A 42043-nucleotide genomic window follows, 5' to 3' on the forward strand; every position below is an offset into this window, starting at 1 on the left:
GCTGGCGATCGCGTGCTGTTCGGCAAATGGTCGGGCACCGAAGTCACGATCGACGGCGAAGAGCTGCTGATCATGAAGGAAAGCGACATCCTGGGCGTGATCGCCTGATTTTCGCTTCCGCGTAACTCATTTTAGGAGACGGACAAATGGCTGCTAAGGAAGTCAAGTTCAACAGCGACGCCCGCGACCGCATGCTGAAAGGCGTGAACATCCTCGCGGATGCCGTCAAGGTCACTCTCGGCCCGAAAGGCCGCAACGTGGTGATCGACAAATCCTTCGGCGCGCCGCGCATCACGAAGGACGGCGTCTCGGTCGCCAAGGAAATCGAACTTTCGGACAAGTTCGAGAACATGGGCGCCCAGATGGTCCGCGAAGTCGCTTCGCGCACCAATGACGAAGCCGGCGACGGCACCACCACCGCCACCGTTCTGGCCCAGGCGATCATCCGCGAAGGCATGAAGTCGGTTGCGGCCGGCCTGAACCCGATGGACCTGAAGCGTGGCATCGACCTTGCGACCTCGAAAGTCGTCGAAGCGATCAAATCGGCCTCGCGCCCGGTCAACGATTCGGCTGAAGTCGCGCAAGTCGGCACCATCTCGGCCAACGGCGAAGCCTTCATCGGCCAGCAGATCGCCGAAGCCATGCAGAAAGTTGGCAACGAGGGTGTGATCACCGTCGAAGAAAACAAAGGCATGGAGACCGAAGTCGAAGTCGTCGAAGGCATGCAGTTCGACCGCGGCTACCTCTCGCCCTACTTCGTCACCAATGCCGACAAGATGATTGCCGAGCTGGAAGACGCCTACATCCTGCTGCACGAGAAGAAACTCTCGTCGCTGCAGCCGATGGTCCCGCTGCTGGAATCGGTCATCCAGTCGCAAAAGCCGCTGATCATCGTCGCTGAAGACGTCGAAGGCGAGGCTCTGGCCACGCTGGTCGTCAACAAGCTGCGTGGCGGCCTGAAAATCGCTGCCGTCAAAGCTCCGGGCTTCGGCGATCGCCGCAAGGCCATGCTGCAGGACATCGCGATCCTGACCGGTGGTCAGGTCATCTCGGAAGACCTGGGCATGAAGCTGGAAAACGTCACCGTCGACATGCTCGGCCGTGCGAAGAAAGTCTCGATCAACAAGGACAACACCACCATCGTCGACGGTGCTGGTGAGAAGGCCGAGATCGAAGCCCGCGTTTCGCAGATCCGCCAGCAGATCGAGGAAACCACCTCGGACTACGACCGCGAGAAGCTGCAAGAGCGCGTCGCCAAACTGGCCGGTGGCGTTGCCGTCATCCGCGTCGGCGGCATGACCGAAATCGAAGTGAAAGAGCGCAAGGACCGCGTTGACGACGCCCTGAACGCGACCCGCGCTGCGGTTCAAGAAGGTGTTGTCGTCGGTGGCGGCGTTGCTCTGGTTCAAGGCGGCAAGGTCCTCGAAGGCCTGACCGGCGCGAACTCGGATCAGGACGCCGGCATCGCCATCGTCCGCCGCGCGCTGGAAGCTCCGATGCGCCAGATTGCTGAAAACGCTGGCGTCGACGGCGCTGTCGTGGCCGGCAAGGTCCGCGAATCGTCCGACAAGGCTTTCGGCTTCAACGCCCAGACCGAAGAATATGGCGACATGTTCAAGTTCGGCGTCATCGACCCGGCCAAAGTCGTGCGCACCGCGCTGGAAGACGCGGCCTCGGTCGCTGGTCTCCTGATCACCACCGAAGCGATGATCGCCGAGAAGCCCGAGCCGAAAGCTCCGGCCGGCGGCATGCCCGACATGGGCGGCATGGGCGGCATGATGTAATCATCCGCCTGTCGCAAGACAGACGAAGGGCCGTCCCGAAAGGGGCGGCTTTTTTGCTTTCAGCCGGTTTTGAAGGCAGAAAACGGGACGTATGGGGCGCGGCCGTTCCCTAGCCTGATCCATGACAGCAACAGGAGATGTCGATCATGGATCTGCTCAAGGACAAGGTGGCGATCGTCACCGGCGCATCATCGGGTATCGGCCGGGCCACGGCGCTGCTTTTCGCAGCCGAGGGCGCGGCCCTCGTGCTGAACGCAAGGGGCGAAGCCGCGCTCGGCGAGATCGCCTGGGAAATTGCCGATATGGGCGGGCGCGCCTGCCATTTCGCCGGGGATGTCGCGGACCCGGCCACCCATACGGAACTGGTCGGGTTGGCGGTAGAACGCTACGGGCGGCTCGACATCGCCGTGAACAACGCCGGCATCGTCGGGCCGATGCGACCCTTGGCCGAGATCGAACCCGAGGACTGGCACCGGGTCATGGCCACGAACCTGACCGGGGCCTATCTGGGTGCCCGCGCCCAGATCCCCGCGATGATCGCGGGCGGGGGCGGTGCGATCCTATTTACCTCAACCTTCGTCGGGACCAGCGCCGGCATGCCCGGTATGACGGCCTATGGCGCGTCGAAGGCTGGGCTGATGGGCCTCGTCAAGGGGATCACCGCCGACTACGCGCTGCAAGGCATCCGCGCCAATGCCATCATGCCGGGAGGGGTCGACACGCCCGCCGCCGGCGACCAGCAACAGAAGGAATGGGCCGCCGGGCTCCACGCGATGAAACGCATTGCCGAGCCGGTCGAGATCGCCAATGCGGCGCTCTTCCTCGCAAGCCCGATGGCGAGTTTCGTGACCGGGACGGCGCTTTTCGCGGATGGCGGGAACTCGGCGGTGAAGTAGCGCCTCAGCCCCCGTCCCGCTCCGCCAGTTCCAGCCATTCCTCCTCGGCGGCGGCGAGTGCCGTCTGCCGTTCTGCCAGGCCCTCGCTCGCCTTCGCGAATTTCGCGGGCGCGGTCGAGAAGAGGTCGGGCTGGGCAAGGAACTCGTTCAGCTTGCCGATCTCGGCCTCGAGGCGTTCCATCACGCCCGGCAGGGATTCCAGTCGCTTCCTCTCGGTAAAGCTCAGGCCCGATTTCTCGGGCTGGGCCTTCGCCTCGGACCTCGTGGCGGCGGCTGGGGCGGGCCTTGCCACCTCGGGCGCGGCCTCCGTCGCCTCGGGGCGCTGGGCGCGATAGTCGGACCAGCCGCCCGGATAGATGACGGCGCGACCATCGCCCTCCATCGCCACGGTGGTCGTGGCCACGCGGTCGATGAAGTCGCGGTCGTGGCTGACCAGCAGGACGGTCCCGTCATAATCGCCGAGGATGTCCTGCAGCAGGTCCAGCGTCTCGACATCCAGATCGTTGGTCGGCTCGTCCAGAACCAGCAGGTTCGAGGGATGGGCCATGATCCGCGCCAGCAGCAGACGCGCCTTTTCCCCGCCCGAGAGGCTGCCGACCGGCGCACGCGCCTGCGCCTCGTCGAAGAGGAAATCCTTGAGATAGGCGACGACATGTTTCGGATTGCCGCGCACCATGACCTGATCCGAACGGCCCGAGACCCGCATCGACGGATCGCCGGTCAGCGCGTCCCACAGGCTGACCGTCTCGTCGATCGCGCTGCGGGCCTGATCGAAGACCGCGATGTCGAGGTTCGTGCCATGCTTGACCTCGCCCGTATCGGGCGCGATCTCGCCGGTCAGCATCTTGATCAGCGTGGTCTTACCTGCACCGTTCGGGCCGACAAAGGCCACCCGGTCGCCGCGCAGCACCCGCAGGTCGAAGGGTTTCAGGATCACGCGCTCGCCGAAGGATTTGGAGATCCCCTTGGCGTCGATCACCCGCTTGCCCGATTGCTGGCCGGCTTCCAGCTCCATCAGGGCGGTGCCCTGACGGCGGATCTGACCCGCGCGTTCATCGCGCAGGGCGGCCAGCGCACGGACGCGGCCCTGATTGCGCTTGCGCCGGGCGCTGATGCCCTCGACCGCCCATTTCGCCTCGGCCTTGATCTTGCGGTCGAGCTTGTGGCGGGCCTCGTCCTCGGCGGCCCAGACGGTTTCGCGCCAATCCTCGAAATGCTCGAAACCGCGTTCCTGCCGGCGGATCTCGCTGCGGTCGATCCAGAGGGTCGCGCGGGTCAGGGCGCGCAGGAAGGCGCGGTCGTGGCTGATCAGGACGAAGCCGGCGCGGGTCGTGGAAAGCTGCTCCTCGAGCCAGCCGATCGCCTCGATGTCCAGATGGTTCGTCGGCTCGTCCAGCAGCATCAGCTCGGGCGCCTCGGCCAAAAGGCGGGCCAGTGCGGCGCGCCGACGCTCGCCCCCCGAGGCGGTCGCGACCGCGCGGTCAGGGTCGAATTTCAGCCCCTCGGCCGCCATTTCGACGCGGTAGCCCTCGCCCTCATGCAGGCCCGCGCTGGCAAAATCGCCCAGCGTCGCGAAGCCGGACAGGTCGGGATCCTGCTCCATATAGCCGACCTTGACGCCGGCGGGGGTGATGACCTCGCCGCTGTCGGGTTCGACCAGTCCGGCCATGACCTTCATCAGGGTCGACTTGCCCGAGCCGTTGCGGCCGACCAGCGCCAGCCGGTCGCCCTGCTGGACGGTCAGATTGAGCCCCTCGAATACGGGATTGCCGCCGAAGGTCAGCGAAATGTCGGTAAGTTGCAAAAGCGGTGCGCGTGCCATGAGCCGCGAGATATGTCGCCCCGTCGCCCTGGTCAACGGCTGGCTAGAGGGTGTTCACCAGTTCTCCCGCCAGGGCGTGCAATTCCGTGCGGTATCCGGTCCGGGCCGAGGGTTGGTCCGGGTCCGATGTCATCGCGATCGCGGCCGCGAGCCTGCCTCCGGCGGCGGGAAAGACATAGATCATCTGCCCGCCATAGCCCCAGCCATAGCGGACCTCGCGCCCGCCGATTCGGCTGATGAACCAGCCATAGCCATATTCCTCGCCATTGAAGATCGAGCGTGTGCGCGGTCGCCAGCTTTCCGCGATCCAGTCCGGCGGGATCACCCCCTGCCCGCCTTGCGCATAGGCCGCGCCGAATGCCATCAGGCTTCGCGTCGACATCGCCATCTGGTTGCCGCCCAGATAGATGCCCTGCGGATCACGCTCCCATCCCGTGATGCGAAAGCCGGGGATCGCCAGCCAGTCGCGCGCGAGGCTTAGCGTGGATTGCCCCGTCGCCCGCGTCAGCATGGCCGAGACAAGGTGGCTCGATGCGGTGGAATAAAGCATCCGCCCGCCGGGGTCGGTCTCGAAGGGCGCGGCCAGCGCCGCCCGGACCCAGTTCCGGCTGCTGACCCAGCGGCCGTAATTCGGCCCGGACTGGCGCTGCAGACCGGCTTGCATGGACAGAAGGTTGCCCAGCGTCAGCCGCTCCATCCGTGGGTCGGGATCCGCGGGCAGATCACCCGCAAGGACCGCCGTGACAGGCTGGTCCGCGCCGGTGAATACCCCCTTCGCGATCGCCACCCCGGCCAAGGCCGAGATGATCGACTTCGACGCCGACTTGATGTTGGTCGGCCGGTCGGGGATAAAGCCGCCATAGCCCTGCGCGGCGCGTTCGGACCCGCCGCTCCAGACCGCGATGGCCCGCAATTGCGGAAATGCCGCGGCATCAGAGAGGACACGCCCGGTTGCGCCGAAAGCGAGGCGCGGCGCGGCAAGCAAAGGAAGGGTCGCGGCGGTCAGCAGGATTGAACGGCGGTGCATGATCGTTATATGGGACAGGTTCGGGCCGGATGGGTGTCACCCTTTCGTGACCCGTCCCTTCCGTCCGCCAGCCTGCGCCAGCCGGACCATCAGAACGACAAGGAAAACCATGTCCCAGACGATGACCCGCACGCGCTGCACTGTCCCGACCGAACATGCCAGCCGCTACCTGCAACAGCTCTGCAAGCACTGGGCCCATAAGTTCGAGGTCAGCTTCGATCCCGCGCAGGGCCGTATCCTGCTGACCGAGGATCGTGAGATCGCCTTGACCGCGACGCCCTCCGCGCTCGGGATCCGCCTCTCCGCACCGGCCGAGGCAATGGAGCACCTGCAGCATATCGTAGACAGCCATGTCGTCCGCTTCGCCTTCCGCGAGGAACTCCGCTTCGACTGGCAGCAGGACTGACGCGACGGGGCGCACCGGAAACGGTTGTCGCCCCCCGCCCCCGCCGCTAATCTGCCCCGTGATCCAGAAGGCCGAGAGATGAGCGAGAGCGACAAGACCTATCAAGTACTGGCGCGGAAATACCGCCCCGAGACTTTCGCCGATCTCGTCGGCCAGGATGCCATGGTGCGGACGCTGAAGAATGCCTTCGCCGCCGACCGTATCGCGCAGGCCTTCATCATGACGGGCATCCGCGGCACCGGCAAGACCACCACCGCCCGGATCATCGCCAAGGGCCTGAACTGCACCGGTCCCGACGGTCAGGGTGGCCCCACGACCGAGCCTTGCGGGGTTTGCGAGCATTGCGTCGCGATCAGCGAGGGTCGCCATGTCGACGTGATGGAGATGGACGCGGCCTCGCGCACCGGGGTCAACGACATCCGCGAGATCATCGAGAGCGTGCATTACCGCGCGGCCTCCGCGCGCTACAAGATCTATATAATCGACGAAGTCCACATGCTCTCGACCAGCGCTTTCAACGCGCTGCTGAAGACGCTCGAGGAACCGCCACCGCATGTGAAATTCATCTTCGCCACGACCGAGATCCGCAAGGTTCCCGTGACGGTGCTGTCCCGCTGCCAGCGCTTCGACCTGCGCCGGATCGAGCCGGAGGTGATGATCGCGCTCCTGCACAAGATCGCGACCCGCGAGGGGGCCGAGATCACCGATGACGCGCTGGCGCTGATCACCCGCGCGGCCGAGGGCTCGGCCCGCGATGCGACCAGCCTGCTCGATCAGGCGATCAGCCACGGCGCGGGCGAGACCACGGCCCCGCAGGTCCGCGCCATGCTGGGGCTCGCGGATCGGGGCCGCGTCCTCGACCTCTTCGACATGATCCTGCGCGGCGCCGCGGCCGAGGCGCTGGCCGAGCTTCAGGCGCAATATGCCGATGGCGCCGATCCAATGGCCGTCCTGCGCGACCTGGCCGAGATCACGCATTGGATCTCGATCGTGAAGATCACGCCCGAGGCGATCGACGATCCAACCATCGGCCCGGACGAGCGTAGCCGCGGCCAGGACATCGCGGCGCGCGTCCCGATGCGGGCTCTGACCCGGCTCTGGCAGATGCTCCTGAAGGCGCTGGAGGAGGTCGGGGCCGCTCCGAACGCGATGATGGCCGCCGAAATGGCGATCATCCGCCTCACCCATGTCGCCGACCTGCCCGACCCCGAGGCGTTGATCCGCAAGGTCCAGGCATCGGCGGCGGCGGGCGAGTTCAGCCGCGCCTCCGCCCCGGCCCAAAGCCGGGCCGAGGCGCCGCGCGCCCACGCCCCCCGCGCACCGGTCGCCGCCCGCCCCGATGGCAGCGCCGCCGCGATCGCCGTCTCGCCCGATGCGCTGGCCGGCTTTCCCGATTTCGCCTCGGTGATCGAGCTGATCCGGCGGATGCGCGACATGAAGCTGCTGCTCGAGGTTGAGGATCACCTCCGGCTGGTCCGCTATTCCCCCGGCCGGATCGAGTTCCAGCCGGGCGAGCGCGCGCCCCGCGACTTTGCCCAACGCCTGGCCGAACGCCTGCGCGGCTGGACCGGCGGCCAACGCTGGGCCGTGACTGTCGTTTCCGAAGGCGGCGCCCCCACGATCAGCGAAGAGCGCGCCGCGCGCGAGGCCGCCGCCCGTGCCCGCGCCATGGAAAACCCCACGGTTCAGGCGATCTTCGCCGCCTTTCCGGGGGCAAGGATCACCACCATCCGTCCCGTTCCCGCCCCTCCGGCGGTTGAAAAGCCCGCGGGCGAGGATACATCCCCGCATGAGCTGACCGAAGGCCCGGTGGCCGAGGTCGAGGAATGGGACCCTTTCGAGGACGAGGAATAGAAGATGTTCAAGGGACTTGGCGACATGGGCGATCTGTCGAAGATGATGGAAGCCGCCCAGCAGATGCAGACGAAGATGACCGAGATGCAGGAGGGGCTGAACCGCCTGACCGTCACCGGAGAGGCGGGCGCCGGCCTCGTCAAGGCCACGGCCACCGCCAAGGGCGAGTTGACTGGCCTCGACATCGACCCCTCGATCTTCCGCTCCGAGGACAAGGAGGTGGTCGAGGACCTGATCCTCGCCGCGATCAAGGACGCGCAGCGCCGCGCACAGGACAGGTCGGCCGAGGAAATGGCCCGCCTCACGCACGAAATGGGCCTGCCCGCCGACCTGAAGATGCCCTTCTGATCCATGCCGCCCGATGCCCGGCCCGGAGACGAGATCGAAGCGCTGATCGCCACCATGGCGCGGTTGCCCGGACTGGGCCCGCGCTCGGCCCGGCGCATCGTCCTTCACCTCATCCGGCGCCGCACGGGACAGATGGCCCAGCTTGCCAGCCTGATGACCGAGGTGTCCGAAACTGCCCGCGAATGCGCGATCTGCGGCAATATCACCCAGGCCGAGATCTGCCAGATCTGCGCCGACCCGGCCCGCGCGACGGGCGAGATCTGCGTCGTGACCGAGGTTGCCGACCTTTGGGCCATGGAACGCGGCCGGGCCTTTCGCGGCCGCTATCACGTGCTCGGGGGAAACCTCTCGGCGCTTGACGAGATCGGCCCCGACGACCTGCGCATCCCGCAACTGATCGCCCGCATCGGCGCGGAAAACGTGTCCGAGGTCATCCTCGCCCTCTCGGCCACGGTCGAGGGTCAGACGACCGCGCATTACATTGCCGAAGCGCTCGAAGGCAGCAATGTCACAGTGACTGGCCTCGCCCAGGGCGTGCCGATCGGGGGCGAGCTCGACTATCTCGACGATGGCACCATCACCGCCGCGCTCCGCGCCAGACGCAGACTCTAGGAACGACAAGGGCGCCAGCCTCAACGGCGGCGCCCAGTTTCACTGTTTCAAAAATACCCCGGGGTCCGGGGCAGAGCCCCGGTCCTGCCCTTTGTCAGGCGTCCAGCTTCTCGACCGATTTCACCGATTTCGCGATCTCGATCCGGCGCGGTTTCAGTGCCTCGGGGATCTCGCGCACCAGTTCGATGTTCAGCATCCCGTCCTCATGGCTCGCGCCGGCGACACGGACGTGATCGGCGAGCGTGAAGCGGCGCTCGAAGGCGCGCGTCGCGATGCCGCGATGCAGGAAGGTCCGCCCTTCGTCCTCGGTGGCCTTCTTGCCAAGCACGATCACCGCGCCGTCCTTCACCTCGACGGTGAGGTCGTCGGCGCCAAAGCCCGCGACGGCGATCGAGATGCGATAGGCATTCTCGCCGGTCTTCTCGATATTATAGGGGGGATAGCTCGCGATATCGGCCGACAGGGCACGGTCCATGACGTCGGCCATGCGGTCGAAGCCGACCGAGGCACGATAAAGCGGGGTCAGGTCAAAGTTGCGCATTCTCGCATCCTTCTTCAAGCGATACAAAGGCTTGCCCCCCTTCCGGGCGGGCAGGTCCGTCGGCGCCGATTGGCCCTCCGACATCGCTTGAATTGGGAATGACCCTGCCCGATTTCAAGTCCCGCGCGCCCTGCGGCTGGCCTGGTATCCTCGGGGCAGCCTCGTAGGGGTATTTGGGAAACGGTGAAATGGAGACTATCGCGAAAGGCCCCGGGGCGCGGGTCCGCCCGTCGCCCAGTCGAGCAGTTCGACGGTATGGACCACTGGAACGCTGCTGGCCGAGCCGATCTGCATCATGCAGCCGATATTTCCGGCGGCGATGACCTGCGGGCCGGTCGCCTCCAGCGTCGCGATCTTGCGCCGCTTGAGCTCGGTCGAAAGCTCGGGCTGCAGCAGATTGTAGGTTCCGGCCGAGCCGCAGCAGAGATGTGGGTTCTCGGGCTCGACCACCGTGAAGCCCGCACGCGCCAGCAGGGATTTCGGCGTCGTCTTGATCTGCTGGCCATGCTGGAGCGAGCAGGCCGAGTGATAGGCGACACGCAGTCCGTGGCCCCGCTCGGTCGCGGGGGCCAGCCCCGGTGCCGCAGCGCCCTCGGGTGCGGCGGAGCCCTTGGGATCGGGGAAAGGCGTCGGGCGCTCGGTGACCTGCTCACCCTCGCCCGTGGCGGGCAGGCCATGCGCGTCGAGGAACTCGGTCACGTCGCGGGCGAGGCGGGCGATCTTCTCGGCCTCGGGCTGCATCGGGTCGCCAGCAAAGATCTTGCCGTAATCCTTGATCGTGGTGCCGCAGCCCGAAGTATTGATGACAATGGCGTCGAGCGGCCCTGCGCGGTCGGCATCCAGGAAGCCCCGGATCGTGGCGCGGGCGGAATGCAGCGCATCGTCCTCGCGGCCCATGTGATGGGTCAGCGCGCCGCAGCAGCCGAAGGCTTCGGGGATCACCACCTCGCAGCCGGCGCGGCGCAGGAGGCGGATCGTCGCGTCGTTGATGTCGGTGTTCAGCGCCCGCTGGGCGCAGCCGGGCATCAGGGCGACCCGCGCCCGCCTTTCGCCGATCGCGGCAAAGACCTGTCCGCGATCATTGGGGCTGGCGGGCGGCACGGATTTCGGCGCCATGTCCAGCATCGCGCGCAGTCGTGGGTCCGGCATCAGCCCGGCGAAGGGCCGCGCGAGTTTCGCCCCCATCAGCGCAAGGCGGAACCGGCCCTGATAAGGCAGCACCTTCGCCAGCATCCAGCGCAGCGCCCGGTCGCGCCACGGGCGGCGATAGGTCTTTTCGACATGGATCCGCGCATGGTCGATCAGGTGCATGTAATCGACGCCCGAGGGACAGGTGGTCATGCAGCTGAGGCAGCTGAGGCAGCGGTCGAGATGCTTCACGGTCTTTTCATCCGCGTCGCGACCGTTTTCCAGCATGTCCTTGATCAGGTAGATCCGGCCGCGTGGGCTGTCCAACTCGTCGCCCAGCACCTGATAGGTGGGACAGGTCGCGGTGCAGAACCCGCAATGGACGCAGGCGCGCAGGATCTTGTTCGACCGCGCGACCAGCGGGTCCTTCAGCTGCTCTTCTGTAAAATTGGTCTGCATGAACTTCCGCTGGCAAAGATGCCGCGAGGGTCGAAACGCTCGCGGAGGCTGGCATTGAGGCGCTGGACCACCGGGTTCGGCGCGGGGAGGGTCAGGGGGGCGGCGCCGGTGACGCGGCTGGCATGGCCCGACCATGCGGGCAGCGACGGCGCCTCGCCCGGTGGCATCGCGACCCAGATCAGGCTGCCGCCCCAATCGAGCGCGAGGGGCTGCGGCAGGGCCGCAAGCAGGCCGGGGGCCTCGGACGGGCGGCAGATGATGCGCCAGAGGTCGCCCTCGGCTGCCGTGGGCACCATGTAGGACCATGGGTCGGCATCGGCCATCGCAACCTCGCCGAACCGGGCGAGGCGTTCGCTCAGCGCCCGACTGCGGATCGCGACCGAACCTTCCAGCCCCTCGACCCGGATCAGCGCCCCCTGATCCGGCAGCCATGCCGCGCCCGAGACGTCATAGGGGCCGGTCAGCGCCAACGTCAGCGCCGCGACCGCCGATGCCGCATCAAGTCCGGGTAAGGCCAGCGTGGCGGCGCAGGGCGGGATCGGCGCGGTCTTGAAGGACAATTCCGTCAACACGCCAAGCTGGCCGCGCGACCCGGCCATCAGCTTGACCAGATCATAGCCGGTGACGTTCTTCATCACCCGGCCGCCATTCTGGATCACCTCTCCCTGCCCATCGACATAGCGCAGGCCCAGAAGCGCGTCGCGGCAGGCCCCGGCCTGCACCCGGCGCGGGCCGGAGGCATTGGCCGCGACGATGCCGCCCATGGTCGAGTTTGGCCGCGCGTCAGGCTCGAAGGCCAGCATCTGGTCCTCGGCCGCCAGCGCCTCGCGCACCTCGGAGAGCCGGGTGCCGGCGCGGACTACCAGCGTCAGGGCGGCGGGCTCGTAAAGCGTGATGCCGGTCAGGCCCGAGACGTTCAGCCGCTCGCCCTGCCCCTCGCCGGGGCGGAGCCGCGTGCCGCCGCCGATCGGGGTCAGCGGCTCGCGCGCCGAGCGGATGACATGGGAGAGGTCTTCTTCGGATTCAGGCCGCATTGCGGATGCCCTCGCGGCGCGGGGCCGAGACGGCCAGCGGAAAGACCTTGGCCGCGTTCAGAAGCCAGCCGGGGTCGAAGACATCCTTGACCCGCATCTGGGCCTCCAGATCGGTCTGCGAGAACTGGGTCGTCATCAGCTCGCGCTTTTCGACGCCGACGCCATGCTCTCCGGTCAGACAGCCGCCGACCTCGACGCAGAGCTTCAGGATCTCGGCCCCCAGCGCCTCGCAGCGTTCCAGATCGCCGGGCGTATTGGCATTGTAGAGGATCAGCGGATGCATGTTGCCGTCGCCAGCGTGAAAGACATTCGCGACGTCGAGGCCGTATTCGCCGGAGAGCCGCGCGATCCCCGCCAGCACTTGCGGCAAGGTCGAGACCGGGATCGTCCCGTCGAGGCACATGTAGTCGTTGATCTGTCCCATCGCGCCAAAGGCCGATTTGCGGCCCAGCCAGATGCGGCGGGATTCGTCCTCGGACCGGCTCTCGCGGAACTCGATCGGGTCGAAGCGCTCGGCGATGGCGCGGATCAGGCGAAGCTGTTCGTCGATCTCGGGGGGCGTGCCCTCGACCTCGATGATCAGCAGCGCCTCGCAATCGGGATAGCCGGCATGGGCAAATTCCTCGGTCGCGCGGATGCAGGGGCGGTCCATGAACTCGATCGCGACGGGCAGGACACCCGCCCGGATGATCGCGGCGACGCAGGCCCCCGCGGTTTCCGAGGCGTCGAAGGCGACCAGCACCGGACGCGCACCGGCGGGCTTGGGCAGGATGCGCAAGGTGGCCTCGGTCACGATGCCGAGCTGCCCTTCCGAGCCGCAGACGACGCCAAGGAGGTCCAAGCCCGGCGCCTCGCCCATCGGGCCGCCAAGTTCCACGACCGAGCCGTCCATCAGAACCAGCGTGACGCCAAGCAGGTTGTTGGTCGTCACCCCGTATTTCAGGCAATGCGCGCCGCCCGAGTTCATGCCGATATTGCCGCCGATGGCGCAGGCAAGCTGGCTGGACGGATCGGGCGCATAGAAAAAGCCCGCACCGTCCACCACGCCCGAGACGGAAAGGTTGGTCCGCCCCGCCTGCACGCGGATGAAGCGGTCGTCCAGATTGGTTTCGATGACGCCATTCATGCGGGCAAGGCCCACGACTACCGCGTCCGCCGTGGGCATCGACCCGCCCGCAAGGCTGGTCCCGGCCCCGCGCGGCACGACGGGCACGCCTTCCTCGTGGCAGACCCGCAGCACCGCCGCGACCTCCTCGGTCGTCGCAGGCAGGACCACGGCAAGGGGCGGGCAGCGATAGGCAGAAAGCGCGTCGCATTCATAGGCCCGCGTCTCGGCCGGGTCGTCGATCACGGCAGAGGGCACCACCGCACGCAGCCGGGCGGCGATGGCCTCGCGCCGGGCAAGAATGCGCGGATCGGGGTCGGGCATCAGCATCAGACGCGCGGTCCACGGATATGGTGGGTTGCAGCCATTGCTTCCTCCCCGGCAAAGACGACTTGTCTTGGATAGCCCTGCTGCAAGTCTCTGGCAACCGCCCTGCGCCGCGGCTAGTCTCGCCGCATGGAAAGCAGCATCGTGACCCTTCCCCAGACCTTCACCACGGCGGATATCGTCGCGGTGCTGTGGCTTTTCGCCTCATGGCTCGCCATCGGTTGGCTGACCGAGCATCCGCCGCGCAACCATCCCTCGGTCTCGGTCCTGATGAAGGAATACCGGCGGGAATGGATGCGGCAATTCGTGACGCGCGAGCCGCGCATCTTCGACGGCAATATCCTGTCATCGCTGCGCGAGGGCACGGCCTTCCTGACCTCGGCCTGCATGATCGCGATCGGGGGCGGGCTGGCGCTTATCGGCAATACCGACCAATTGGCCGGCGTCGCCCGGCAGTTCGAGATGGACCATGTCCCGGCCCTGATGTGGGAGATCAAGATCGTCGTGGCGCTGCTTTTCGTCGCCAATGCGATGCTGCGCTTCATCTGGTCGCACCGCCTGTTCGGCTATTGCGCGATCATGATGGCCGCCGTCCCGAACGAGGCGGATAACGTCCATGCCCTGCCGCGCGCGCTGCAGGCGGCCGAGATCAACATCACCGCCGCGAAAAGCTACAACTCGGGCCTGCGCTGCGTCTATTTCGCGCTTGGCGCGCTGGGATGGCTGGCGGGGCCGCTCTGGCTGATCGGGACGACTACGGCGGTGCTGGCCGTCACCATCCGCCGGGAATTCGCCTCAGGCTCGCGCCGGGTAATTCTGGCGAAGCTGCCCTGAGACGCGCGCCTGCCACCAGGCAATGCCCAGAACCACCAGCCCTGCCAGCGACAGCCCGACCCCGACAAGGCCGGAGGAGCGCCAGCCCCAGCCCGCGGCCAGCGCCATCCCCGCAAGCCACGGCCCCAGCGCATTGGCGGCGTTGAAGGCGGCATGGTTCATCGCCGCGGCCATGGACTGCGCCTCGCCGGCGACATCCATCAGCCGGGTCTGAAGCGGCACCGACATCGAGGCGCCGAAACCGACCAGCAGGGACGAGCCGATCATCAGCACCCAATTCCCGACGGCCAGCGAGGCGAGGCCCTGCGTGGCCGCCATGAACAGGATCAGCACCAGCGCGGCGCGGAACTCTCCCAGCCGGATCGTCAGCCGCGCGGCCGAGAGGCTGCCGAAGGTCATGCCGACGCCAAAGGCCGACAGAAGCGCCGCGATGGCCCATGAGGGCGGCTCGGTCGTCGCCAGCATCGCGGCGGAAAGGAAGGAATAGACCGCAAAGACCCCGCCGCAGCCGATCGCGCCGACCAGCAGCGTCAGGATGACCGCCGGGTTCTTCAGCGCCTTCAGCTCGGCCATGGGCCGGGCATTCACCGGCGCCCCGATGCGCGGGGCAAGCCGCAGGATCAGCCAGCCCGCGATCAGCGCGAGGAGCCCCGGCAGCGCAAAGCCCCAGCGCCAGCCCAGCCCCTGCCCCAGCGCGCCTGCCAGCGGCACGCCCGCGATATTGGCGATGGTCAGGCCCAACAGCACTTGCATGACGCCCTTGGCCCGCTGTTCCTTCGGCAGGGCATCGGCGGCAAACAGCATCGCCACGCCCAGATAGCCGCCATGCGGAAGCCCGGCCAGAAAGCGGGTGATGACCAGCGTGCCATAGCCCGGCAGCACGGCGGCCAGCAGGTTCATCAGCCCATAGGCGGCAATCAGCGACGCCAGATAGCGCCGGCGCGGCAGGCGCGCGCCCAGCAGCGTGGTGATCGGCGCGCCGACCACGACGCCCAAGGCATAGGCGCTGATGACGTGGCCCGCCTGCGGCTCGGTGATCGCCAGATCGCTCGCATACCAGGGCAGCAGGCCCATCGCGGCGAATTCCGAGGTGCCGATGGCAAAGGCCCCCATCCCCAAAGCCAGGATGACAAGGTTCAGGTTCGGCTTGGGCGGCATGGCGTCACGTTCCGGGTCAGGCTGGGGGGAGGGATTCCTGATGGCGATAACAGATCGCCCCTTCGCCTGTCAGCATCGCCCCGACACAGGGCGGCCATGCACTGAACGCAATGCTAACGAAGCCAATCCGGTTTTGTCTTTTGGAAGAATGCGCTGATGCCGTGTGGGGCCTCGGGGCCTTCCCAGACCTCGACCAATGCGTCGATGGTCCTGCCGATCACCTCGGCATCGATCGGGGGGCCGAGGTCGCGGGCCAGGCGCTTGGCCGCGGCGACCGCGCCGGGGGCGCAGGAGAGATAGGGCGCGACCTCGGCCTCGACCGCGGCGTCGAGGGCATCCGGCGGGGCGAGGCTCGCGATCAGGTCGAGGCGGGTCGCCTCCTCGGCGCCGAAGAGCCGGCCCGACATGAAGACGCGCCGCGCCTTCGCCTCGCCCATGCGGGCGATGACATAGGGGCCGATGGTCGCGGGGATCAGGCCCAGCCGGGTCTCGGTCAGGGCAAAGCGGGCCTCGGGGACCGCGACCGCCACGTCGCAGACCGAGATCATGCCGATCCCGCCCCCGAAGGCATTGCCCTGCACCCGCCCGACCAGCGGCTTCGGCAGCGTGTTCAGCGCGTTGAGCATCATTGCCAGTTCCCGCGCGCCCGCGCGCCGGGTTTCGGCATCCGCCGCCATCTGGTCCTGCATCCAGCCGAGATCGCCCCCGGCGCAGAAGCTTTTCCCCTCGGCGGCCAGCACCACCACCCGCACGGCCGGATCCGCTGCCAGCCGCGCCGCCGCCTCGGTCAATTCGCGGATCATCGGCGCGGAGAGCGCATTGTGCTTGTCGGCCCGCGCCAGCCACAGGGTCGCGACGCCGCGCGGGTCGGTCTCGATGCGGATGGTTTCCATCACTCTCCTCCTGCCCGCAGGCTGCGGGCGAATTCTGCGGCCTCGGCGATCACGGCGGGATCAAGGCCGGTGTCGTAACCCCGCGCCGCCAGATGCGCGGCCACGGCTTCGGTCGCGACATTGCCTTTGGCGCCGGGCGCATAGGGACAGCCGCCAAGGCCGCCCACGGCCGCGTCAAAGACCCGCAAGCCGCGGGCAAGGCTCGTGTCGATATTCTCCAGCGCCCGGCCTGCCGTGTCGTGGAAATGCCCGGCAAGGCGCTCGGGCGGCAGCTCCTCCAGCACGGCGGAGAGCATGGCGTCGACCGTCTCGGGCCGGCCCTGCCCGATGGTCTCGCCCAGGCTGACCTCATAGCAGCCCAGATCGCGCAAGGCGGCGGCGACGCGGGCGACATTCCCGGGCGGCGTCGGCCCGTCGAAGGGGCAATCGGTCACGACCGAGACATAGCCCCGGACCGGGATGCCGTCGGCCTGCGCGGCCTCGGCCACCGGCGCGAAGCGTTCGAGGCTTTCGGCGATGGTCGCGTTCAGGTTCGCCTTCGAGAAGCCTTCCGAGGCCGAGGCGAAGATCGCGACCTCGGAAGCACGCGCGGCGCGGGCGCCCTCATAGCCCTTCATGTTCGGGGTCAGGACGGCATAGCTGATGCCGGGGGCGCGGGTGATACCGCCCATGACCTCGGCCGCATCGGCAAGCTGGGGCACCCATCTGGGCGAGACGAAGCTCGTGACCTCGATCCGGCGGAACCCGGCGCGGGAGAGCAGGTCGACCAGCGCGATCTTGTCGGCGGTCGGGATCGGCCGCTTTTCGTTCTGGAGGCCGTCGCGCGGTCCCATCTCAAATATTTCAACAGGTTGCATCGGGAACCTCGTAGAAGTCTCGTTCATAGATCAGCCGCGTCCCCGGCGCGGGAAGCGCGGCGCGGAAGGCGGGACGCGCGGCGCAGCGGTCGCGATAGGCGGCAAGGGCGGGCCGGTGATCCAGGCGGACGAAGCGCGCGGCGATCCAGACCGAATAGCCGATCTGGCAATCCGCGCCCGAGAAATCCCCCAGCAGCCAGTCGCGGTCCCGAAGCGCGTCCTCGACCACGCCAAGCGCACGGGCAAGGCGCGCGGCCTCGAGCTTCATCACCGTGGGCGAGCGCTGCCAATCCTCGCGCAGCATGATGTGATGCTGGGTCAGGTTGGCGAGGTGCTGGCCCAGCGTCTCGCCGTAATGCAGCCAGTCGAGCCATTCGGCGCGTCCGGCCGCGCCCGCCGCCCGGCCCAGATGCGGCGCCCGCGTCTCGCAGAGCCATTCGGTGATCGCGCCGGATTCGTGCAGCGTGACCGCCCCGTCCTGCAGCGCCGGCACCCGGCCCAGCGGATGGATCTCTGAATAGGGCGCGCGCCGCATCGAGCCGTCGAAGAAATCGAGGCTTTCCAGCCGGAATGCGCAGCCGATCTCATGAAGCAGCCACAGCGCCCGCATCGAGCGCGAGAGCGGCACATGCCAGAGCGTCAGGTCAGGCATCCACGGCCTCTTCCTCTTCCAGCCGGATCAGCGGCGCGCCGGCCTCGACCTGATCGCCGGCCATGGCCAGCACCTCGGCCACGCGGCCGGCCCGGCCGGCGGTCAGGGTATGCTCCATCTTCATCGCCTCGAGAATGGCGAGGCGGTCGCCCGCCGCGACCTCCTGCCCGGCGGCGACGAAGACCGCCTTGACCAGCCCCGGCATCGGCGACAGCGTCAGCCCGCCCCCCGCCTCGTCGCTGTCGCGGTCGAGCGGGTCGAGGGGTTCGAGCGTCAGCGAGCGCCCGCCAAAGACGCTGGTTCCGGCCGCATGGGTGACGATCCGCCAGCGGCGCGGCTGGCCATCGACCCACCAGCGCCCGCCCTCATGCCCGATCTCATGCACGGAGCCGTCCAGCGTGACCCGCGCGGCGCGCGGGCCAAGCGCCTCGATCACCGCCTCGCCGCCCCGCCAGGTGACGGTGCGCCGCAAGGGCTGCCAGAGCGTGAAGCCCGCCATCGGCTGGTCGCGGTCGAGCCCGGCAAGGCCGAATGCGGCCAGCGCCTTGCTGCCCGGATCCGGCGCCGCCCCGGCAACCAGCAGGTCGAGGTCGCGCGCGATCAGGCCGGTATCGACCTCTCCCCTGCCGAAGCCCTCATGCCGGGTCAGGGCGATCAGGAAATCGACATTGGTGACCGAGCCCGCGACCTCGGTATCGCAAAGCGCGGTTTCGAGCGCGCGGAGCGCAATCGCCCGCGTCGCGCCATGGGTGATGACCTTGGCGACCATCGGATCATACCACGGGCTGATCGTGTCGCCGGGACGCACGCCGGTCTCGATCCGGGCATGGTCGGGAAACCGCAGATGGGCGAGCGTGCCGGTCGCGGGCAGGAAGCCCGCCGGTACGTCCTCGGCATAGAGCCGCGCCTCGAAGGCATGGCCGGTGATCCGCAGATCCTCCTGCCGGGCGGGCAAGGGCTCTCCGCTCGCCACGCGCAATTGCCATTCGACAAGGTCGATGCCGGTGATCGCCTCGGTCACGGGATGCTCGACCTGAAGGCGGGTGTTCATCTCCATGAACCAGAAACGGTCGGGTCTGAGGCCGTCCGAGCCGTCGACGATGAATTCGATGGTGCCTGCCCCGGAATAGCCGATCGCCTCGGCGGCGCGGGTCGCGGCCTTGCCCATCGCCGCCCGCATCTCGGCGGTCATGCCGGGGGCGGGGGCTTCCTCGATCACCTTCTGGTGGCGGCGCTGGAGCGAGCAGTCGCGCTCGAACAGATAGACCGCATCAGTGCCGTCGCCGAAGACCTGAACCTCGATATGGCGGGGTTGCTGGATGTATTTCTCGATCAGCACGGCGGAATTGCCGAAGGCGGTCGCGGCCTCGCCCTGCGCCGAGGCGAGCGCGGCGGCGAAACCGGCCGGGTTTTCCACGAGGCGCATGCCCTTGCCGCCGCCGCCCGCCACCGCCTTGATCAGCACCGGATAGCCGATGAGACCGGCCTGCTCCTCGAGATGGGCGGGATCCTGATTGGCGCCGTGATAGCCCGGAACCACCGGCACGCCGGCACCCGCCATCAGCGCCTTGGCCGCGTCCTTGAGGCCCATCTTGCGGATCGCCTCGGCCGAGGGGCCGATGAAGGTGAGCCCGGCCGCCGTCACCCGATCCACGAAATCCGGGTTCTCGGAGAGAAAGCCATAGCCCGGATGGATCGCCTGCGCGCCGGTCGCGAGGGCCGCCGCGATGATCGCATCGCCGCGCAGATAGCTGTCGCGGGGCGCCGGGCCGCCGATATGGACGGCCTCGTCCGCCATCGCGACATGGCGCGCGCCGCGATCGGCATCCGACCAGACCGCGACCGTGCGCAGCCCCAGCCGGCGGGCGGTGTCGATGACGCGGCAGGCGATCTCGCCCCGGTTGGCGATCAGGATCTTCTGGAACATGCGGCGGCTCCTCGTGGCGGGGTGGCGCCGGGGGCTTCGCGCCCCCGGACCCCCGCGGGGTATTTCGGAAACGGTGAGATCATCGGGGCGCCTCGTCCAGCGCGGTTTGCAGCGTGGCGCGCGCGGCGGCATCGAAGGCGACGAGCGTTACCTTGAGATCGCCGGCATGGGCGCGGATGGCAGCGATCGCGATGCGGGCGGCACGGTCGGCGGGGAAGCCGTAGATGCCGGTCGAGATCGCCGGGAAGGCGATGGTCGCGAGGCCGTGGCTGCGGGCAAGCGCCAGCGAGTTCGCGTAGCAGGCGGCAAGGAGTTGGTCCTCGTCCTGCCCGCCGCCCTGCCAGACCGGGCCGACGGTGTGGATCACATGGCGCGCGGGAAGGTTATAGCCCGCGGTGATCCGCGCCTCGCCCGTCGGGCAGCCGCCAAGGCCGCGGCATTCGGCGAGGAGGCCCGGTCCCGCCGCGCGGTGGATCGCGCCATCGACGCCGCCGCCCCCGAGCAGCGTCCGGTTCGCCGCGTTCACGATCGCATCGACCGCGAGCGTGGTGATATCGCCTTGCCAGAGGGTGATCTGCGGAACCCTGGCCATGGGCTACATCCGGAAGATGCCGAAGCGCGTCGGCGCGATCGGCGCGTTGAGGCTGGCGCGGAGGGACAAGGCCAGAACCTCGCGCGTCTTGCGCGGATCGACGATGCCGTCATCCCAGAGCCGGGCCGAGGCGTAGAGCGGATGGGACTGGCGGTCGAACATCTCGATCGTCGGGCGCTTGAACTCGGCCTCTTCCCCGGCGGACCAGGTGCCGCCCGCGCGCTCGATCCCGTCGCGCCGGACGGTGGCGAGCACCCCTGCCGCCTGCTCGCCCCCCATGACCGAGATGCGGGAATTCGGCCAGCTCCAGAGGAAGCGCGGGCTGTAGGCGCGTCCCGACATGCCGTAATTGCCGGCGCCGAAGCTGCCGCCGACCAGCATGGTGATCTTCGGGACATTGGTGGTGGCGACCGCCGTGACCATCTTGGCGCCGTGGCGGGCGATGCCCTCATTCTCATATTTGCGGCCGACCATGAAGCCGGTGACGTTCTGCAGGAAGACCAGCGGGATGTTCCGCGTCGAGCAAAGCTCGATGAAATGCGCGCCCTTCTGCGCCGCCTCCGAGAAGATCACCCCGTTATTGGCGATGATGCCGATCGGGCAGCCTTCGAGATGGGCGAAGCCGGTGACCAGCGTTTCGCCGAAGCGGGCCTTGAACTCGTCAAAGCGCGAGCCGTCGACCACGCGGGCGATGACCTCGCGGATGTCATAGGGGGTCTTCAGGTCGGCGGGGACGATGCCGAGGATCTCCTCGGGGTCATGGGCCGGGGGTTCGGGGGATTGCCAGTCGACCGTCCCGGGCCGGCTGCGGTTCAGGCCGGCAACGGCGCGGCGGGCAAGGGCCAGGGCATGGGCGTCATCCTCGGCCAGGTAATCCGCCACGCCGGACAGGCGGGTATGGACATCGCCGCCGCCCAGATCCTCGGCCGAGACGACCTCGCCCGTCGCGGCCCTGACCAGCGGCGGGCCGGCGAGGAAGATGGTGCCCTGGTTCCTGACGATGATCGTCACGTCGGACATGGCGGGCACATAGGCCCCGCCTGCCGTGCAGCTGCCCATGACCACGGCGATCTGGGCGATGCCCTTGGCCGACATGCGCGCCTGATTGTAGAAGATCCGGCCGAAATGGTCGCGATCGGGAAAGACCTCGTCCTGATTGGGCAGGTTCGCGCCGCCGCTGTCGACCAGATAGATGCAGGGCAGATGGCATTCCTCGGCGATCTCCTGCGCGCGGAGATGCTTCTTGACCGTCATCGGGTAATAGGTGCCGCCCTTGACCGTCGCGTCATTGGCAACGACCATCACCTCCTGCCCGTGGACCCGGCCGATCCCGGCGATGACGCCCGCGGCGGGCGCCGCACCGTCATACATGCCATGCGCCGCCACCGCCCCGATCTCGAGAAAGGGAGAGCCGGGGTCGAGCAGGTTCGCCACCCGCTCGCGCGGGGGCATCTTGCCGCGCGAGATATGGCGCTCGGTCGCCTTCGGCCCGCCACCCGCCGCAGCCGCAAGCGCAGCCTCCCGGATGGTCCCGAGCATCGCGAGATGCACCGCGCGGTTCGAAAGAAAACCAGCCGAGGTCGGAAGAGTGCGGGTCGCAAGCTTCATAGCCTAGTCCTCGAGCGAGATGAGAAGCGCGGCCTGCCGCGCGGTTTCGTCACGGATGCAGCGCGCCTTGGCGACCCTGTCACCCTCTGACAGCGCGCAGAGCGCATCGCGGAAGCTGATCCATCTTCGTTCCGCCGCGCGGAGCGGGGCTTCGGGGCGGCGCTTGAGTGCCTCGGTATAGATCCCGGTCAGCTTCGCCTCCCATGCCTGATGCGAGGCGTCGAGGCAGTTCAGCATCGGAAAATCGGGGTCGTCGCCCGAATATTTCTGCTGCGCATAGGTCAGGCAGGCCTCCATCCCCGTCCCGGCGCAATCGGCGCGCGCGCCCTGCGTCTCGGCGCCTTTCAGGCAGGTGTCGATCGTGGCGGGATCAAAGCCCGAGGCATCGCCCGCATGGACCGGAATCGCGAGGACGAGAAGCGCGAGCGTGGCGCGGATCATTCCTCGCCCTCGCCATCTTGCCCCATGTCGCGCAGGCGGAGCGCCTGCTCTCCGGTCAGCTGCAGCAGGCAGTTGGCGGCGGCGGGGCCACCCGCCGTGCCGCCCTGAAAGCGCACGGCCTCATATTCGCAACTGGAATCGCGAAAGGCGATCCAGTCACGCTGCGCCTGCTTCAGCACCGGGGCGGCAGGCTTGGCGGCCGAGCCGAGTTCGGCAAGCTCGGCATCCGCCGCCTCGGCCGCCTTCAGCACGCGGGCATATTCGCGGTTGAGCATCGCGTCCCAGTCGCGCGTCTCGGCGGAAAGGCAATTCCCCATGCCGACCGTCGTATCGCCGCCGGGGGTCGTCATGCAGGCGGTCGAGGCCTCGCCGATACAGACCCGCGCATTGCCGGTATCGCCCGCCGTCCGGTCGAGGCAGGCGGTCAGGATCTGCGGGTCATAGGCGGGTTCGCCGGCCAGTGCCGGGGTGGCAAGCAGGAAGGCAAGGGCAAGGGCACGCATCAGGCAATCTCCATCAGTTGACGTCCGATCAACATCCGGCGGATCTCGGACGTTCCCGCGCCGATCTCCATGAGCTTGGCGTCGCGGAAAAGACGGCTGACCACGCTGTCGTTCAGGAACCCTGCCCCGCCCAGCGCCTGCACGGCCTGATGCGCCTGCACCATCGCCTGTTCCGAGGCATAAAGCACCGCCCCCGCCGCGTCCTGCCGCGTGACCTTGCCCGCGTCGCAGGCGCGCGCGACCTCGTAGACATAGGCGCGGGAGGTGTTCAGCGCGACATACATGTCGGCGATCTTGCCCTGCATCAGCTGGAACGATCCGATCGGCTGGCCGAATTGCCGCCGGTCACGGACATAGGGCATCACCTCGTCAAGGCAGGCCGCCATGATGCCGGTGCCGATGCCCGACAGCACCAGCCGCTCGTAATCGAGGCCGGACATCAGCACGCGCACGCCCCTGCCCTCGGATCCCAGCACATTCTCGAACGGGATCTCGCAATTCTCGAAGATCAGCTCTCCGGTGTTCGAGCCGCGCATCCCCAGCTTGTCGAAATGCGGCGAGGTCGTGAAACCCGCCATGCCGCGTTCGACGATGAAGGCGGTGATGCCGCGGCTGCCGGCCTCGGGGTCGGTCTTGGCATAGACGACCAGCGTGTCGGCGTCGGGTGCGTTGGTGATCCAGTATTTGTTGCCGTTGAGGACATAGCGGTCATTCCGCTTCTCGGCGCGCAGCTTCATCGACACGACGTCGCTGCCCGCCCCTTCCTCGGACATGGCGAGTGCGCCGACATGCTCGCCCGAGCAGAGCTTCGGCAGGTATTTCGCCCGCTGCGCATCGGTGCCGTTCAGCTTGATCTGGTTCACGCAAAGGTTCGAATGCGCGCCATAGGAGAGGCTCACCGAGGCCGAGGCCCGCGCGATCTCCTCGGTCGCGATGACATGGGCGAGATAGCCCATGCCCGCCCCGCCCCATTCCTCGGGGACGGTGACGCCCAGCAGGCCAAGCTCTCCCATCTCGCGCCAAAGCTCGTTCGGGAAGGCGTTCGAGCGGTCGACCTCGGCGGCAATGGGCTTCACCCGCTCCTGCGCCCAGCGATGCACCATCTCGCGCAGGGCGTTCACGTCCTCGCCCAGATCGAACTCCATCCCTGCGGTGAACATCGGCTCCTCCTACCGGTTATTGAACAGTTGTTCATTTAATTCGCTTATGCGGCGGGCCTGCCTCTCGCGTCAAGCCCCATGCAGTCGCGATGCTGTCGCGCGGACCCGAGTCGGGCAAGCGGGAAGCGGTGTTGACAGGCGGGGCCGCGCGCGCGATCCATGCCCGCCCGAAGCCTAAGGGGAGCGCATGGAGACCCAAGCCCGCCTGCTGATCGCGCGCCATGCGCCGCTTGCCAGCCCCGGACTGGCCGGGCGGCGCGACGTGGCGGCCGATTGCTCAGACACCCGGTCGCTTGGCTGGCTTGGGCAGCAGCTTGTCGCCGACCGGCTGTGGTCCAGCCCGGCCCTGCGCTGCCGGCAGACCTGCGCGGCGATGGACCTTCGCCCCGAGATCGTCCCCGAGCTGTGGGAGCAGGATTTCGGCGACTGGGAACAGACGGGCATTTCCGACCTTGGGCCATTGCCGCCCGAGGCGCTGGCCGTCCATCGGCCGCCCGGCGGCGAGAGTTTCCTCGACATGGCCGGGCGGGTGCAGCGAGTGCTGGCCGAGGCGTCGGGGACGGTCGCGATCGTCGCCCATGCCGGAACGGTGCGCGCGGCGCTGGCCCTCGCGGTGGGTCCGGCGGCGCTGTCCTTCAGCGTCGCGCCGCTCTCGCTGACCATCCTGTCGCGCAGTTCAGGCGGCTGGGCGGTCGAGGCCGTGAACCGGGTCGCGCCGTGATCCTCTCGACCGATACGCTGACTGTGGCGCTGGTCGCGCTGCTGATCGACGTGGCGATGGGCTGGCCCGATGCGCTCTATCGCCGCATCTCGCATCCGGTGGTCTGGATCGGCCGGCTGATCGAGGCCCTCGACCGGCGCTGGAACCGGGGCCGCCACAGGATCGCGCGCGGGGCGCTGGCGGTGGTCGTCGTGGTCGCGGCGGCGGTGCTGCCGGCGCTTCTACTCGCGTGGCTGCTGATGCCGCTTGCGGCCGGGCCATTCATCCTTGGCGCCCTCGCCTGGCCGCTGGTCGCGGCAAGGTCGCTCGATGCCCATGTCGCGGCGGTGGCCCGCCCGCTCGCCTCCGGCGACATCGCGGCGGCACGGCAGGCAGTGTCGATGATCGTCGGCCGTGACCTACCCGAGGACGATGCCGCCCCAATCGCGCGCGCCGCGCTGGAGAGCTTGGCCGAGAACAGTTCGGACGGGGTGATCGCGCCCCTTCTCTGGGCGGCGGTGGCGGGACTGCCGGGGATCGCGGCCTATAAGGCAATCAACACGCTCGATTCGATGATCGGCCATCGCAGCCCGCGACACGAGCTCTTCGGCAGGGTCGCCGCGCGGCTCGATGACCTCGTGAACCTGCCCGCGTCGCGGCTGACGGGGCTGCTTTTCGTGCTGGCCGCGGGTTCGGGACGCGCCTTGCGGGTGATGTGGCGCGACGCGGGCCAGCACCGCTCGCCCAATGCCGGCTGGCCCGAGGCCGCGATGGCCGGCGCGCTGGGGGTCAGGCTCTCTGGCCCGCGCAGCTATCACGGGGTCGAGACGCCGGAGCCGTGGCTCAACGCGGGCGCGCGCGACCCCGATGCGGCGGACCTCTCAAGGGGCCTCGGCATCTATCGCCAGTCGGTGGTCAGCGCTGGCGTCCTCATCGGGATCGCCTTGCTGCTGGCCTAGCGCCAGTCGAAGAAACCCGCGGGCGCGCGGGACAGCAGTTCCTCGGCCAGATCGGTCCCCATGGCGCGACCATCGGCCGCAGGGCCGCGACGCTCGCCAAAGATGATCGCGCCGCCATCGGGTTGCAGGATCTCACCCCTGAGCCACAGGCTGTCGCCCTCGATCACGGCAAGGCCGGCAATCGGCGTCTCGCAGGATCCGTCGAGCCGGGCAAGGAAGGCCCGCTCCGCCGCGACCCGGAGCGCCGAGGGCGCGTCGCCGATCGGGGCCAGCAGGGCCGCCACGCGCGCGTCATCCGCCCGACGCTCGACCCCGATGCAGCCCTGCGCCACGGCGGGCAGCATCTCCTCGGGGGCGACGGGGCCTTGCGCGACATGGATCATGCCAAGGCGCGACAGCCCCGCCATGGCAAGGAAGGTCGCGTCCGCCACGCCATCCTCAAGCTTTTTCAGGCGCGTCTGGACGTTTCCCCGAAACTCGACCAGCTTCAGGTCCGGCCGCCGCGCGGCAAGCTGGGCGCGCCTGCGCAGGCTCGAAGACCCGACCACCGCCCCTTCGGGCAGATCACTGATCGAGCCATAGCGGGGCGAGACGAAGGCGTCGCGCACATCCTCCCGCGGGAGGTAGCAGTCGATCAGCAACCCATCCGGCTGGATCGTCGGCATGTCCTTCATCGAATGCACGGCGATGTCGATCCCGCCCTCGGTCAGGGCATCCTCGATCTCGCGCGTGAACAGGCCCTTGCCGCCGATCTCCTTCAGGGGACGGTCAAGCACGCGGTCACCGGTGGTCTTGATCACCACGATCTCGAACGCGTCCTGCGGCAAGCCATGCGCGGCCATCAGCCGGTCGCGGGTTTCATGCGCCTGCGCCAGCGCCAGCGCCGAGCCGCGGGTTCCGATGCGAAGGGGGGTCTGGGGATCGGGCATTTTGGTCATGGGAAAGGGCTTAGCGCCCGGCCGCGCACTTGACAACGGGGACCAGCACGCCATGAAGGCCCCTGCGAGGTGAACATGACCCAGAAGACGATCCTGCGCGCCCTTGCGGGCGAGCGACTGCCCGTGCCGCCGGTCTGGATGATGCGACAAGCTGGCCGCTACCTGCCCGAATATCGCGCGACCCGGTCGCAGGCGGGCGATTTCCTATCGCTCTGCTACACGCCCGACCTTGCGGCCGAGGTGACGCTGCAGCCGATCCGCCGCTATGGCTTCGATGCCGCGATCCTTTTTGCCGACATCCTGCTGATCCCGCAGGCGCTTGGCCTCGACCTGTGGTTCGTGACCGGCGAGGGGCCGCGCCTTTCCACCGTGACCCGGCCCGAGGAGGTCGCGGCGCTGAAACCCGTCGAGGCGATCCACGAGACGCTGAACCCGGTCTACGAGACGGTCCGCATCCTGTCGCGCGAACTGCCGGCCCAGACGACGCTGATCGGCTTTGCCGGCGCACCCTGGACGGTCGCGACCTATATGGTCGCCGGACGCGGCACGCCCGATCAGGGGCCGGCCCATGCCTTCAAGGATGCCGACCGCGCCGCCTTCTCGCTGCTGATCGACCGCGTGACCGAGGCGACGATCGCCTATCTCTCCGCCCAGATCGAGGCCGGGGCCGAGGTGGTGAAGCTCTTCGACAGCTGGGCCGGATCGCTCAAGGGCCGGGATTTCGACGACTTCGCGCTGGAGCCTGCACGGCGCATCATCGCCGCGCTGAAGGCCCGCTATCCGCATGTCCCCATCATCGCCTTCCCGCGCGAGGCCGGGCCGCGCTATGCCGGGTTCGCCCGCGCGACCGGCGCGGATTGCGTCGCGCTCGACAACTCGGTCAGCACCGACTGGGCGGCGGCCGAGGTGCAGAAGGACGGCTGCGTTCAGGGCAACCTCAACCCCGCCTTGCTGGTCAGCGGCGGCGCGGCGCTGGAGGAGGAGACGCGGCGGATCGTGCGCGCCTTCTCGCAAGGGCCGCATATCTTCAACCTCGGCCACGGCATCACCCCCGACGCCGACCCCGAGAATGTGGCGCGGATGATCGCCGCGATCCGCGGCTAGGCCATGTGGATCCTTGCCACGCTGATCGCCGCGGCTGCGCAGACCGCGCGCAACGCCGCGCAGCGCGGCCTGACGGTCGAGATCGGCACCATGGGCGCGACGGCGGTGCGCTTCCTATTCGGACTGCCCTTCGCGGCGCTGTTCTTGCTGCTCTGGTCGCTTCATGCGCCGATCCCCCGCCCCGGCATGGCGGTGATCCTCTGGGTTCTGATGGGTGCGCTCAGCCAGATCGCAGCGACCGCGCTGATGCTGGTGATCATGAAAAGCCGCGGCTTCGGCGTCACCACCGCGCTGATCAAGACCGAGCCGGTCAGCCTTGCCCTCATCGGCGCCATCGTGCTGGCCGAGCCGCTGGGACCGGCGCGGATGGCCGCCATCGCCACCGCGACGCTGGGGGTGATCCTGATGTCGGGGACGGATTGGCGCAGCGGAGGCTGGCGCGCCGTGGTGACGGGCATCCTCGCCGGCGGGCTTTTCGGCCTTTCCGCCATCGGCTTTCGCGGCGGGATCCTTGCCCTGCCCGAGGGCGGCTATGTCACCCGCTCGGCAACGGTGCTGCTCCTCAGCCTCGCCATGCAGACGGCGGTGATGCTGGTCTGGCTCGGACTCGCGGATCGCGCGGCGCTTGGCGGCATCGCGCGGAACTGGCGTGGCTCGATCCGGGCCGGTTTTCTTGGCGCCTTCGCCTCGCTTTTCTGGTTTCTGGGCTTTTCGATGACGGCGGCGGCCAATGTCCGCACGCTGGCGCTGATCGAGGTGGGGATGGCGCAGCTCGTCTCGCGCCGTGTCCTGCGCGAGGGGGCCAGCCCGCGCCAGCTTGCCGGCATGGCGCTGATCGTGCTGGGCGTCGCCGGGCTCATCGCCCTCAATGCGGGCTGAGAACCGGCAGCACCGACAGGACCAGCAGCGACGCCATCGTCCAGTTGAAGAACCGCAGCCGCCGCGGCTCCTGCAGGAAGCCGCGCAGCCCCTGTCCCATCGCGGCCCAGACTGCGACCGAGGGCAGGTTCACCAGCGTAAAGATCAGCGCCACGCCGAACGCTCCGCCGCTCCCCGCCGCATAGGCCGAAAGCGCCCCCAGCCCCATCATCCACGCCTTGGGATTGATCCATTGAAAGGCGCAGGCGGCCAGAAATCCCATCGGCCGGGCATCCACGGCCGATTTCCGCGCGTCCGGCGGGGCGGCATGGGCGATTTTCCAGGCGAGCCAGAGCACATAGGCGAGACTGATCCACTTCAAGCCTTGCGCAAGGGCTGGAGAGGCGGCGATGATCCGGTCGATGCCAAGACCCAGGACCGCCACCATGCCTCCGAAACCGAAGGCCACACCCAGAAGGTGTGGCACGGTCCTGCGCATGCCGAAATTGGCGCCCGATGCCATCAGCATCAGATTGTTCGGGCCGGGTGTGATCGAGGTGACGAAGGCGAATGCAACCAATGCAAGCAGGACGTGTTGAGACATTAGGGGAAATACCGGGCTGTTATTTCCGCAAAAATATTCGAAGTTGACCGCAATTTCTGATTTTTATGACCTTGTGAGGCAGAATGTCACAACTGACGCCGGAAAATGATCGGGTTTCCGCCAAAATATTGCAGATACTCGCGCGCAATGGCCGTATCCCGAATCAACAGCTCGCGGCCGAGATCGGGCTCTCCCCCTCGGCCTGCCTGCGCCGCGTGCAGGAACTGGAACGCCGGGGCGCGATCACCGGCTATCGCGCGGTCATCCATCCCTCGGCGCGCGAGGCCGGCTTCACGGCCTATGTGACGGTCGGGCTCTCGCGCCACTCGAACGAGGCGCAGATCGCCTTCGAGCGCGCCTGCCTCGCCGCGCCGCAAGTCCGGGAATGCCACAACATTACCGGCTCGATCGAATATCTGCTCCGCGTCGAGGTCCGCGACCTCGAGGCCTATCGCCGCTTTCATACCGAGGTGCTGGGTGCCTTCCCGCAAATCTCGACCATCACTACCCATGTCGTCATGGGCTCGCCCAAGGACGAGCGTGCCTGAAGAGCAAGGCATTGCGCCCCGCAGAAGCCTCGCAGGGGTATTTGGAAAACGGTGAAATCCGAGGCGGGTCCCTGGAACTCACCGTTTCTTAAATACCCAAAAAACGGCTCACGCGACGAACGGGCTTTCCGGGCAGGCGCGGCATGGCTAACAAGGCAGCATGACCCTGCCCACCCTTTCCCCCGACCAGGCCGAAGCCTGGGATGCCCTTGCCGCCCTGCTGGAGGAGGCCGGGATCGACCTCGTCTCCGAGGAGATCTCGCCAGCGACGCCGGGCAAGGGCCGGGTGATGGCGGTGATCGGCAAGGCCGGATCGGGCAAGACGCTGCTGCTGGCCGAACTGACCAAGGCCCTGAAGGAAGCAGGTGTCGACATCATCTCGGGCGATTACGAAGGCCGGAAGCGCAAGGATCGGCGGACCGCCGCGATCCTCGCGCCGACGAACAAGGCCGCCTTCGTCCTCAGGATGCGCGGCGTGCCGGCGACCACGATCCACCGCATCCTCTATACCCCGGTCTATGACCCGGAATACGAGCGTATCGCCGACTGGCTGACCGGCGCGGGCGAGCGTCCGGTGGTCGAGGGTGTGATCGATGGGCTGACCGATGCCGCGCTGGACCGCGCCAAGGCCTTCTACCAGCAGCATGCCTCGATCCCCGGCGCGCTGGCCGCGGCGGGATTGCGCGGGTCGGATTTCATCCGCGGCTGGAAGCGGCGCGAGGAAGGGCTCGACATCGGCCTGATCGACGAGGCCTCGATGCTCGACGAGCGCCAGTTCGACGACCTGCGCGAGATCTTCCCGGTCCTCATCCTCTTCGGCGATCCGGCCCAGCTTGCCCCGGTCGGGCAATCGGGTGAGATGGTCTTTGACCGGCTGGCGAAATCGCAGCGGCTGGAACTGTCGCGCATCCATCGCCAGACCGGGGACAGCCCGATCCTCGACCTCGCCCATGCGCTCTCGGACCCGGATCTCGACTTTCCCGCTTTCGAACGGATGGTGCAGGATGCTGCGCGCCGCGACGATCGCGTCGTCTGGGCCGAGCGGGTCGAGAGCGACCTGATGGCCCGCAGCCCGGTGCTGGTCTGGCGCAATGTCACGAGGATCAAGCTGATCCAGGCCTTCCGCTCGGCCTATGGCGCGCCGGGGGATTCGCTTCTGCCGGGCGAGCCCTTGATCTGCGACGGGCTGGAACTGCCGCTGAAGCATCGCAAGAAGCGCATCGACCTCGAGGCGCGCGGGCTGATCAAGGGGGCGCAGGTCATCTATCTTGGCCCCGGCAGGAAGCCCGGCTTCTCGCGCCTGCATGTCGTTGGTGCCGAGGATCCGCGCCTTTCGGCCGCCTCGATCGTCAAGATCGAGATGCCCGATGTCGAGGAGCCGTTCATCCCCTATGCCGCGCGGATGGGCGCGACCTTCCTGCACGGCGCGGCGGTGACGATCCACAAGGCGCAGGGCAGCCAATGGCCAGATGTTCAGGTCTTCGCCCCGGACATCAACGCCGCCGCGTGGTCGAACCGGACCGAGGCGGGCATCCCGCTCTGGAAGCGGCTGACCTATGTGGCGATCACCCGCGCGCAGGAACGGCTGTTCTGGATCGTCCGCTCGCGCCTTGCGCGACCGAGCGCCCCCCTTGGCATCGACCATCTGGAGGAGCCGGCCCCGGTTCTGGCGCTGACCGCCGAAACCGAGGACTAATGCGCCTCGCGGCGGCGGATGGTCTTCGCCGCCGAGCCGGGGCGGACCTGCTCCATCCTGAGCAGCAGCGCCTCGACGAGCGCCTCGCGCGGCAGGCCGGTTTCCTCGGAGAGGCGCAAGAGCCCGAACTGGACCCGCGCCACCTCCTGATAATAGCGGGTGAAGTTGTAGTTGATCGCGGCCCCCGCCACCGCGCCAAGGATCGGCACGGTCTGGGCGGCGAGCTTCTGCGCCAATGAGGCGGAAAGCTTTGGCGCGACCTTGGCGATCATGCCCTGGATGGTCTGCCCGGTGATCGTCATTCGCGCGGCAACGAGCCCCAGATCCGCGCCCTCGTCATCGGCGAGCGGGCCGGCGCTGGCAAAGACATGCAGCGCCTCGCGTCGCGCAAGGTCGCTGTCGGGGTCGAAGCCATGTTCGGCGGCGATATCCATGATTGCCCGCAGCAGCAGCGTGATCGTCACCGGCAGTTCCAGCGTCGCCCCGGCGATGCCGGCAAAGCCGCCGACCGCCCCGGAGGTCGTCGAGAGCAGCCGGTTGAACCAGTCGCCGCGATCCGCCAGCACGCCCCGCGAATGCGAGGCCGCATCGAAGGAGCGGTTCAGCACGCTCAGCGTGATCCGGTCCATGCGGTTGCGCACCGGGCCGGGCAGCCGGTCCATCAGCGCCTCGGCCTTGCCACCGACGGCGTTCATCACCTCCATTGCGACGCCGCCTGCCTTCAGATAGCGGCGGGCGAGGCGGTCGATCTCGGTATGCACGGTCGGGTCGGCAATCGGGGGCAGGACTGCCTGACGGGCGGGAATTGCGCTCTGTTCGGTCATCCTCGGGATACCTGGCCTTTCCTTTTGCGCGATTTTCGCGCGTCACTGCCGAAACCAGATAGGGACTGAAGGGTTCCCTTTCCATCGGCTGCTGTCCCTAATGTGAGCGGAGAGCGGGAAACGAGGAAGAGGGAACGAAAAGATGCTTGCCAGAACGCCTACCGGGATCGCCGGCCTTGCCATGTTGGTGCTGGGCCTTGCCCCGGCATTCGCCGAAGATGCGCCGACGCTTGCCGATCTGGGCAAGAATGCCGAACTGGCTGCGGCCTTCAAGGCGATGGCCGGCGAAACCGAGATGCCGGATTGGCTGGAGCAGCCGATCGTAACGACCCCGACCGCGACGGCAAGCTTTGACGGCAAGCCCTGGCAAGTCATGTATGGCTGCAAGCAGCATGATTGCGCCGCCCACCGGATCGCGGTGATCTATTCGGCCGAAGCAGGCAAGATGTATGGCGTCGTTTCGGATACATCCGAGAATGGCGAGGAAGAGACGCTGCACTGGCTGAATATCGGCGGCGGCCCGGAATCGATCGATGGGCGCACCATCCTTTATGCGGCGCTGACCGGCAGCCTCGCCAATCATCCGGGTGCCTTCGACTATAGCGCGGACTAGCCCCCGGCGGGGGCAAGCCCGCCCCTCTCCCGCGCGGCATCTTCGTCGCGCGGGCTTTCGCCCGGATCCCCGGCGCCACGGCCCGGATCGCGGGTGACGGGACCGGCGATCCCGCGCCAGCCATCCTCGACCAGTTCGAGGCCGAGGACGCGGTCCGGGTTGGTCGGCGGCGGCATCTCGACCCCTTCGAGCTTCGAGAATCCGAAGCGGCTGTAATAGGGCAGATCGCCCACCAGCATCACCCGCGACCAGCCCAGCGCCGAGGCGCGGGCAAGGCTTTCCCGCATCAGCAGCCCGCCCAGCCCCTCGCCCTGCGTGGTCGGATGGACGGCAACCGGACCCAGCAGCAATGTGGGCTGGCCCCCGACCTCGACCGGCCAATAGCGGATCGCGCCCAGAAGCACCCCCGAGCCGTCGCGCAGCAGAAGGCAGAGCGCCGCGACCGCGGGCACCCCTTCGCGCAGGCGGTAGGAGGAAAGCGCCGTTCGCCCCGGCGCGAAGCACAGGTCCATCAGCGCCTCGACCTCGGGCGTGTCCTCGGGGGTTTCGGGGGTGAGTTCGTACATTGAGTCTCCCGGTGGTGGCGGGTCCGGCGTATGTCGCGCCGCGCGCCCGTTATCACGCATGTTCCGTCTCGAAAACATCGGATGCGGGCAGGATGCGAAAATCTTGCGACAGTGGCCCGCGGATGGATGGTGACGTCCCGTTTTTCCACCGCCGCAGGGTTCCGCGGCGCTTGACGTCAAACGGCCGTGCAGGCAGACCGTTCCCCGTCACGCGCTGCCGGATCGATCGCGCCCGGCAATCCCAACCCGAGGGCAACCGATGTTCTATCGTCCCGAAGCGGGCCATGGCCTGCCCCATAACCCGCTGAACGCCATCGTCGCGCCCCGCCCCATCGGCTGGATCTCGACCCGGGGTCAGCTGGGCGACAATCTTGCGCCCTATTCCTTCTTCAACCTCACGGCCTATGTGCCGCCGCAGGTGATGTTCGCCTCGACCAACGCCAAGCCCGACCGGCCGGGGACCAAGGACAGCGTGGCCCAGATCGCCGAAAGCCGCGTGTTCTGCGTCAATATCGCCGATGGCTCGATGCGCGATCAGGTCAATGCAAGCTCGGCCGCCCTGCCCGCCGGCACCAGCGAGTTCGAGGCCGCGGGGATCGAGGCCGCCGAATGCGAGACGATCGACTGCCCGCGCGTCAAGGGTGCCGCCGCCGCGCTGGAATGCCGCATGACGCGGATCATCCGGCTGGCCGGGGCCCATAACGTGATGGTGCTGGGCGTTGTCACCGGCATCCATCTGCGCGAGGATTGCGTGGTCGATGGCCGCTTCGACCTGCGCCGCCACGGCTGGCTTTCGCGGCTGGGCTACAAGGATTACGCCGTGACCTCCGAGACCTTCGAGATGGAGCGTCCCTGATGGAAAGCACCGGGGAAAGGCGCGGCCGCGATACGCGCAGCGTCCGCGACTATATCCGCACCATCGTCGACTTCCCGCGTGAGGGCGTCCTGTTTCGGGACGTCACCACGCTTTTCGCCGATGCGCGCGGCTTCCGCATGGCGGTGGACCAGCTGCTGACCCCCTATGCGGGCGAGGCGATCGACAAGGTCGTGGGCCTTGAGGCGCGGGGCTTCATCCTCGGCGGCGCGATCGCGCATCAGCTTACCGTGGGCTTCGTGCCGATCCGCAAAAAGGGCAAGCTTCCCGGCGCGGTGCTGAGCCAGGCCTATGCGCTGGAATATGGCGAGGCCGTGGTCGAGATCCACGATGACGCGCTGAAACCGGGCGAGCGGGTGCTGATCGTGGACGATCTGCTTGCCACCGGCGGCACCGCCGCTGCCGGGATCTCGCTTTGCGAAAGGCTGGGCGCCGAAGTGATCGGCTGCGCCTTCGTGGTCGACCTGCCCGAACTGGGCGGGCGAAAGCTGCTTGAGGGCATGGGGCACGAGGTCTTTGCCCTGACCTCCTTCGAAGGCGCCTGAGCGGCCCGCGACCTTGCAGCAGGCGGAACGGAAGGCTAGGTGAAGCACATGGACCAGAAACCACCCCTGACCCTCTACCTCGCCGCGCCGCGCGGCTTTTGCGCGGGCGTCGACCGCGCCATCAAGATCGTCGAGATGGCGCTGCAGAAATGGGGCGCGCCGGTCTATGTCCGCCACGAGATCGTGCACAACAAGTTCGTCGTCGACAGCCTGCGCGACAAGGGCGCGGTCTTTGTCGAGGAACTGGATGAGTGCCCCGATGACCGGCCGGTGATCTTCTCGGCCCATGGCGTCCCCAAGGCCGTCCCGGCCGAGGCGCGCCGCCGCGACATGGTCTATGTCGACGCCACCTGCCCGCTTGTCAGCAAGGTCCATGTCGAGGCCGAGCGCCACCATGCCGCCGGGCTCCAGATGGTGATGATCGGCCATGCCGGCCATCCCGAGGTTCTGGGCACCATGGGCCAACTGCCCGAGGGCGAGGTGCTGCTGGTCGAAACCGTCGAGGACGTGGCGGGCATCCTGCCCCGCGACCCCGGCAGGCTGGCCTTCATCACCCAGACCACGCTGTCGGTCGATGACACGGCCGCCATCGTCGCGGCGCTTCAGGCGCGCTTCCCGGCCATCGTCGGACCGGCCAAGGAAGACATCTGCTATGCGACGACCAACCGGCAGGCCTCGGTCAAGGCGATCGCGGGCCGCATCGACGCGCTTTTCGTGATCGGCGCGCCCAACAGCTCGAACTCGCGCCGTCTGGTCGAGGTGGGGAGTGCGGCGGGTTGTGCCTATTCGCAACTGGTGATGCGCGCGGACCAGATCGACTGGCGCGCGATCGAAGGCGCGCGGGCCGTCGGCGTGACCGCAGGCGCCAGCGCCCCCGAGGTGCTGGTCGACGAGGTCGTCGATGCCTTCCGCGCCCGCTATGACGTCACCGTCGAGATGGTCGAGACCGCGCGCGAGAATGTCGAGTTCAAGGTGCCCCGCGTCCTGCGTGAATCGGCCTGACGGCCCGCCCGTAAAGATCGTCGGAAGGAATCCTGATGACCGCTGAAATCCGTCTCGACATCTTCGCCGATCCGGTCTGCCCCTGGTGCCTGATCGGCAAGGCCGAGCTTGACCGCGCGCTGGAAAGCCGGCCCGACCATCCGTTCCTGATCACCTGGCAACCCTTCCGGCTGGACCCGCAGATGCCCGCGGCCGGGATGGATTACGTCGCCTACATGAAGATGAAGTTCAAGGACGAGAAGGGCATCATCGCGGAGATGAAGCCGGTGATGGAGGCCTCCGAGCGCCTTGGCCTCTGGATCAACCCCTCGCTGATCGAGCGGGTGCCGAACACGATGAACGCCCACCGTCTGCTCTACTGGGCCGGGCTCGAAGGCGTGCAGACCCCGGTGATGTCCGGCCTGATGCGGGCATATTGGCGCGAGGGCCGGAACATCTCGAACCCCGACGTGCTGGTCGCGATCGGCGAGGGCGCGGGCATGAACGGGCAGATGATCCGCCGCCTTCTGGCCACGCCCGAGGACCGCGACCAGATCCTCGCGCGTGAGATCCATGCCCGCGAGCGGGGGATCACCTCGGCCCCCACATTCGTCGTCGCCGACAGCCATGTCGTGACCGGCGCGCAGCCCGCCTCGCTGTGGTTGCAGGTGATCGACGAGCTGACCGGCCGTTAGGGCTTTCTCGACGGGTCGGGGATGACTATCTTTGGTCCTCAGCCGAGGTCACGCCGAGGAAGTCGCCATGCCCGCATTCTCCGCCCCCATCGCCGAACAGATCTGGGACATGAAATACCGTCTCAGGGACGCCGAGGGCCAGCCCCTCGACAAATCGGTCGAGGATAGCTGGCGCAGGGTCGCCCGCGACCTCGCCCGGGTCGAGGCCGAGCCCGCGCTGTGGGAGGATCGGTTCTATGCCGCGCTCGAGGGCTTCAAGTTCCTGCCCGCCGGCCGCATCCTTGCCGGGGCGGGCACCGGGCGCGACGTGACCCTCTTCAACTGCTTCGTCATGGGCACCATCCCCGACAGCATGGCCGGCATCTTCGACATGCTGAAGGAAGCCGCGCTGACCATGCAGCAGGGCGGCGGCATCGGCTATGACTTCTCGACGATCCGGCCCAAGGGGGCCGAGGTCAAGGGTGTCGCCGCCGATGCCTCCGGCCCCTTGAGCTTCATGGATGTCTGGGACGCGATGTGCCGCACGATCATGTCGGCGGGCAGCCGGCGCGGCGCGATGATGGCGACGATGCGCTGTGACCATCCCGATATCGAGGCCTTTATCGAGGCCAAGCAGGACAGCGCAAGGCTGCGCATGTTCAACCTTTCCGTGCTGGTGACGGACGCCTTCATGGAGGCGGTCGGCGAAGACGCAAGCTGGGATCTGCAATTCGAGGGCAAGGTCTTTCACACCGTCCGCGCCCGCGACCTCTGGAACCGGATCATGCGGGCGACCTATGACTATGCCGAGCCGGGGGTGATCTTCATCGACCGGATCAACCGGATGAACAACCTGCAATATGCCGAGACGATCGCGGCGACCAATCCCTGCGGCGAGCAGCCCTTGCCGCCCTATGGCGCCTGCCTCCTCGGCTCGGTCAACCTCGCCCGGCTGGTCGAGGCGCCCTTCACGCCCGGGGCGAAGATCGACGCGAGCGCGCTGGACGAGTTGGTCCGCACCGCGATCCGCATGATGGACAATGTCGTCGACGCCTCGAAGTTCCCGCTGCCCCAGCAGGCCGAGGAGGCGCGGACCAAGCGCCGCCTTGGCCTTGGCGTCACCGGCCTTGCCGATGCGCTGCTGATGCTGGGCCTGCGCTATGGCGCGCCCGAGGCGGTCGCCCAGACACGGGTATGGATGAAGGCCATCGCCCGCGCGGCCTATCTGGCCTCGGTCGATCTGGCGAAGGAAAAGGGCGCGTTTGCGCTGTTCGACGCCGAAAAATTCCTGGCCTCGGGCTTCATGTCGCGCATGGACGCGGATGTGAGGGACGAGGTCGCGCGGCACGGCATCCGCAACGCGCTTCTGACCTCGATCGCGCCGACCGGAACGATCTCGCTTTACGCGGGCAATGTCAGTTCGGGGATCGAGCCGGTCTTTGCCTATGCCTATACCCGCAAGGTGCTGCAAAAGGACGGCAGCCGGACCGAGGAGGAGGTCGTCGATTACGCCGTCCAGATGTGGCGCGACCTGAAGGGGGACGCGCCTTTGCCGGATTATTTCGTCAACGCCCAGACCCTCGCGCCCCTCGACCATGTCGCCATGCAGGCGGCGGCGCAGGAATGGGTCGACAGCTCGATCTCGAAGACGATCAACTGCCCCGAGGATATTTCCTTCGAGGCGTTCAAGGACGTCTACCTTGCCGCATGGGATCAGGGCTGCAAGGGCTGCACGACCTATCGCCCGAATGACGTGACCGGCTCGGTCCTGTCGGTCAGCGAGACGACCGAGGCCGCGCCCGAGGCCGATAGCGGCGCGGACGTGGTCTATCTGACCGAGCCGCTGGACCGTCCGGCGGCGCTGGAGGGCGCGACCTACAAGCTGAAATTCCCCGGCAGCGAGCACGCGATCTACATCACCATCAACGACATCGTGCAGGCCGGCCATCGCCGCCCGTTCGAGGTCTTCATCAACTCGAAGAACATGGAGCATTACGCCTGGACCGTGGCGCTGACGCGCATGATCTCGGCCGTGTTCCGGCGCGGCGGCGACGTGAGCTTCGTGGTCGAGGAGCTGAAGGCGGTTTTCGACCCGCGCGGCGGCGCATGGATGGAGGGACGCTATGTGCCCTCGATCCTTGCCGCAATCGGCGGCGTGATCGAACGCCACATGGTCGCGACCGGCTTCATCGCGGGCGAGGGGATGGGCCTCAAATCCGATCCCAAGGCCGAGATGATCGTGGTCGGCGAGCGCCCACGCGGCCCGGCCTGCCCGAATTGCGGCCAATACGGAATGCGGATGATCGAGGGCTGCATGACCTGCCCCTCATGCGGGCATTCGAAATGCAGCTAGCGGGATAGCAGGCCCGTTTGCGGCGGGTCATACGGCGCGGGCGCGGCAAAGCCCCCGCGCGGGGTTACGGCAGGCCGGGCTGATCGTTCTGGTCGGGAGGGTATCCATGTCCCCGGATCGGGCAGAGGGTGACGCACTGGCCCGGCACCCGCGGTCGCGCCCCTATCTCACTCCTCCCAGATCACCGCGCCCCAGATCGTTCCCGCGCCGAAGGCCTGAATCAGCATCGGCCCCTCGGGCAGCCCGCCGCCATGCGCGACCTGCCATGACATCGCCAGCGGGATCGTCGCGGCCGAGGAATTGCCGTGATCGGCCAGCGTCCCGATGCGCCGGACCTGCTGCAACCCGGCGCGCTCGGCCACCTTGTCGAGGATGCGGGCATTGGCCTGATGCGGCAGCCATGCGCCAAGCCCGGGGGCCGCAAGCCCAGCGCGGTCCATGACCTCTCGGGCCGAATCCGCCATCCCCTCCACGGCGAGGGAAAAGACCGCGCGCCCATCCGGCATGCTCATCCCGAGGCCGTCGTCGCTGCCCGGCGCGAAGGGCAGGCGGCTGCCACCCCGCGCGATGCGGATGGCGTCATAGCGGCCCCCGTCGCTGCGCAGGACCGAGGCGCGCGGCCCCTGCCCCGGACGGCCCGGCCGCAGCAGCACCGCCCCCGCCGCATCGGCAAACAGCGCCCGCGTTCCCGCATCCGCCGGGTTGATCCGGCGCGAGAGGATATTTGCGGCGATGACCAGCACCGCCTGCCCGGTCAGCCCGACATGCCCGGCCCCGAGGATCAGCGCGTGAAGAAACCCCGCGCAGGCCCCTGCCACGTCCACCGCCCCGCAGCCCAGCCCCAGATGATGGGCGACAAGCGGCGCGGTCGGCGGCAGCAGGTGGTCCGGGGTCGAGGTCGCGAGCAGCAGAAGCCCGACCTCCCCCGGCGCGCATCCCGCCTGCACGAGCGCCATGGCCCCGGCTGGGATCGCCAGATCGCTCAACGCCTGACCGGGGGCGGCATAGTGGCGCGCCTCGATCCCGCTGCGGCTGCCGATCCAGCCGGGCGGCAGGCCCATATCGGCCTCGATCTCGGCATTGGCGACGCGGCGCGCGGGCAGGTAATGGCCGAAGCCCGCCATGGTCACGCCCGGCCTATGCGAAGACATCGGCGGCCTCGATGATGGCGTCATGGCAGGCGCGGAGTTCGGCCTCGGTGCTGCAATAGGGCGGCAGCAGATAGACCGTCCGCCCCAGCGGCCGGATCAGCAGGTCGCGATCCGCGAAATGGCGCATGAGCATCGGCCCGGCATCGGCCATGTAATCCCGGCCGTCGCCGCCCAACTCGGCGGCAAGGATGGTCCCCGTCCGGCGGACCGAGGCGATGGAGGGATGGCGCGCCAGCCGCTCTGCCCCCTCGGCCTGAGCGCGCGCCACCGTGTCGATGCGCAGGGCGACGGGTTCGTCGCGCCAGATCTCCAGATTGGCCAGCGCCGCCGCGCAGGCGATGGGGTTGGCGGTGTAGGAGGAGGAGTGGAAGAAGGTCTTTCGCCGATCCTCGGACCAGTGCGACTGGAAGATCTCCTCGCGGCAGAGGGTGACGGCCAAGGGCAGATGCCCGCCGGTGATGCCCTTCGAGAGGCAGAGGATATCGGGCACGACACCCGCATGGTCGCAGGCCAGAAAGCGGCCGGTGCGGCCCCAGCCCGTCATCACCTCATCCGCGACCAGCAGCATCCCGTGGCGCGCGCAGATCGCGGCCATTTCCGACAGAACCCAGGCCGGATACATCCGCATTCCCCCCGCGCCCAGCACCATCGGCTCGATCAGCAGCGCCGCGGTCTCGGGCTGGCGGGCGAAGCGTTCCAGTGCGTCAAGCGTCGCCTGCTCGGCCCCCGGCGCGGGAAAGGGGATGCGGTCGACCGCGAAGAGCAGCGGCTCATAGGGTTGGGTGAAGCCGCCGCGCTCGCCCGCCGACATGGTGCCGACGGTATCGCCGTGATAGCCGTCCTGCATGACGACGATGCGGTGGCGCGGGCTGCCGCGATGGCGGAAATGCCCCAGCGCCATCTTCAGCGCCACCTCGACCGAGGTGGAGCCGCTGTCGCTGAAGAAGACCCGCGAAAGGCCCTCGGGTAGCATGTCGAGCAGCCCGGCCGCGAAACGCTCGGCCGGTTCATGGCTGTGCCCGGCGAAGATCACCTGATCGAGGCGCCCGGCCTGATCGCGGATCGCCTCCACGATGCGGGGATGGCAATGCCCATGCGTCACCACCCACCACGAGGAGATCGCGTCAAAGACCCGCCGCCCCTCGGCATCGAGAAGCCACGCCCCCTCGGCCGAGGTGATGGGACGCATCTGCGGAAACAGCGCGTGCTGGGTGAACGGATGCCAGATGGGCGAGTTCATGCAAATTCCCCCGCGAAGGCATCGGCGGGAAATGCCGCGTCGAAGGCGTCCCGCAGGCTCTCGGGCGAAAGCCGGTCGAGGATGGGCAGGCGTCCCAGATGGCGGACCCGACCCATATGGGTGATGGTCTCCTCGACCTCCGGCTCGGCCTCACCGATGAAGGCGATGCCGTGGACCGGAACCCCCGCCGCCCGCAGCGCCGCCAGCGACAACAGGCTGTGATTGATCGTCCCGAGCGCCGTCCGCGCGCAGAGGATGACGGGCAGCTTCCAACGCGCGAAAACATCGAGGAAGGTCCGCTCGCGGTTCAGCGGCACCATGACGCCCCCCGCCCCCTCGATCACCAAGGGCCGCGGCGGCGGCAGGTCCAGCGCCTCCGCGTCGATCGCGACACCCTCGCGCGCGGCCGAGATATGCGGCGAAGCCGGCAGCGCCAGCCGCCATGCCTCGGGCAGCACCGGGCGGCCGGTGAGCGCGGCGACAATCTGGCTGTCGGTCTCTTCCTCCAGCCCCGATTGCACCGGCTTCCAGTAGGTGGCCCGCAAACGCGCCGTCAGCCCGGCGGAAAACACCGTCTTGCCGATGCCGGTATCGGTTCCTGTCACCACAAAGGCGGTCATGCGGGTTTCTCCATAAGCGTAGCGATGGCGTCGAGGGCTGCCTCGACCTCGGCATCGGTCGGGTTCAGGGTCAGCGACAGCCTCAGCCGCTCGGCCCCTTTCGGGACGGTGGGCGCGCGGATCGCCCGGACATCGAAGCCCGCCGCCGCCAGCCGCGCCGAGGCCGCGAGGCAGGCGGCGTCGCCGGGGATGATCACCGGCTGGATCTGGCTGCCGCTTGGGCAAAG

General features: G+C 68.0%; 42 protein-coding genes and 2 pseudogenes. 20 read left to right on the forward strand and 24 right to left on the reverse strand.

The window, feature by feature from the left end:
* The 3 genes and pseudogenes from VNQ78_RS01655 to VNQ78_RS01665 all read left to right on the forward strand — a co-directional run.
* Positions 1–108 (forward strand): annotated as a pseudogene (locus tag VNQ78_RS01655) (co-chaperone GroES); the annotation flags it as partial.
* A gap of 38 nt (positions 109–146) precedes the next feature.
* The gene (groL, locus tag VNQ78_RS01660) at positions 147–1784 is read left to right on the forward strand and encodes a chaperonin GroEL (protein ID WP_325685912.1); all 1638 of its coding nucleotides are present in this window, start codon (positions 147–149) and stop codon (positions 1782–1784) included.
* Between the two features lie 146 nt (positions 1785–1930).
* Entirely contained in the window at positions 1931–2680 is a 750-nt protein-coding gene (locus VNQ78_RS01665; protein WP_325685914.1) for an SDR family oxidoreductase, read from the forward strand.
* 4 nt (positions 2681–2684) lie between these two features.
* On the opposite strand, the gene VNQ78_RS01670 is transcribed toward VNQ78_RS01665, so the two are convergent.
* Complete coding sequence (locus VNQ78_RS01670) at positions 2685–4502, reverse strand: ABC-F family ATP-binding cassette domain-containing protein (protein ID WP_325685916.1); 1818 nt, start codon at positions 4500–4502, stop codon at positions 2685–2687.
* Positions 4503–4545: 43 nt separating this feature from the next.
* Complete coding sequence (locus VNQ78_RS01675; RefSeq protein WP_325685918.1) at positions 4546–5529, reverse strand: serine hydrolase; 984 nt, start codon at positions 5527–5529, stop codon at positions 4546–4548.
* A 109-nt stretch (positions 5530–5638) separates the two neighbouring features.
* Between VNQ78_RS01675 and VNQ78_RS01680 the strand changes: the two genes are divergently transcribed.
* From VNQ78_RS01680 to recR, 4 genes are all read left to right on the forward strand, one after another.
* Positions 5639–5935 (forward strand): DUF2218 domain-containing protein, encoded by a 297-nt coding sequence (locus tag VNQ78_RS01680; protein ID WP_325685920.1) that lies wholly within the window; start codon positions 5639–5641, stop codon positions 5933–5935.
* 78 nt (positions 5936–6013) lie between these two features.
* Positions 6014–7789, forward strand: a complete 1776-nt coding sequence (locus VNQ78_RS01685) for a DNA polymerase III subunit gamma/tau (RefSeq protein ID WP_325685922.1) — start codon at positions 6014–6016, stop codon at positions 7787–7789.
* Between the two features lie 3 nt (positions 7790–7792).
* On the forward strand, positions 7793–8137 hold the full coding sequence (locus VNQ78_RS01690) for a YbaB/EbfC family nucleoid-associated protein (protein ID WP_325685924.1): 345 nt from the start codon (positions 7793–7795) through the stop codon (positions 8135–8137).
* A 3-nt stretch (positions 8138–8140) separates the two neighbouring features.
* The gene (recR, locus tag VNQ78_RS01695) at positions 8141–8749 is read left to right on the forward strand and encodes a recombination mediator RecR (protein WP_325685926.1); all 609 of its coding nucleotides are present in this window, start codon (positions 8141–8143) and stop codon (positions 8747–8749) included.
* Positions 8750–8843: 94 nt separating this feature from the next.
* Here recR and VNQ78_RS01700 read toward each other — a convergent pair whose 3' ends face one another.
* The 4 genes from VNQ78_RS01700 to VNQ78_RS01715 all read right to left on the reverse strand — a co-directional run bounded on the left by VNQ78_RS01700 (position 8844) and on the right by VNQ78_RS01715 (position 13346).
* Positions 8844–9290 carry an Hsp20 family protein gene (locus VNQ78_RS01700; protein WP_325685928.1) on the reverse strand — a complete coding sequence of 149 codons (447 nt, stop codon included), beginning with the start codon at positions 9288–9290 and terminating at the stop codon, positions 8844–8846.
* A gap of 195 nt (positions 9291–9485) precedes the next feature.
* On the reverse strand, positions 9486–10877 hold the full coding sequence (locus VNQ78_RS01705; RefSeq protein WP_325685930.1) for a heterodisulfide reductase-related iron-sulfur binding cluster: 1392 nt from the start codon (positions 10875–10877) through the stop codon (positions 9486–9488).
* Entirely contained in the window at positions 10847–11911 is a 1065-nt protein-coding gene (locus VNQ78_RS01710) for an FAD-binding protein (protein WP_325685932.1), read from the reverse strand. The genes VNQ78_RS01705 and VNQ78_RS01710 overlap by 31 nt, the downstream gene beginning before the upstream one ends.
* Positions 11901–13346 (reverse strand): FAD-linked oxidase C-terminal domain-containing protein, encoded by a 1446-nt coding sequence (locus VNQ78_RS01715; protein ID WP_325685934.1) that lies wholly within the window; start codon positions 13344–13346, stop codon positions 11901–11903. Before VNQ78_RS01715 ends, VNQ78_RS01710 begins: the two co-directional genes overlap by 11 nt.
* Positions 13347–13472: 126 nt before the next feature.
* Here VNQ78_RS01715 and VNQ78_RS01720 point away from each other — a divergent pair, with 126 nt between their 5' ends.
* A complete protein-coding gene (locus tag VNQ78_RS01720; protein WP_325685936.1) occupies positions 13473–14177 on the forward strand; it encodes a DUF599 domain-containing protein in 705 nt (234 codons plus the stop codon).
* Here VNQ78_RS01720 and VNQ78_RS01725 read toward each other — a convergent pair.
* From VNQ78_RS01725 to VNQ78_RS01770, 10 genes are all read right to left on the reverse strand, one after another.
* Positions 14139–15335: an MFS transporter gene (locus tag VNQ78_RS01725; RefSeq protein WP_325685938.1), complete on the reverse strand. Its 1197-nt coding sequence runs from the start codon at positions 15333–15335 to the stop codon at positions 14139–14141. The genes VNQ78_RS01720 and VNQ78_RS01725 overlap by 39 nt on opposite strands.
* A 113-nt stretch (positions 15336–15448) precedes the next feature.
* Complete coding sequence (locus tag VNQ78_RS01730; RefSeq protein ID WP_414694035.1) at positions 15449–16228, reverse strand: crotonase/enoyl-CoA hydratase family protein; 780 nt, start codon at positions 16226–16228, stop codon at positions 15449–15451.
* Positions 16228–17085: a hydroxymethylglutaryl-CoA lyase gene (locus tag VNQ78_RS01735; protein WP_325685942.1), complete on the reverse strand. Its 858-nt coding sequence runs from the start codon at positions 17083–17085 to the stop codon at positions 16228–16230. Before VNQ78_RS01735 ends, VNQ78_RS01730 begins: the two co-directional genes overlap by 1 nt.
* Positions 17072–17737, reverse strand: a complete 666-nt coding sequence (locus tag VNQ78_RS01740; protein ID WP_325685944.1) for a glutathione S-transferase family protein — start codon at positions 17735–17737, stop codon at positions 17072–17074. Before VNQ78_RS01740 ends, VNQ78_RS01735 begins: the two co-directional genes overlap by 14 nt.
* Complete coding sequence (locus tag VNQ78_RS01745) at positions 17730–19664, reverse strand: biotin carboxylase N-terminal domain-containing protein (RefSeq protein WP_325685946.1); 1935 nt, start codon at positions 19662–19664, stop codon at positions 17730–17732. The genes VNQ78_RS01740 and VNQ78_RS01745 overlap by 8 nt, the downstream gene beginning before the upstream one ends.
* 79 nt (positions 19665–19743) lie before the next feature.
* Complete coding sequence (locus VNQ78_RS01750) at positions 19744–20256, reverse strand: O-acetyl-ADP-ribose deacetylase (protein WP_325685948.1); 513 nt, start codon at positions 20254–20256, stop codon at positions 19744–19746.
* A gap of 3 nt (positions 20257–20259) precedes the next feature.
* Positions 20260–21864: a carboxyl transferase domain-containing protein gene (locus VNQ78_RS01755; protein ID WP_325685950.1), complete on the reverse strand. Its 1605-nt coding sequence runs from the start codon at positions 21862–21864 to the stop codon at positions 20260–20262.
* A gap of 3 nt (positions 21865–21867) precedes the next feature.
* Positions 21868–22305: a lysozyme inhibitor LprI family protein gene (locus VNQ78_RS01760; RefSeq protein WP_325685952.1), complete on the reverse strand. Its 438-nt coding sequence runs from the start codon at positions 22303–22305 to the stop codon at positions 21868–21870.
* On the reverse strand, positions 22302–22808 hold the full coding sequence (locus tag VNQ78_RS01765; RefSeq protein ID WP_325685954.1) for a lysozyme inhibitor LprI family protein: 507 nt from the start codon (positions 22806–22808) through the stop codon (positions 22302–22304). Before VNQ78_RS01765 ends, VNQ78_RS01760 begins: the two co-directional genes overlap by 4 nt.
* The gene (locus tag VNQ78_RS01770) at positions 22808–23968 is read right to left on the reverse strand and encodes an isovaleryl-CoA dehydrogenase (RefSeq protein ID WP_325685955.1); all 1161 of its coding nucleotides are present in this window, start codon (positions 23966–23968) and stop codon (positions 22808–22810) included. The genes VNQ78_RS01765 and VNQ78_RS01770 overlap by 1 nt, the downstream gene beginning before the upstream one ends.
* 187 nt (positions 23969–24155) lie before the next feature.
* Between VNQ78_RS01770 and VNQ78_RS01775 the strand changes: the two genes are divergently transcribed.
* Together VNQ78_RS01775 and cbiB are read left to right on the forward strand one after the other, a co-directional pair.
* Entirely contained in the window at positions 24156–24689 is a 534-nt protein-coding gene (locus tag VNQ78_RS01775; protein WP_325685957.1) for a histidine phosphatase family protein, read from the forward strand.
* Positions 24686–25627, forward strand: coding sequence for an adenosylcobinamide-phosphate synthase CbiB (cbiB, locus tag VNQ78_RS01780; protein WP_325685959.1), 942 nt, complete (start codon positions 24686–24688; stop codon positions 25625–25627). The genes VNQ78_RS01775 and cbiB overlap by 4 nt, the downstream gene beginning before the upstream one ends.
* Here the strand turns inward: cbiB and hemC are convergent.
* The gene (gene hemC / locus VNQ78_RS01785; protein ID WP_325685961.1) at positions 25624–26565 is read right to left on the reverse strand and encodes a hydroxymethylbilane synthase; all 942 of its coding nucleotides are present in this window, start codon (positions 26563–26565) and stop codon (positions 25624–25626) included. The genes cbiB and hemC overlap by 4 nt on opposite strands.
* Positions 26566–26640: 75 nt before the next feature.
* On the opposite strand from hemC, the gene hemE reads away from it, so the two are divergent.
* The gene (hemE, locus tag VNQ78_RS01790) at positions 26641–27669 is read left to right on the forward strand and encodes a uroporphyrinogen decarboxylase (protein ID WP_325685963.1); all 1029 of its coding nucleotides are present in this window, start codon (positions 26641–26643) and stop codon (positions 27667–27669) included.
* Between the two features lie 3 nt (positions 27670–27672).
* Positions 27673–28548: an EamA family transporter gene (locus VNQ78_RS01795; protein ID WP_325685965.1), complete on the forward strand. Its 876-nt coding sequence runs from the start codon at positions 27673–27675 to the stop codon at positions 28546–28548.
* Here the strand turns inward: VNQ78_RS01795 and VNQ78_RS01800 are convergent.
* A complete protein-coding gene (locus tag VNQ78_RS01800) occupies positions 28535–29131 on the reverse strand; it encodes a LysE family translocator (protein WP_325685967.1) in 597 nt (198 codons plus the stop codon). The genes VNQ78_RS01795 and VNQ78_RS01800 overlap by 14 nt on opposite strands.
* 83 nt (positions 29132–29214) lie before the next feature.
* Between VNQ78_RS01800 and VNQ78_RS01805 the strand changes: the two genes are divergently transcribed.
* Both VNQ78_RS01805 and VNQ78_RS01810 read left to right on the forward strand, forming a co-directional pair.
* Positions 29215–29679, forward strand: a complete 465-nt coding sequence (locus VNQ78_RS01805; protein ID WP_325685969.1) for an Lrp/AsnC family transcriptional regulator — start codon at positions 29215–29217, stop codon at positions 29677–29679.
* 160 nt (positions 29680–29839) lie between these two features.
* Positions 29840–31375: an ATP-dependent DNA helicase gene (locus VNQ78_RS01810; RefSeq protein ID WP_325685971.1), complete on the forward strand. Its 1536-nt coding sequence runs from the start codon at positions 29840–29842 to the stop codon at positions 31373–31375.
* On the opposite strand, the gene VNQ78_RS01815 is transcribed toward VNQ78_RS01810, so the two are convergent.
* Complete coding sequence (locus VNQ78_RS01815; protein ID WP_325685973.1) at positions 31372–32199, reverse strand: EcsC family protein; 828 nt, start codon at positions 32197–32199, stop codon at positions 31372–31374. The genes VNQ78_RS01810 and VNQ78_RS01815 overlap by 4 nt on opposite strands.
* Before the next feature lie 142 nt (positions 32200–32341).
* Between VNQ78_RS01815 and VNQ78_RS01820 the strand changes: the two genes are divergently transcribed.
* Positions 32342–32812: an Ivy family c-type lysozyme inhibitor gene (locus VNQ78_RS01820; protein WP_325685975.1), complete on the forward strand. Its 471-nt coding sequence runs from the start codon at positions 32342–32344 to the stop codon at positions 32810–32812.
* Here VNQ78_RS01820 and VNQ78_RS01825 read toward each other — a convergent pair.
* Positions 32809–33378 carry an N-acetyltransferase gene (locus VNQ78_RS01825; protein ID WP_325685977.1) on the reverse strand — a complete coding sequence of 190 codons (570 nt, stop codon included), beginning with the start codon at positions 33376–33378 and terminating at the stop codon, positions 32809–32811. The two genes, VNQ78_RS01820 and VNQ78_RS01825, sit on opposite strands and share 4 nt — an antisense overlap.
* A gap of 259 nt (positions 33379–33637) precedes the next feature.
* Here VNQ78_RS01825 and VNQ78_RS01830 point away from each other — a divergent pair, with 259 nt between their 5' ends.
* From VNQ78_RS01830 to VNQ78_RS01850, 5 genes are all read left to right on the forward strand, one after another.
* Positions 33638–34234, forward strand: coding sequence for a flavin reductase family protein (locus VNQ78_RS01830; protein ID WP_325685979.1), 597 nt, complete (start codon positions 33638–33640; stop codon positions 34232–34234).
* Positions 34234–34797: an adenine phosphoribosyltransferase gene (locus VNQ78_RS01835; RefSeq protein WP_325685981.1), complete on the forward strand. Its 564-nt coding sequence runs from the start codon at positions 34234–34236 to the stop codon at positions 34795–34797. Before VNQ78_RS01830 ends, VNQ78_RS01835 begins: the two co-directional genes overlap by 1 nt.
* Before the next feature lie 48 nt (positions 34798–34845).
* The gene (gene ispH, locus VNQ78_RS01840; RefSeq protein WP_325685983.1) at positions 34846–35799 is read left to right on the forward strand and encodes a 4-hydroxy-3-methylbut-2-enyl diphosphate reductase; all 954 of its coding nucleotides are present in this window, start codon (positions 34846–34848) and stop codon (positions 35797–35799) included.
* 35 nt (positions 35800–35834) lie between these two features.
* The gene (locus tag VNQ78_RS01845; protein WP_325685985.1) at positions 35835–36473 is read left to right on the forward strand and encodes a DsbA family oxidoreductase; all 639 of its coding nucleotides are present in this window, start codon (positions 35835–35837) and stop codon (positions 36471–36473) included.
* Between the two features lie 67 nt (positions 36474–36540).
* Positions 36541–38805, forward strand: coding sequence for an adenosylcobalamin-dependent ribonucleoside-diphosphate reductase (locus VNQ78_RS01850; protein WP_325685987.1), 2265 nt, complete (start codon positions 36541–36543; stop codon positions 38803–38805).
* A gap of 167 nt (positions 38806–38972) precedes the next feature.
* On the opposite strand, the gene VNQ78_RS01855 is transcribed toward VNQ78_RS01850, so the two are convergent.
* The 4 genes and pseudogenes from VNQ78_RS01855 to VNQ78_RS01870 all read right to left on the reverse strand — a co-directional run.
* Positions 38973–39956 (reverse strand): beta-ketoacyl-ACP synthase 3, encoded by a 984-nt coding sequence (locus VNQ78_RS01855; protein ID WP_325685989.1) that lies wholly within the window; start codon positions 39954–39956, stop codon positions 38973–38975.
* Positions 39943–41196: an adenosylmethionine--8-amino-7-oxononanoate transaminase gene (locus VNQ78_RS01860; protein ID WP_325685991.1), complete on the reverse strand. Its 1254-nt coding sequence runs from the start codon at positions 41194–41196 to the stop codon at positions 39943–39945. The genes VNQ78_RS01855 and VNQ78_RS01860 overlap by 14 nt, the downstream gene beginning before the upstream one ends.
* Positions 41193–41816 carry a dethiobiotin synthase gene (bioD, locus tag VNQ78_RS01865; RefSeq protein WP_325685993.1) on the reverse strand — a complete coding sequence of 208 codons (624 nt, stop codon included), beginning with the start codon at positions 41814–41816 and terminating at the stop codon, positions 41193–41195. The genes VNQ78_RS01860 and bioD overlap by 4 nt, the downstream gene beginning before the upstream one ends.
* Positions 41813–42043 (reverse strand): annotated as a pseudogene (locus VNQ78_RS01870) (8-amino-7-oxononanoate synthase); the annotation flags it as partial. The pseudogene VNQ78_RS01870 and the gene bioD, both read right to left, overlap by 4 nt.

Origin of the sequence: Paracoccus sp. (in: a-proteobacteria) (genome assembly GCF_035556475.1) — a bacterium.
Lineage (GTDB): Bacteria > Pseudomonadota > Alphaproteobacteria > Rhodobacterales > Rhodobacteraceae > Paracoccus.

Bases quoted from the DNA above. Each gene is read 5' to 3' on its own strand.
- recR (WP_325685926.1), top strand. From the start codon at position 8,141: ATGCCGCCCGATGCCCGGCCCGGAGACGAGATCGAAGCGCTGATCGCC.
- VNQ78_RS01765 (WP_325685954.1), bottom strand. From the start codon at position 22,808: ATGCGTGCCCTTGCCCTTGCCTTCCTGCTTGCCACCCCGGCACTGGCC.
- VNQ78_RS01715 (WP_325685934.1), bottom strand. From the start codon at position 13,346: ATGCTGATGCCCGACCCCGATCCGCGCATTCTTGCCCGGCGCGAGGCC.
- VNQ78_RS01685 (WP_325685922.1), top strand. From the start codon at position 6,014: ATGAGCGAGAGCGACAAGACCTATCAAGTACTGGCGCGGAAATACCGC.
- VNQ78_RS01850 (WP_325685987.1), top strand. From the start codon at position 36,541: ATGCCCGCATTCTCCGCCCCCATCGCCGAACAGATCTGGGACATGAAA.
- VNQ78_RS01700 (WP_325685928.1), bottom strand. From the start codon at position 9,290: ATGCGCAACTTTGACCTGACCCCGCTTTATCGTGCCTCGGTCGGCTTC.
- VNQ78_RS01680 (WP_325685920.1), top strand. From the start codon at position 5,639: ATGTCCCAGACGATGACCCGCACGCGCTGCACTGTCCCGACCGAACAT.
- VNQ78_RS01815 (WP_325685973.1), bottom strand. From the start codon at position 32,199: ATGACCGAACAGAGCGCAATTCCCGCCCGTCAGGCAGTCCTGCCCCCG.
- VNQ78_RS01740 (WP_325685944.1), bottom strand. From the start codon at position 17,737: ATGCCTGACCTGACGCTCTGGCATGTGCCGCTCTCGCGCTCGATGCGG.
- groL (WP_325685912.1), top strand. From the start codon at position 147: ATGGCTGCTAAGGAAGTCAAGTTCAACAGCGACGCCCGCGACCGCATG.
- VNQ78_RS01820 (WP_325685975.1), top strand. From the start codon at position 32,342: ATGCTTGCCAGAACGCCTACCGGGATCGCCGGCCTTGCCATGTTGGTG.
- VNQ78_RS01690 (WP_325685924.1), top strand. From the start codon at position 7,793: ATGTTCAAGGGACTTGGCGACATGGGCGATCTGTCGAAGATGATGGAA.
- VNQ78_RS01755 (WP_325685950.1), bottom strand. From the start codon at position 21,864: ATGAAGCTTGCGACCCGCACTCTTCCGACCTCGGCTGGTTTTCTTTCG.
- VNQ78_RS01720 (WP_325685936.1), top strand. From the start codon at position 13,473: ATGGAAAGCAGCATCGTGACCCTTCCCCAGACCTTCACCACGGCGGAT.
- ispH (WP_325685983.1), top strand. From the start codon at position 34,846: ATGGACCAGAAACCACCCCTGACCCTCTACCTCGCCGCGCCGCGCGGC.
- VNQ78_RS01760 (WP_325685952.1), bottom strand. From the start codon at position 22,305: ATGATCCGCGCCACGCTCGCGCTTCTCGTCCTCGCGATTCCGGTCCAT.
- VNQ78_RS01725 (WP_325685938.1), bottom strand. From the start codon at position 15,335: ATGCCGCCCAAGCCGAACCTGAACCTTGTCATCCTGGCTTTGGGGATG.
- VNQ78_RS01675 (WP_325685918.1), bottom strand. From the start codon at position 5,529: ATGCACCGCCGTTCAATCCTGCTGACCGCCGCGACCCTTCCTTTGCTT.
- VNQ78_RS01860 (WP_325685991.1), bottom strand. From the start codon at position 41,196: ATGAACTCGCCCATCTGGCATCCGTTCACCCAGCACGCGCTGTTTCCG.
- VNQ78_RS01775 (WP_325685957.1), top strand. From the start codon at position 24,156: ATGGAGACCCAAGCCCGCCTGCTGATCGCGCGCCATGCGCCGCTTGCC.
- VNQ78_RS01670 (WP_325685916.1), bottom strand. From the start codon at position 4,502: ATGGCACGCGCACCGCTTTTGCAACTTACCGACATTTCGCTGACCTTC.
- VNQ78_RS01730 (WP_414694035.1), bottom strand. From the start codon at position 16,228: ATGGAAACCATCCGCATCGAGACCGACCCGCGCGGCGTCGCGACCCTG.
- VNQ78_RS01735 (WP_325685942.1), bottom strand. From the start codon at position 17,085: ATGCAACCTGTTGAAATATTTGAGATGGGACCGCGCGACGGCCTCCAG.
- VNQ78_RS01830 (WP_325685979.1), top strand. From the start codon at position 33,638: ATGTTCTATCGTCCCGAAGCGGGCCATGGCCTGCCCCATAACCCGCTG.
- VNQ78_RS01845 (WP_325685985.1), top strand. From the start codon at position 35,835: ATGACCGCTGAAATCCGTCTCGACATCTTCGCCGATCCGGTCTGCCCC.
- VNQ78_RS01800 (WP_325685967.1), bottom strand. From the start codon at position 29,131: ATGTCTCAACACGTCCTGCTTGCATTGGTTGCATTCGCCTTCGTCACC.
- VNQ78_RS01710 (WP_325685932.1), bottom strand. From the start codon at position 11,911: ATGCGGCCTGAATCCGAAGAAGACCTCTCCCATGTCATCCGCTCGGCG.
- VNQ78_RS01665 (WP_325685914.1), top strand. From the start codon at position 1,931: ATGGATCTGCTCAAGGACAAGGTGGCGATCGTCACCGGCGCATCATCG.
- VNQ78_RS01835 (WP_325685981.1), top strand. From the start codon at position 34,234: ATGGAAAGCACCGGGGAAAGGCGCGGCCGCGATACGCGCAGCGTCCGC.
- hemC (WP_325685961.1), bottom strand. From the start codon at position 26,565: ATGACCAAAATGCCCGATCCCCAGACCCCCCTTCGCATCGGAACCCGC.
- VNQ78_RS01705 (WP_325685930.1), bottom strand. From the start codon at position 10,877: ATGCAGACCAATTTTACAGAAGAGCAGCTGAAGGACCCGCTGGTCGCG.
- VNQ78_RS01750 (WP_325685948.1), bottom strand. From the start codon at position 20,256: ATGGCCAGGGTTCCGCAGATCACCCTCTGGCAAGGCGATATCACCACG.
- VNQ78_RS01810 (WP_325685971.1), top strand. From the start codon at position 29,840: ATGACCCTGCCCACCCTTTCCCCCGACCAGGCCGAAGCCTGGGATGCC.
- VNQ78_RS01825 (WP_325685977.1), bottom strand. From the start codon at position 33,378: ATGTACGAACTCACCCCCGAAACCCCCGAGGACACGCCCGAGGTCGAG.
- VNQ78_RS01805 (WP_325685969.1), top strand. From the start codon at position 29,215: ATGTCACAACTGACGCCGGAAAATGATCGGGTTTCCGCCAAAATATTG.
- hemE (WP_325685963.1), top strand. From the start codon at position 26,641: ATGACCCAGAAGACGATCCTGCGCGCCCTTGCGGGCGAGCGACTGCCC.
- VNQ78_RS01745 (WP_325685946.1), bottom strand. From the start codon at position 19,664: ATGTTCCAGAAGATCCTGATCGCCAACCGGGGCGAGATCGCCTGCCGC.
- VNQ78_RS01855 (WP_325685989.1), bottom strand. From the start codon at position 39,956: ATGTCTTCGCATAGGCCGGGCGTGACCATGGCGGGCTTCGGCCATTAC.
- VNQ78_RS01795 (WP_325685965.1), top strand. From the start codon at position 27,673: ATGTGGATCCTTGCCACGCTGATCGCCGCGGCTGCGCAGACCGCGCGC.
- bioD (WP_325685993.1), bottom strand. From the start codon at position 41,816: ATGACCGCCTTTGTGGTGACAGGAACCGATACCGGCATCGGCAAGACG.
- VNQ78_RS01770 (WP_325685955.1), bottom strand. From the start codon at position 23,968: ATGTTCACCGCAGGGATGGAGTTCGATCTGGGCGAGGACGTGAACGCC.